General features: G+C 42.6%; 46 protein-coding genes (1 of these 46 running past the window's edge). 17 read left to right on the top strand and 29 right to left on the bottom strand.

What is annotated here, in order from left to right; genetic code table 11:
- Positions 1 to 329 carry the end of a CDP-alcohol phosphatidyltransferase family protein gene (locus tag BUB08_RS15800; protein WP_073002881.1) on the top strand. It extends 418 nt beyond the left edge of the window, so 329 of the gene's 747 nt are visible here — the last part of the coding sequence; the start codon falls outside the window, past its left edge; its stop codon occupies positions 327 to 329.
- Here BUB08_RS15800 and BUB08_RS15795 read toward each other — a convergent pair.
- From BUB08_RS15795 to BUB08_RS15775, 4 genes are all read right to left on the bottom strand, one after another.
- Positions 326 to 1441, bottom strand: coding sequence for a lipid II:glycine glycyltransferase FemX (locus tag BUB08_RS15795; protein WP_073002969.1), 1116 nt, complete (start codon positions 1439 to 1441; stop codon positions 326 to 328). The genes BUB08_RS15800 and BUB08_RS15795 overlap by 4 nt on opposite strands.
- Positions 1442 to 1748: 307 nt before the next feature.
- A complete protein-coding gene (locus BUB08_RS15785; protein ID WP_073002879.1) occupies positions 1749 to 3647 on the bottom strand; it encodes an amidophosphoribosyltransferase in 1899 nt (632 codons plus the stop codon).
- Complete coding sequence (locus BUB08_RS15780; RefSeq protein ID WP_073002878.1) at positions 3631 to 4128, bottom strand: SPOR domain-containing protein; 498 nt, start codon at positions 4126 to 4128, stop codon at positions 3631 to 3633. The genes BUB08_RS15785 and BUB08_RS15780 overlap by 17 nt, the downstream gene beginning before the upstream one ends.
- 117 nt (positions 4129 to 4245) lie before the next feature.
- Positions 4246 to 4998: a YebC/PmpR family DNA-binding transcriptional regulator gene (locus BUB08_RS15775; RefSeq protein WP_073002877.1), complete on the bottom strand. Its 753-nt coding sequence runs from the start codon at positions 4996 to 4998 to the stop codon at positions 4246 to 4248.
- A gap of 123 nt (positions 4999 to 5121) precedes the next feature.
- Here BUB08_RS15775 and miaB point away from each other — a divergent pair, with 123 nt between their 5' ends.
- From miaB to BUB08_RS15760, 3 genes are read left to right on the top strand one after another with little or no spacing between them, the layout of a single operon-like run.
- Positions 5122 to 6453, top strand: a complete 1332-nt coding sequence (gene miaB, locus BUB08_RS15770; RefSeq protein WP_073002876.1) for a tRNA (N6-isopentenyl adenosine(37)-C2)-methylthiotransferase MiaB — start codon at positions 5122 to 5124, stop codon at positions 6451 to 6453.
- A 3-nt stretch (positions 6454 to 6456) separates the two neighbouring features.
- The gene (locus tag BUB08_RS15765) at positions 6457 to 6807 is read left to right on the top strand and encodes a carboxymuconolactone decarboxylase family protein (RefSeq protein WP_073002875.1); all 351 of its coding nucleotides are present in this window, start codon (positions 6457 to 6459) and stop codon (positions 6805 to 6807) included.
- Between the two features lie 49 nt (positions 6808 to 6856).
- The gene (locus BUB08_RS15760; RefSeq protein ID WP_073002874.1) at positions 6857 to 7180 is read left to right on the top strand and encodes a NifB/NifX family molybdenum-iron cluster-binding protein; all 324 of its coding nucleotides are present in this window, start codon (positions 6857 to 6859) and stop codon (positions 7178 to 7180) included.
- A gap of 30 nt (positions 7181 to 7210) precedes the next feature.
- On the opposite strand, the gene yjjX is transcribed toward BUB08_RS15760, so the two are convergent.
- The 4 genes from yjjX to BUB08_RS15740 form a co-directional block, all read right to left on the bottom strand.
- Positions 7211 to 7729, bottom strand: a complete 519-nt coding sequence (yjjX, locus tag BUB08_RS15755) for an inosine/xanthosine triphosphatase (protein ID WP_073002873.1) — start codon at positions 7727 to 7729, stop codon at positions 7211 to 7213.
- Between the two features lie 271 nt (positions 7730 to 8000).
- On the bottom strand, positions 8001 to 9152 hold the full coding sequence (locus BUB08_RS15750) for an alkaline phosphatase (RefSeq protein WP_073002968.1): 1152 nt from the start codon (positions 9150 to 9152) through the stop codon (positions 8001 to 8003).
- 107 nt (positions 9153 to 9259) lie between these two features.
- A complete protein-coding gene (locus BUB08_RS15745; RefSeq protein WP_073002872.1) occupies positions 9260 to 9922 on the bottom strand; it encodes an AlbA family DNA-binding domain-containing protein in 663 nt (220 codons plus the stop codon).
- 6 nt (positions 9923 to 9928) lie between these two features.
- The gene (locus tag BUB08_RS15740) at positions 9929 to 10375 is read right to left on the bottom strand and encodes a GNAT family N-acetyltransferase (protein ID WP_073002871.1); all 447 of its coding nucleotides are present in this window, start codon (positions 10373 to 10375) and stop codon (positions 9929 to 9931) included.
- A gap of 431 nt (positions 10376 to 10806) precedes the next feature.
- On the opposite strand from BUB08_RS15740, the gene BUB08_RS15735 reads away from it, so the two are divergent.
- The 4 genes from BUB08_RS15735 (at position 10807) to BUB08_RS15720 (ending at position 14430) form a co-directional block, all read left to right on the top strand.
- Positions 10807 to 11589, top strand: coding sequence for a DeoR/GlpR family DNA-binding transcription regulator (locus BUB08_RS15735; protein ID WP_073002967.1), 783 nt, complete (start codon positions 10807 to 10809; stop codon positions 11587 to 11589).
- A gap of 253 nt (positions 11590 to 11842) precedes the next feature.
- Positions 11843 to 12724, top strand: a complete 882-nt coding sequence (locus BUB08_RS15730; protein WP_073002870.1) for an SDR family oxidoreductase — start codon at positions 11843 to 11845, stop codon at positions 12722 to 12724.
- Between the two features lie 16 nt (positions 12725 to 12740).
- The gene (locus BUB08_RS15725; RefSeq protein WP_217651634.1) at positions 12741 to 13499 is read left to right on the top strand and encodes an SDR family NAD(P)-dependent oxidoreductase; all 759 of its coding nucleotides are present in this window, start codon (positions 12741 to 12743) and stop codon (positions 13497 to 13499) included.
- A gap of 19 nt (positions 13500 to 13518) precedes the next feature.
- Complete coding sequence (locus BUB08_RS15720) at positions 13519 to 14430, top strand: helix-turn-helix domain-containing protein (RefSeq protein WP_073002869.1); 912 nt, start codon at positions 13519 to 13521, stop codon at positions 14428 to 14430.
- A gap of 403 nt (positions 14431 to 14833) precedes the next feature.
- Here the strand turns inward: BUB08_RS15720 and BUB08_RS15715 are convergent, their stop codons facing one another.
- The 8 genes from BUB08_RS15715 to BUB08_RS15680 form a co-directional block, all read right to left on the bottom strand.
- Positions 14834 to 16336: a BACON domain-containing protein gene (locus BUB08_RS15715; RefSeq protein WP_073002868.1), complete on the bottom strand. Its 1503-nt coding sequence runs from the start codon at positions 16334 to 16336 to the stop codon at positions 14834 to 14836.
- A 34-nt stretch (positions 16337 to 16370) separates the two neighbouring features.
- Positions 16371 to 18170 carry a RagB/SusD family nutrient uptake outer membrane protein gene (locus BUB08_RS15710; protein ID WP_073002867.1) on the bottom strand — a complete coding sequence of 600 codons (1800 nt, stop codon included), beginning with the start codon at positions 18168 to 18170 and terminating at the stop codon, positions 16371 to 16373.
- A gap of 21 nt (positions 18171 to 18191) precedes the next feature.
- The gene (locus BUB08_RS15705; RefSeq protein ID WP_073002866.1) at positions 18192 to 21455 is read right to left on the bottom strand and encodes a SusC/RagA family TonB-linked outer membrane protein; all 3264 of its coding nucleotides are present in this window, start codon (positions 21453 to 21455) and stop codon (positions 18192 to 18194) included.
- 27 nt (positions 21456 to 21482) lie between these two features.
- On the bottom strand, positions 21483 to 23462 hold the full coding sequence (locus BUB08_RS15700; protein ID WP_073002965.1) for a calcineurin-like phosphoesterase C-terminal domain-containing protein: 1980 nt from the start codon (positions 23460 to 23462) through the stop codon (positions 21483 to 21485).
- Positions 23463 to 23492: 30 nt separating this feature from the next.
- A complete protein-coding gene (locus BUB08_RS15695) occupies positions 23493 to 24251 on the bottom strand; it encodes a glycerophosphodiester phosphodiesterase family protein (RefSeq protein WP_217651633.1) in 759 nt (252 codons plus the stop codon).
- A 48-nt stretch (positions 24252 to 24299) separates the two neighbouring features.
- Positions 24300 to 25229: an HAD family hydrolase gene (locus tag BUB08_RS15690; RefSeq protein ID WP_073002964.1), complete on the bottom strand. Its 930-nt coding sequence runs from the start codon at positions 25227 to 25229 to the stop codon at positions 24300 to 24302.
- A 32-nt stretch (positions 25230 to 25261) separates the two neighbouring features.
- Positions 25262 to 26596 (bottom strand): glycerol-3-phosphate transporter, encoded by a 1335-nt coding sequence (gene glpT / locus BUB08_RS15685; RefSeq protein WP_073002864.1) that lies wholly within the window; start codon positions 26594 to 26596, stop codon positions 25262 to 25264.
- Between the two features lie 77 nt (positions 26597 to 26673).
- On the bottom strand, positions 26674 to 28245 hold the full coding sequence (locus BUB08_RS15680) for a glycerol-3-phosphate dehydrogenase/oxidase (RefSeq protein WP_073002863.1): 1572 nt from the start codon (positions 28243 to 28245) through the stop codon (positions 26674 to 26676).
- Positions 28246 to 28798: 553 nt separating this feature from the next.
- On the opposite strand from BUB08_RS15680, the gene BUB08_RS15675 reads away from it, so the two are divergent.
- Together BUB08_RS15675 and BUB08_RS15670 are read left to right on the top strand one after the other, a co-directional pair.
- A complete protein-coding gene (locus BUB08_RS15675; RefSeq protein WP_073002862.1) occupies positions 28799 to 29758 on the top strand; it encodes a bile acid:sodium symporter family protein in 960 nt (319 codons plus the stop codon).
- Entirely contained in the window at positions 29755 to 31101 is a 1347-nt protein-coding gene (locus BUB08_RS15670; RefSeq protein ID WP_073002861.1) for a 1-acyl-sn-glycerol-3-phosphate acyltransferase, read from the top strand. Before BUB08_RS15675 ends, BUB08_RS15670 begins: the two co-directional genes overlap by 4 nt.
- Before the next feature lie 138 nt (positions 31102 to 31239).
- Here BUB08_RS15670 and BUB08_RS15665 read toward each other — a convergent pair whose 3' ends face one another.
- Positions 31240 to 32562, bottom strand: a complete 1323-nt coding sequence (locus BUB08_RS15665; protein ID WP_073002860.1) for a DEAD/DEAH box helicase — start codon at positions 32560 to 32562, stop codon at positions 31240 to 31242.
- Positions 32563 to 32646: 84 nt separating this feature from the next.
- Here BUB08_RS15665 and BUB08_RS15660 point away from each other — a divergent pair, with 84 nt between their 5' ends.
- Positions 32647 to 33234, top strand: coding sequence for an ATPase (locus BUB08_RS15660; protein ID WP_073002859.1), 588 nt, complete (start codon positions 32647 to 32649; stop codon positions 33232 to 33234).
- Complete coding sequence (locus tag BUB08_RS20385) at positions 33218 to 33376, top strand: hypothetical protein (protein ID WP_175550025.1); 159 nt, start codon at positions 33218 to 33220, stop codon at positions 33374 to 33376. Before BUB08_RS15660 ends, BUB08_RS20385 begins: the two co-directional genes overlap by 17 nt.
- Positions 33377 to 33421: 45 nt before the next feature.
- Here BUB08_RS20385 and dprA read toward each other — a convergent pair whose 3' ends face one another.
- Complete coding sequence (dprA, locus tag BUB08_RS15655; RefSeq protein ID WP_073002858.1) at positions 33422 to 34528, bottom strand: DNA-processing protein DprA; 1107 nt, start codon at positions 34526 to 34528, stop codon at positions 33422 to 33424.
- A gap of 18 nt (positions 34529 to 34546) precedes the next feature.
- Entirely contained in the window at positions 34547 to 34999 is a 453-nt protein-coding gene (locus BUB08_RS15650) for a hypothetical protein (protein WP_073002857.1), read from the bottom strand.
- 94 nt (positions 35000 to 35093) lie between these two features.
- On the opposite strand from BUB08_RS15650, the gene aroB reads away from it, so the two are divergent.
- Together aroB and BUB08_RS15640 are read left to right on the top strand one after the other, a co-directional pair.
- Entirely contained in the window at positions 35094 to 36158 is a 1065-nt protein-coding gene (gene aroB, locus BUB08_RS15645; RefSeq protein ID WP_073002856.1) for a 3-dehydroquinate synthase, read from the top strand.
- A 4-nt stretch (positions 36159 to 36162) separates the two neighbouring features.
- A complete protein-coding gene (locus BUB08_RS15640) occupies positions 36163 to 37398 on the top strand; it encodes a 3-phosphoshikimate 1-carboxyvinyltransferase (protein WP_073002855.1) in 1236 nt (411 codons plus the stop codon).
- On the opposite strand, the gene BUB08_RS15635 is transcribed toward BUB08_RS15640, so the two are convergent.
- A complete protein-coding gene (locus BUB08_RS15635; protein WP_073002854.1) occupies positions 37385 to 38479 on the bottom strand; it encodes an acyltransferase family protein in 1095 nt (364 codons plus the stop codon). The genes BUB08_RS15640 and BUB08_RS15635 overlap by 14 nt on opposite strands.
- An 87-nt stretch (positions 38480 to 38566) precedes the next feature.
- On the opposite strand from BUB08_RS15635, the gene BUB08_RS15630 reads away from it, so the two are divergent.
- Positions 38567 to 41140, top strand: a complete 2574-nt coding sequence (locus tag BUB08_RS15630) for a family 20 glycosylhydrolase (protein ID WP_073002853.1) — start codon at positions 38567 to 38569, stop codon at positions 41138 to 41140.
- 4 nt (positions 41141 to 41144) lie between these two features.
- Here BUB08_RS15630 and BUB08_RS15625 read toward each other — a convergent pair whose 3' ends face one another.
- Entirely contained in the window at positions 41145 to 41588 is a 444-nt protein-coding gene (locus BUB08_RS15625; RefSeq protein ID WP_073002852.1) for a nucleoside deaminase, read from the bottom strand.
- 71 nt (positions 41589 to 41659) lie between these two features.
- Between BUB08_RS15625 and aspS the strand changes: the two genes are divergently transcribed.
- Together aspS and BUB08_RS15615 are read left to right on the top strand one after the other, a co-directional pair.
- Positions 41660 to 43411 (top strand): aspartate--tRNA ligase, encoded by a 1752-nt coding sequence (gene aspS, locus BUB08_RS15620; protein WP_073002851.1) that lies wholly within the window; start codon positions 41660 to 41662, stop codon positions 43409 to 43411.
- 484 nt (positions 43412 to 43895) lie between these two features.
- Positions 43896 to 45023 (top strand): PAS domain-containing sensor histidine kinase, encoded by a 1128-nt coding sequence (locus tag BUB08_RS15615; protein WP_073002850.1) that lies wholly within the window; start codon positions 43896 to 43898, stop codon positions 45021 to 45023.
- A gap of 72 nt (positions 45024 to 45095) precedes the next feature.
- Here BUB08_RS15615 and BUB08_RS15610 read toward each other — a convergent pair whose 3' ends face one another.
- The 8 genes from BUB08_RS15610 to BUB08_RS15575 all read right to left on the bottom strand — a co-directional run bounded on the left by BUB08_RS15610 (position 45096) and on the right by BUB08_RS15575 (position 57456).
- Positions 45096 to 46007, bottom strand: coding sequence for an endonuclease/exonuclease/phosphatase family protein (locus BUB08_RS15610; RefSeq protein ID WP_073002849.1), 912 nt, complete (start codon positions 46005 to 46007; stop codon positions 45096 to 45098).
- Between the two features lie 53 nt (positions 46008 to 46060).
- Positions 46061 to 46933, bottom strand: a complete 873-nt coding sequence (locus tag BUB08_RS15605; RefSeq protein ID WP_073002848.1) for an endonuclease/exonuclease/phosphatase family protein — start codon at positions 46931 to 46933, stop codon at positions 46061 to 46063.
- A gap of 96 nt (positions 46934 to 47029) precedes the next feature.
- Positions 47030 to 48409 carry an FAD-dependent oxidoreductase gene (locus BUB08_RS15600; protein ID WP_073002847.1) on the bottom strand — a complete coding sequence of 460 codons (1380 nt, stop codon included), beginning with the start codon at positions 48407 to 48409 and terminating at the stop codon, positions 47030 to 47032.
- 128 nt (positions 48410 to 48537) lie between these two features.
- Positions 48538 to 49473, bottom strand: a complete 936-nt coding sequence (locus BUB08_RS15595; protein WP_175550024.1) for a metallophosphoesterase family protein — start codon at positions 49471 to 49473, stop codon at positions 48538 to 48540.
- A gap of 28 nt (positions 49474 to 49501) precedes the next feature.
- Entirely contained in the window at positions 49502 to 50755 is a 1254-nt protein-coding gene (locus tag BUB08_RS15590) for an MFS transporter (RefSeq protein ID WP_073002845.1), read from the bottom strand.
- A gap of 243 nt (positions 50756 to 50998) precedes the next feature.
- Positions 50999 to 52504 carry a calcineurin-like phosphoesterase C-terminal domain-containing protein gene (locus BUB08_RS15585; protein WP_073002844.1) on the bottom strand — a complete coding sequence of 502 codons (1506 nt, stop codon included), beginning with the start codon at positions 52502 to 52504 and terminating at the stop codon, positions 50999 to 51001.
- Positions 52505 to 52597: 93 nt separating this feature from the next.
- Positions 52598 to 54295 carry a RagB/SusD family nutrient uptake outer membrane protein gene (locus BUB08_RS15580; protein ID WP_073002843.1) on the bottom strand — a complete coding sequence of 566 codons (1698 nt, stop codon included), beginning with the start codon at positions 54293 to 54295 and terminating at the stop codon, positions 52598 to 52600.
- Between the two features lie 11 nt (positions 54296 to 54306).
- On the bottom strand, positions 54307 to 57456 hold the full coding sequence (locus BUB08_RS15575) for a SusC/RagA family TonB-linked outer membrane protein (protein ID WP_139249746.1): 3150 nt from the start codon (positions 57454 to 57456) through the stop codon (positions 54307 to 54309).
- Between the last annotated feature and the right edge of the window lie 215 nt (positions 57457 to 57671).

The following is a 57671-nucleotide window of genomic DNA, read 5'->3' as shown; positions in this document are numbered from 1 at the left end:
GGCTGCCAATTCCGGCCAATGGCATTTTCTGGGCATCGGTTGGGTTAATGCTTGAAGTTCCTCGTTACCAGGAACTCTTCCAGGCAATTTTTTCTACCCGAACATTGTGCGTTTTGGGGCTCTTTTTTTCAGGAATGATGGTAATTACAATGCCGATGTTTTCGTTAAAAGCAAAAAACCTGAATATTAAAGAAAACTGGTACCGCTATGTTTTTCTTTTTATCACCCTTATTTTGCTTGTTACGCTAAATGTTTACGGACTGGCAATTTCGATCTTAACTTATATTCTTCTGAATATTGGTTTTTACCTGGCCGGAATCAAGTACTAATTTACGTGGTACCCCGGGCCGTTTAATTCCTGCATTCTAAAAATTCTGTACTGTTCTTTGTCCAGCGGATAATCCCAGCATCCCATCCGGTGAATCATTTCACCGCCAAAACCACTTTTGAACCTATACAGCCCGTGCATAGGATGAGATGAGTTAGGGTTGGGGGCTGCACCAAACATGTCGTATTCGTCACAACCGGCCTGTTTTGCCAGCTGAATGCCCTTCCACTGAACCGCGTAGGTAGCCATCAGATTTCGCTTATTTCCAGACGAAGCTCCATACATATATGTTCCCCTCTTTTGTGAAAGCACCAGAAACATGGCAGCAAGGTACTCCCCGTCGTAATCAGCAACCAGCAATCGGGTATCTACGTCTCCGCTGTTCTGCATTTCAAGAAAAGTGCGAAAATTTTCTTTTTTATGAAGCGTAAAACTATTCCGGGCAGAAGTCTCTTTGTAGAGATCATACCACGTATCAATCATACCTAACCCGTAACTTTCCACGCGCACTCCCTTTTTTAATGACAGCCTGATATTGTAGCGGGTTTTCGGTTTCATTTTCTTCAGCAATGCGTCCTCTCCTTGAGCGAGGTCTAAAAAGATGGTGTTGGAGGGCAGATTATCGCTGGGACTTTTCATGAGATTCCAGTTGTGAGTATTAAAATTCACGCGGAACTCCTGGTTCTGGTGAGAAGGGGGCCCCATCCAGTTCCCCTGATTATCGAAAAAATCTTCTTCGCGCGCCCATTGGTTCTCCCAGGGCAAATCGTACCGGATTAAAATACAATTTTTGGGAAGGCACGAACGCAGAACTTCAGAAAGCTCTTCCATAAAAACACCCTGGTTTTCGCCCACCGGCTCCTCTTCCGGTCCGTATGGTATATAGGCAATACAATGCTCTCTGTCGACATAACGAAGAAGCACAAGCAAATCATCCTGAATCGTTTTACGGCCTGTTGAAGCCGGAAATAGCAAATCGTCTGAAATATGATATTCAAAGGCAACAGGGTCAAATCCCTGCCTGTTTTTAATTTTTCCCCAAAACGAAGACTGTTGCACAATATTGGTTGTTACAATATCATGCAAGTCTTTTCCTTCTATTTTACAATGCATTTTTCGGTTTTTAACCGGCAAAGGTACAAAGTTTACTGAGGTTGTAAAATTTTAATAATCAACAAAAAAGCCTTTTCAGGATTGCATTGAAAAAGCAAATTTATAAGCATATGACAAAAAAGGGACAACAGCCTGAGATTGACACTGGTTAAAAGCTGTAAAAAGAAAAAACCCCTGAAAAGAGGAAGATAATTTTTTCCCGAGGGAAAGATTAATAATACGCCATGACAAATTGTTTCTTCCATTTTCAGAGGCAATAACTAAAACACGTTATGCCCGAAAATGTTTTAAATTTCATTAACAAAAATCAATAGGCGCGTTCATTCTTGCCTTCGACGTAATTAATAAAAGAAGAATTTACAACTCTGTTTCCTCCTGGTGTCGGGTAATTTCCGGTAAAATACCAGTCTCCGGTGTCGTTCGGACAGGCTTTGTGCAAATTCTCAACAGACTGGTAAACAATTTCCACTTCTGCCTCGCAATCGTCGGGTTTTAAAATTTCCGCAATCTTTTCAGAAATCTGCTCCAGCGTAAATAATCTGTAAATATCGCGAACATAGTTCACCATTTCCTCTTTGGGAAGATTCTCCTGCTCTTTACACTTCTTATAAATCTCATCAATGACTCCTTCTTTTCCGTGATCTTTCAGCAGTTCGATAACGGCATTGAAAGCAATAAATTTATCGAGGCGGGCCATGTCTATCCCGTAGCAATCGGGATACCGAATTTGCGGAGCTGATGAAACAACCACTATCTTTTTGGGATGCAACCTGTCCAGAATTTTCAGAATACTATTTTTTAATGTGGTTCCGCGCACAATCGAGTCGTCAATAATGACCAAAGTATCCGTTCCGTTTTTTATTACGCCGTAAGTAACGTCATAAACGTGTGCAACCAGATCATCGCGACTGGCATCGTCGGCAATAAACGTTCGCAGTTTGACATCTTTTATGGCAATTTTTTCCACCCGCGGCTCCAACGAAATTATCTGTTTAATGTCATCGTCAGTCATGCTGCCGTTACCTTCTTTCAGACGTTCAATCTTCCAATCGGTAAGGTACTCGCGGATTCCTTCAATCATTCCGTAAAATGCGGTTTCCGACGTATTAGGGATATACGAAAAAACAGAATTTTTGAAATCGTAATCAATCGATTTTAAAATTGCCGGACTCAGCAAGCGTCCCAGCTCTTTTCGTTCCTTGTAAATACTCCGGTCGCTGCCACGCGAAAAATAAATACGTTCGAAGGAACAGGAGCTCCTTTTATGTGGCACCCGAATCATTTGCCGGCTTACATTTCCTTTCTTTTTGACAATAAGCGCTTCTCCCGGTTCAATTTCGTGAACCTGGTCCCAGCCAACGTTCATCACAGTCTGAATTACCGGTCGCTCGGAAGCCACCACCACAATCTCGTCGTCGTAATAATAATGCGCGGGCCGGATTCCCCAGGGGTCGCGCACCACAAAAGCATCGCCGTGCCCCAGCAAACCTGCCATAGCATAACCGCCGTCCCAATCTTTGGTGGCTCTTTCCAGAATATTCTGAATATCCAGATTTTCCTCAATCAGTGGAGAAATTTCACTGTTTTTGTAGCCTTCATTTTTATACTTACGGAAAAGCAATTGGTTTTCTTCATCGAGAAAATGACCTACTTTTTCGAGAGCAGTTACCGTGTCGGTATATGCTTTCGGATGTTGCCCCAATTCTATCAACACCTCAAAAAGTTCGTCGGTATTGGTAAGATTAAAGTTTCCGGCAAGCACCAGGTTTCTCGATTTCCAATTGTTTTGCCTCATTACGGGGTGCACAAAATCGATGCTGTTTTTACCGAAAGTACCGTAGCGGAGATGTCCCAGGTAGAGCTCGCCTGCAAATGGGTAGTGTTGATACGCCCAGTCGCAGTTTTCAACATCAATACCTTTGCGCATTCCCTTTTTCAGCGGCTTGTTTACTTTATCAAACACATCGAGAATAGGATTCTGTGCAATTGACCTGTACCTGTTAATATATGTACTGCCCGGAGAAAGATGATCTTTTACACAAACCATTCCGGCGCCATCCTGGCCACGGTTGTGCTGCTTCTCCATAAGCAGATATAACTTGTTCAGGCCGTATCTCCACGTGCCGTATTTTTCTTTATAATACGATAAGGGCTTAAGTAAGCGAATTAATGCAATGCCACATTCGTGCTTAATCTGGTCGCTCATAATTTTCTGATTTCAACAAAGGAAAATCAATAATATCCGGGACAATAAAAGCACCGGGATAATCTATCTGAATTTGTTTAAGTAGCTTTAACGCTTCGTTCTTTGTCCGGAAATCACCAACCCTCACCCTAAAATTGGGCGCGGTGTACTTTACATGTACGTTGTAATCCGGATATTTCGATAAAAATTCTTTTTTTGTTTTTAACGACTGCTCTTTGGCGCTTAATGCCGAGCTGAAGAATATTTCAACCCGATAACCTTTTATTCCGTCGCGTTTTCGGTTGTTCTCCACATGCAACTTCACAATTCTTTCGAGCCTCGAGTCCTGATTTATATTTAAATCATCGATAAACTGAAGGGAAACGGAATCTGCGGGTAAAGAATCTACCGCATTAATTTCGGGCGCGGCGGGAAAAGTGACCTGCGCGGCCAACAACTGACTAAAAAGTAATCCCAGTATAATTAAAAACGGTAGCCTCATCTATCTCACAAATTGAAGATGCAAATATAATTCAAAAAACCTTTTAAATGTAACGGTACCGACTTCACTCTATTGTAAAGCAAAAAAAACAGGCACCATTTAAGTTTCAGGCAACAATCAGTTGTCTTCTTCCAGGGCAGTTTCCAGTTCCGGAGTAATTTCAAGCGCATGGTACACATTCTGCACATCATCATCTTCTTCGAGACGCTCTACCAACCGGAGTACTTTTTTTGCCTCTTCAACATCCAAGGCGTTTGTTGTATTCGGAATTCGTTGCAGTTCCTGGCTCTCGGCTTCAATACCAAGCTCTTCCAGCTTTTTCGAAATGCTTCCGAAATCTTCCATGGCCGAGGTAACTTCAATAAAGCCATCGCTTTCCTCCATCTCTTCGGCACCCGCCTCAATCATTTCAAGCTCAAACTCTTCGGCGTGCGTCTTTGCACTTACCGGAATCACAAAAACTCCTTTGGAATCGAAAAGGAAAGCCACTGAACCGTTGGTTCCAAGGTGTCCGTTGTGTTTTGTGAAATACGAACGCACATTTCCCACCGTGCGGTTGTTGTTGTCAGACAGGCATTCTACAAATATGGCAATCCCTCCCGGACCATAACCTTCGAAAGTCATCTCCTCAAAATTGGAAGTGTCTTTCTCTGCTTTATTAATAGCACGTTCAATCACATCTTTGGACATGTTTTGTCCTTTGGCATTCTGCACCGCCAGCCGCAGCCGCGAATTGGCATCAATATCGCTGCCTCCCATTTTCGCTGCAACGGTAATCTCTTTTGATAATTTTGAAAATATTTTGGAACGCTTTGCGTCGAGCGCTCCCTTTTTTCTCTTAATAGTTGACCACTTACTATGACCTGACATTATTTTGAAATTTTTAAGTTTCCGTTAAAAATAGAAAAAGTAAAAGAAACAGAAAAAAAGGAAATAATTTTTCAAATCCGGCATGTTTGGGAAAATGAGCTAAATTTGCAACGAATTTTTAATATGGAAACAAAAAAACTTTACATTGAGACCTACGGTTGCCAGATGAATGTTGCCGACAGCGAAGTGGTGGCAGCCATTTTACAGGAAAGGCAATATGAGCTGGCACAAACTGCAGATGAAGCAGATGCCGTTTTTCTGAACACCTGCTCGGTTCGAGACAATGCGGAACAACGTATTTGGGGACGATTGAATTATTACAACTCCCTGAAAAAAAAGAATAAAAACCTGGTAATCGGCGTACTGGGATGCATGGCCGAACGGGTTGGCGAAGCCTTTCTGGAGAAAGGAGTGGTTGATTTGGTTGCCGGGCCCGATGCTTATCGCGATCTCCCCTACCTCATCGACAAAGTGGAGAACGGAGAAAAGGCACTGAATACAGAGTTATCGACCATTGAAACCTACGACAAAATTACACCGGTTCGAATGGGCGACAAAGCTATTTCAGGCTTTGTAAGTATCACCCGGGGATGCAATAATTTCTGCACATACTGCATTGTACCGTATACCCGCGGGCGCGAACGCAGCAGAGATCCACAGGACATTCTGAACGAAGTGCGGGATTTGGCGCAGAATAATTACAAAGAGGTAACACTGCTTGGGCAAAATGTAAACTCGTACAACTGGTTACCGCCGGAGGAACGAAAACCTGTTCGGTTTTGGGACTTGCTGGAAATGGTTGCACGAACCGCTCCCAACCTGAGAATTCGGTTTACCACATCCCACCCCAAAGACATGTCGGACAAAGTGCTGCATAAAATTGCGCAATACCCGAATATTTGCCGGCACATTCATCTCCCGGTACAATCAGGCAGCTCTAAAATTCTAAAACTGATGAACCGAAAATATGACCGTGAATGGTACATGGATCGGATTGCAGCTATCCGAAGCATCATTCCAGACTGCGGCCTCTCTACCGATGTGTTTACAGGGTTCTGTTCTGAAACGGAAGAGGATCATGCCCAGACCCTCGCGCTGATGGAAGAGGTGAAATTTGACATGGCTTTTATGTTTAAATACTCGGAAAGGCCCGGAACATACGCGGCAAAGCATTTGAAAGACGACGTGCCGGAGGAAGTAAAAATAAAGCGGTTGAACGAAATTATCCACCTTCAGAATAAGCTTTCGCTTGAAAGCAATAGTAACGACATTGGAAAAACAGTTGAGGTGCTTGTTGAGGGGACGTCAAAAAAATCGGACGAAATGCTTTTTGGGAGGACTTCACAAAATAAAGTGGCAGTTTTTCCGAGGTACAGTTTCAAAAAAGGCGACAAAGTTGAAGTAATCATTGAAAAGTGTACGCAAACCACTCTTATCGGAGATGTAAAAAAATAAATCATGGGAAAACTGGTTGAAGATTTCGATGCTTACCGCGCCAAAATGAACGAAAAAATACTTGGCGGCGGCAACAAAGTAATGAAACGAATTTACAGTTTGGATACGCTTACCTACCAGGATGGTGCGCTGAGCGGAAAAACAAAAGAGATGCTCGGATTAGTTTCGTCAATGGTGCTTCGATGCGACGACTGCATTAAATACCATTTGGGAAAATGCTTTGAATACGGAATTACAACCGATGAAATTTTTGAGATTTTCTCGGTAGCAAATGTAGTGGGCGGAACCATTGTTATTCCGCACACCCGACGGGCACTTGAATATTGGGAAGAATTAAACAAAGGATTAAAATAAAACTTTCGGGCTCAGAATTGTTATATACAACACATCAAGTTTCAATATTATGAATAAAATCTATGCTATTTCTTCAACCGGAAAAACTGAAAAATCTTTTCTCGACCTGCGTTTTGGGAAATGCGAAAATATAATAATCTACACTACTGCTACCGAAGAAGTTAATATTCTCGAAAATCCGTTTAAAAACGAAGACCACAGCGGCATTCATCTGGTGAAATTTTTACAGGACAAAGGTGTTTCAACAATTATTACCGGAGAAGTAGGCCCCAAAGTAAGCAACCTGTTGGAGCAGGAAAAAATGCAACTGGTGCTTCTGCACGAAGAAAAAATAAAAATTGAGGAAATTATTGAGCGGATTAAAAAGAAATAATTTTCCGCAGCCTTTCTCAAGCCACAGTTTCTAGTACAAGCCCGAATTAACAAAAGGAATCAGCGCCAGAATAACGCCCTGCCGGTAAAGTTCGGTGCGGTCAATCTGATTGTGGGTTAGCAGCCCAACTGCACCGCTTTTCTGCTTTGAATTGGATTCGTGGAAAACCATGTCGTTGGCAACGCCCAGCTCCACTCCTCCGGCAACAAGGTGAGCTACTTTTTGAGGCAACATAAAAGCAGCGGTACGTGCTTCTCCGTTTTTTCCTGCGCCATTTATTACAATCCAGGCAAAGGCAGCCAATCCATTTTCTTCGGCCTGAACACCGCCTTCTATTCCCACCCAAAAATCGGCGTCGCGTATTGTCTTTCTTGCTTCAGCCACCCGGTTTCGTGCGCCAACCAGCGTCTCCTTGTCGGTAAGAGGCTGGTCAGAAACTCCTGATTCAACCTGCACACTTTCAAACTCGGCATCGCCAAAAAATGTTTTAAACCCGCTCTCAACGGCTTTCAATTTAACCGGATTTTCAGAAGCAACCACAATTTTCATTTTTCCCCTTTTACCTGTTACTCCGGCAATTCAACATACAATTCAATATGTGAAACAGAATTTTTTCTAACCGGAAAATTTAATTTTGATCGTATAAAATTGAAAAATGCTAATCAGAAAAGCAAAAACAATGCGTCCAAATTGGTTAACGTAACCATATATTAAATTACGTAATAACGCATTTTGCACTGCTGTTTCATTTTAATCGGGAAACGATTCAGTTAATCCGGCAAAGAAACAACAATGCAAAATGGAGAAAATCCACAAAATTTTATTCTCCCAACAACAGCTTTTTCATTCTGTCGTGTATGTCCGTATTTTTCATGAACCCGGTAAACTCTTCGGCTCCGGGGCCCCAGGAGAGAATAGGAACCATAATTCCGGTATGGCTACCGGTTGAGAACTCACCCTTTACCATTCCTGTTTCAAAGTTGCCGTCAAGAATAGCCATTCCGCCCGTTTCGTGGTCGGCAGTAACAATAACCAAAGTTTCCCTGTTTTTAGAAGCAAATTCAAGCGCTTTTCCAACAGCGCGGTCAAAGTCGAGCATCTCCTGAACAACCTCTACGGTGCTCCCTGCGTGCCCGCCCCAGTCAACCTGAGAACCTTCTACCATCAGGAAAAAACCTTTTTTGTTGTTGTCTAAAATATTAACGGCAGTTTTAGTAGCTTTTGGCAACATATCGCCACGTTCCGGCATCGCTGGATTGTGGACAGGAGCAGTAAGTCCGGCTAACTTTCCTTTTTTTACCTTTTCAATTTTATTGATGTCCTGTTCAACTTTGTATTCTTTCTTTTTCAGCTCTTTAACCAAATTACGTCCGTCTTTTCTTTCAGTAAAATGATCGCATCCTCCGCCAATAAACACATCTATATCTGTACTTAAAAAATCGGCAGCAATCTCTTCGTACATATTTCGTTTTGGCTGGTGTGCAATAAACGACGCCGGCGTTGCATGTGTTATTGCAGAAGTTGACACCAAGCCGGTAGCAAGGCCTTTCCCTTCAGCATCTTCCAAAATAGATTTCACGGGATTGTTATCCGGATCGACACCCAGTGCACCATTGTTTGTTCTAACTCCTGTGGCAATTGCAGTGCCGGCAGCAGAAGAGTCGGTTGTGTACTTGTTTGCCGATTGAGTTTCAGCAAAACCAATGTGGTGAAAATTTCTCAAAAAAAGCTGGCCTTTGTTAGCCACAAGCGCAGCATTAAGGTGTGTCAGCCCCATTCCGTCCGAAATCATCAGAATAATATTTTTCGGGGTTTTTCCTCTGAATTTCTGAGGGAATATGGTAACGTCGTATGCTTCGCCTCCTGGATAAATTTTATCACTTTTTTCAGCTTCCGCATTCAGATATTCGTCCTGAGCAATAGATGACAAGCCCAATAAAAGGGCAAACATCAGAGAAATAAGCTTTTGCATTTGTTTTGTTTTTTTTATGATGAATTTCAAAAATAAACAGAAAAACAGGAAAGATGTTTTTTAAAAAGTGAAAAATAATCAGGTTTTACAATGATGTAACAGCAACATTATTTAAACCCGGAAAACTGTTCTGTATCGAACTCGTTATCTAAAGAAAAAAGTGTCCGTTCTTTTGTGGTGTGCATTCGTAAAACACCCATCAATACAAAATTGCTGAGGATTTCTTCGGCTTCTTTTCGGGATGTGTGAGCTACGCGAATAAACTTTGAAAACGAAATACTCTTGTTATGCTGCAGGTAATTCACCAGGAATCTTTCATTTTCAGAAAAAGAAAAATGAATTCCTGTCGGGCTGCTTTCTTTCCTCCAAACCAACAACTGAATTTTATGAGCAAGTACATTTTCATCTTTTATGCGAACGTAAGCAAGCCATTTTCCGCTCTCGTCCTTGGCCAAATGCGGTTTCTGTTCGCTCGGATGGACATCGATTTCCAACACCGTTTTGCCATCCACGTGCCACTGCTTTGTAGAAAAATCAACCGGCGGATTACTGTAAATTTTGGCAGCAGCCTCAATCATGTAAAACTCCTCGTCGGTACTAATACCGGCAACTTTGCCATTATCTTTTACGCCAATGAGCAACCGTCCGCCATCGGTATTGGCGAATGCTACCAGCGATTTTGCAATTTTTTTTGAATCGTTAATACAGAATTTAAAATCCTGCTGCTGGTGCTCTCCTTCGTCAATCAGTTTATAAAGTGCTGTGCTCAAAACCCGCTATTTTAACCACTCAAATGTAGTATAATGATCGGGATTCATTCCCAATCTCCGATACACATTCTGCGCCTTTTCATTTGATTTATCGGCATACAACCTTATTCCTTTAAGCGCTGAATTATCAAGCACCTTTTTCTGCACGTATTCGTAAAGCTTACTGTAAACTCCCTTTCTCCGGTGGCCGGGGAGCACGTATACAGATTGAATCCACAGTACTGTGCCGTTGCGCCAGTCGCTCCACTCGAAGGTAGTTAGCAAAGAACCAACAACCTGTCCGCCAATTTCTGCCACATAATACTGTCCTTTTCTCTGATCTTCCAATACAGCTTGAACCCCAGATTTTACAGTGGCGCGATCCAACTCAATATTTTCGGTTTCGCTGGCCATTTTCAACTGAAAATCCAGTATGTATTCCAAATCCTCCGGCTTTGCTTCTCGTATTAACATCTTCCTAATTTTTTATTTTGAAAAAAACAACAGGAAATCCATACTTCCTGAATGTTTTCAATCTTAACCCAAAAGAACAAACTACTTTTTTATTCAGCTTGAAATTCACCCCTAAAAACTAAAAAATTCGTCTTTACTAATAATGTCTGTTTGTTCCGACAGACGAAAATAACAATTCTTGTTAAATGCCGGAACAAACTTTACCCGCGAAACAAACAGGAGCACTTTGTGAAAATCCCCTCCAACGCTGCATTTCTGTGTGGCAGAATCGGCCTTCTGCTTTGTGTAACTGATTCTTATTCGTAAATTTGCTCGTGTTCGGTTTTAATGCCGAACATTGTTCAACCACACCATCAATTAAACTGAAACCAAAATTCCTTATAAAATCAACAGATAACCTATATTTAAAACACAATTTGAAACAACAGATAATGAAAGAGAGTTCAGGCAAAAGAAACAGCGCACAAAGGCATCGGTTTATTTTAAATGAAATGGAAAAGCAAGGGTATGTCCGCGTGCAGGATATCAGTGAACAGATAGGAGTATCGGAAGTGACCATCCGCAAAGACTTAAAAGAGTTGGAAAGCAGAAAACTGCTCGTGCGCAGCCACGGTGGAGCAAGCCCGCTGAGTTCGCTGATAAATGACCGCCATATTGACGAAAAAGAAAAAATTATGGTGGAAGAAAAATTGCGAATTGCCGATGCAGCAAACTTACTGGTAAAAAAAGACGACAGAATAATTATTGCATCGGGCACCACACTTTTGTATTTTGCCCGGAAAATTTCCATGACAGAACCTCTTACTGTTATAACCCCCTCTGTTAAAGTATCATTAACGCTATGTTACAACCCAAACATCGAAATTATTCAGCTGGGCGGAGCAATGCGAAAAAGCTCTGCCACAGTTATCGGGCCTTATGCCGAGCAGTTTTTAAGCGGACTAATGTGCAATAAACTTTTCATAGGAGTAGATGGAATCGACATCGATTTCGGATTAACAACCAGCAATATTGGCGAAGCTCACCTGAACCAATACATGCTGGATGCCGCCAAAGAAGTTATTGTTCTGGCCGACTCTTCTAAGTTTGGGAAACAGGGATTTGGCAAAATTTGCAATATCGACAGGATACATCATATTATTACAGACAAAAATGCTCCGGCCAGTGCGTTGCAAATGATCAGAGAAAAAGGCATTAAAGTTACCTTGGTTTGATAAACTGCCATTCAGAGTAATTTTATTCCAAGCCCCGGAGTTTGACTCGGCATACCTTGAATGTTTCGATATAAATTAGTTAAGCACAAGCGTTAGAACAACGTAACCGTTAATGAAAAATCTGACTATTACGAAGAAATAACCAAAACTCTCTACAATTGACATTTCCTTTTCAACTACAACAATCTGACTTTTGACTACATCTGTTTCTTGCCTTGTACAGACCTTTGTACTAACAATAAACAGTAATAAAATGAAAGTATTTGTAACAGGAGCTTCGGGATTTGTAGGCTCTGCTATTGCAAAAGAGTTACTTGGTGCAGGACATCAGGTAATTGGTTTGGCTCGTTCGGAAAAATCGGCGAACGCAATTAGCCAAATAGGTGCAGAAGTATTAAAAGGAGACCTTGAAGACTTGGAAATATTAAGACAAGGTGCTAAAAATGCCGATGGTGTTATTCACGCAGGATTTTTCCACGACTTTACTCAATTTGCAAAAGCAGTAGAAATAGACAAAAACGCAATAAATGCAATGGGTGAAGTTTTGATTGGAACCAACAAACCAATTGTGGTAACAGCAGGAATTTTGGGCTTGCCACTCATCAATGGAAACGTTACGGAAGGAAGTAAATCGACGGGCATTCCACGTTCTTCCGAAACAATGGCGCTGGTTCTGTCAGAAAAAGGTGTAAATGCTTCTGTAGTTCGTTTGTCCCCATCTGTTCACGATAAAGGCGACAAAGGTTTTATCCCGTTTATTATTGAGCAGGCAAGTAAAAATGGAGTTTCCGCTTATCCCGAAAATGGCAATAATCATTGGCCAGCGGTACATCGTTTAGATGCAGCAAAGATTTTTCGTTTAGCCATTGAAAAATCTGCAAAAGGAGCATTGTACAACGCGGTAAGCGATACAGGAGTTGAAATAAAAAATATTGCAGAAGTGATTGGCGAGAAACTAAAGTTACCAGTCGTTTCATTATCCGCAGATGAAATTGAAAAACATTTTAAATGGATGAGCCGCTTTATTTCAATTGACAGCCCTGCATCAAACTTAATAACACAAGCACAACTGAGTTGGAAACCGACACATATTGATTTATTGGAAGATATGCGTGAAAATTATTTTAAACAATAAAAAACAGAAAATGAGTATGAAAAATAAAATCGCATTAGTAACAGGCGGAAGTCGTGGATTAGGCAGAAATATGGCACTCTCAATTGCTAAAAAAGGTCTTGATATTGTTCTGACCTACAACAACAATAAAGGAAAAGCCAATGAAGTAATTAAAGAAATTGAAAACTTAGGACAAAAAGCCATTGCAATTCAATTGAATGTTACAGATTTCGGAAAATTCGAAGAGTTTTTCGATAACGTTCAGCAATCAATTCAATCTCAATTTGGTGTTGATAAAATTGATTATCTCGTAAACAACGCAGGAATCGGGATTCATACACCTTTTTCTGAAACAACCGAAGAACAATTGGATACACTCTATAATATTCAATTTAAAGGAACATATCTATTAACTCAAAATGCACTGAAAATTTTAAATAACGGAGGCGGAATAATCAATGTTTCTACCGGTCTTACAAGGTTTTGTTTAAATGGATTTTCGGCATATGCTTCAATGAAAGGAGCCATTGAAATTATGACAAAATACCAGGCGAAAGAGTTGGGCGAAAGACAAATCAGAGCGAATGTAATTGCACCCGGAGCCATTGAAACAGATTTTGGTGGTGGAGTTGTAAGAGACAATCAAGATATGAACAAATTTATAGCATCCAATACGGCATTGGGACGAGTTGGACTTCCCGACGATATCGGGAGCGTCGTTGCTTTTCTTTGCACCAAAGATGCATATTGGGTAAACGGGCAACGCATTGAAGTATCTGGCGGGCAATCTTTATAATTAAAATTATCTTTGCAATATGGCAAATCAAAAACTTATTCGTATAAAAACAATCAGTGAATTTCATCAGTTGAATGGTTTGCCTAAACCCGAACATCCGCTTATCAGTATTGTGGACTATGCAAAATTGCATCGCACGACAAACCAAGAGTCAACAACCTTACTTTTTGGTTACTACACCATTTCATTAAAGCGTGGTGTGAGTAAGATGTTTTACGGACAACAGCAATACGATTTTGATGAAGGGGTATTGTATTTTATGGCACCAAATCAGATTTTAAGAACCAATAACAGCCTAAATGAAAATCGTTCGGGTTGGTTATTACTGATACATCCCGATTTTTTGTGGAACACGTCATTGGCAACAAAAATTAAGAAATACGAATACTTTGATTATTCGGTCAATGAAGCCCTCTTTCTTTCTGAAAAAGAAGAAGATATTTTAAATAACATTGTTCAAAACATCCAACAGGAATACCATAGTAACATTGATAAATTCAGTCAGGACATTATCATTTCACAAATTGAAACCTTGCTGAATTATTCCGAGCGGTTTTATCAACGCCAATTCATTACACGCAAAATTTCAAATCACGAAATTCTTGCCCGACTGGAGAAACTACTTGCCAACTATTTCAATCAGGAAGAATTAATAATCAAAGGATTACCCAAAGTTCAAGATATAGCGGACGCATTACATATATCACCAAAGTATTTAAGTGGATTGTTAAAAACGTTGACAGGACAAAGTACACAGCAACACATTCATAACAAACTGATTGAAGTGGCCAAAGAAAAACTATCTACAACAAATCTTTCTGTGAGCGAAATTGCTTACGAATTGGGTTTTGAGCATTCACAATCATTCAGCAAACTTTTCAAAACAAAGACAAACATTTCACCTTTGGAGTTCAGACAATCGTTTAATTAACTATTTTATCATTCCTTCTTGTTATTTTGTCAACGCGGGCAATAACTCAGCAACAACTGATAACAATGAAAGACAAAATGCCAGCGCTTAACAATGTGCATATTGCATACCGGGGTTAGCGGTTTGCCAGCCGCAACATGCACCCGGCCGATGGCATTGTATTTGAATAGAAGCATGTTTTCCAATAACACATTCTTTAACAATCGGTTAATTAAATCAACACAGTCATTCGTCTGAAATATACTGTTTGTAAACGATTTTCCGATTCGTCAAGCTTTCTTCTCGTAAATTATTCTTTTCAAGTTGGCTTTCTGCAATATAAAGAATAAGCAGAACCAACTAGAAACAACAAAGAGGCCACCCAAAAGATATCGGGCGGTCTCTCTGGTAATCCGGCAATTTGTTAATTAGCCTTTACAAGTTTAATATTATCGAGGAACCAGCGATTGGCTGTAGATACCTGCCATTGAGTCGCATGGATCGTAATCTTAGTATCGTTACTAATCGTAACACCGGTGAGCTCTACTTCGGCTCTGACCCACTCTAGCACATGACCACTCTCGAAACCCGATTCGGGTATCTCGAATGTTACTTCATCGCTTCCGTTAGTAACAATGACGACCAGGTTCACGGGATCTATTTTGCCCGATCCCTGCCTCATCGGGCACCAGTCGAACGACAGAACGGTTGTTACACCAGAAGGAATATCTTCAATTTTTGGTAAAACGGCACCGGCCTGGTAACCCGTTTTTCCGAACTTAAGGTAATTGTTCTGAAGATAAATACACTCTCCCGCATCGGTACTTGTAGGAGTAACACGGAGGAATTGATAACCTTTTTGGAGAAGCGCATCATTGGCGGTAATGCCGTCAACAACTGTAGACGAAGACGATATCTGAGGTGCAGTCGCGCTAAGATTGTCCGTCTCAACTGTTTGCCCGGCTGAGCTTGCTTCAGCCCAAGGGTTCAACCACTCAAAATCCTCAGCAAAATAGATAATTTCCACTACGCCGAGATCTTCAACAGCAGTAGCGTTTAGCTTAACAACGGGAGCGGCCACACCTGCAAAATAACCAGTAGCTTTTACTTTATGCCCATTCAACGGAGCAAGGTCAAAATTTTCCGGAGCATCTGTTATTGCAACAGAATAATCAGCGCCTTCCACTGTTACGTTATTACCATTTAGTATACCGTTGACCGTAATAAAAGTTCTCGAGGTGGAGGTGTAAGTATCCAGCTTATCAGTAATATCTACTGCGGCAGGATAGTTTACCTCGCCACCCGTAGCATTAACAGTCGCTTCGTCGCATTCTACGTATGAAAGCGAATGAGTGTCGTAGAGCTTTGTTCCTTTTACCGAAACGTTGTCGCCAACGCCTACAACAGAGGAACTTTGCATAAAAATATTTACAGTTCCATCGCTTACAATGAAGCCTTTTGTTGTGGCTGCCGTTACAGTAACCTGCGGAACAATAACAACCGTTTCGTTTTCCAATTCGGCCAATTCGGCAAGCGTGTACTCTTCACAGTCGCGATACTTGTCTCCTTCCTGAAAAATTACCACTTCGGCGCGGCTAGCCAGCGTGCCGCCCTTGAATACAAGCGCAGCCTTGCGGGGATTGTCAACAGAGCCTTCGCGAATATTTTCCGTTACATTAATTGTAACATCCATGGTTCCTGTACCGGAAGTGGGCGTGACTGTTACCCATTCGGGAACTTCCGTAATCCAGTCGGCATCAGCATAAACAGTGATGATTTTCTCCGATGTTCCGGTCGCTTCAAAATTTAGCGTAGCGGCGCTCGCCAAAACAGCCTTCGACAGTCCGCTCTCTTCATCGTTGCAGCCCTGCAAGAGGCTTGCAAACACCAGTAGAATAGAGAAGATGATATAATTTGTACGTTTCATGATTTTGCAATTTTTTATCAATTACCATTTTCAGTTAAAAAGAGAGTCCATCGTTCCAACCCGGGTTTTGCGTAAGATTGTGGTTGAGCGAACGCTCGTTAATCGGAATCGGGTACAGATAATCGCGCCCCTCGTTGAAAGGAGTGCGTTCAATACTTTTGTGGTAGTAAATATAACCTTTATCGCCTCCTGAAAGAATAATTTCACTTCCTATCTCATACGCTACTCCGGAAGTAACGTCAGGTTTAGGTGTTCCATTGGCATAAAGTGTTACATCAGCCTGTCCGTTGCCACTCAAATCGTATGCTCCCGGACCGGGGAAATACATGCCGTAAGTAGACTGGTCGATACAATAACCGGCTTTCCAGCGTGTCAGGTCGTCGAAGCGAAATCCTTCCTGATTCAGTTCAATGGCCCGTTCGCGACGAATTTCGAGGATGACACCTTTGTTTGCACCCGTAACATTCGGATATCCTGTTTCTGCGTCAGAAAGATATCTGTCGGGATTAGCGTTGGCAACGTTCATATCAAGGTTAGGCATTCCTGCACGCTGACGGATCAGATTGACAGATTCGTCGAGGTCGGACTGCATCAAGGTACCAAGTTCTGCCTTTGCTTCAGCATAATTGAGAAGCACTTCGGCATACCGGTAAACCGGCAAGTCGCAAGTAGAACGGTCGTTACGATCTACGTTGCCACCCGATGCTTTTGGATCCTGAACAAACTTAATGGGCTGATAACCGGTAACACTTATCGAAAGGTCGGGTGCCAGCACTGTTGTTTGCCCAATGCGTGTATAGCCCGGTGTACGGATACTTTGAGCCAGACGAGGATCGCGGTCTGTCATTTCTTCGAGGAATGACATCTCCTGCCAGCCCGACTGATTGGTGAATGCCGTACCGTCTTTTTTCAGATAAGTATTCACCATCTTGCGGGTTAGTCCAGGTCGTCCCTGTGTTGGTACCAGCGTATGGGCTGTAGCATTATGGTATATATTAAGCCCGTAGTCGAATTTAATAGCGAGAATATACTCGTTCGGATCAGCATTTTCTTGTGCAAAAAGCGTCAGGTAATCGCTTTCCGGATGATTAGTACTGTACAGGCTGTATGCGCCATCATTCATTAAGTTCTGCGCCGCTGTTACCGCTTGTTCCAGATAATAATTATAGTCGTGTCCTTCCAGATTGAGGGCGTGATATTTCCGGTATGTACCTTCGTACAGGCAAAACTGAGCTTTCAGCGCCATAGCGGCATATTTGTTAACACGGTACGGACTACTTGTTTCATTTGCCTTGCTAGGAAGATTAGCAATGGCGTAATCAATGTCCTCAATCATTTTGGTCATAACCAATTCGCGCGAATCGCGGGCATTGTAGAGTGCTTCATCTGCCGAACCCAGTTCAACTTCGTACCACGGCACATCGCCGAAGCGTTTTATCTTTTCGAAATAGAAAAAAGCACGGAAGAATCGGGTTAATGCAGTGTATTTAATAACAGCATTCTCGTCCTTGCACTGATCGGCATAGGCTATCAATGTATTCATCCTGCGCAAGTCTGTCCACGACCATCCGCCACCCGAAGCGGGAACGGTGCGCTTGGTGCCTCCCAACATTATGTCCGACAGATTTTGGCAAACATAAAGGTCGCTCTGCAAATCGTAGGGTGATTTGTCCAGCAAGTTATTGTAGAAAGGGTTGCTGAAAAGCTGAAGATCTGTTTCCGTCTGGAAATAATCCGCCTGTGAAATCTGGCTCAAAGGCTTCAGATCAAGAAGATCATTACAAGCCGAAAGCCCCATAAGCAATGTTATGGCTATTATAGTAAAACGTTTCATCTTAATCATAGCTTTATCGTGTTAAAAAGTAATATCTACACCAAACATAAAGGTCTTTTGCCAGGGATAAAAACTGTTGTTGTAAGCACCGCTTCTATCAAGTGCTCCTTCGGGATCAATGTATTTCGTACGTTTCTTAAGGGGCGACCAATAGCAAAGATTTTCACCCGAAAAATAGAAACGAACCACATCAATGCCCGCTTTATTCGTCAAACCAGACGGAATAGTGTAACCGATGGTCAGGTTTTTGAAACGCAGATAGCGCAGATTCTGGAGATAACGGTCGTTGACTTTACTCAAAGGGCCGGAAGTAGCTGAATAAGCCATTGGTCGCGTGAAGTACGCATCCCGGTTATCTTCTGCCCATACATCTTTCAGAAAATCTTTCTGCAAATAAGTGAGATAAGGATACGAATAAGGTCCCCAGAATGGCATTGACTGTCCGGTAGGATACCAGTAATGGTTTCCGGTTCCCTGGAAGAATGCAGATACATCGAAACCATACCAGCGAATGCTTGTATTAATACCATAAGAAAAACTCGGAAGCGAGTTCCCCAGAATTTTCCGGTCGCCCGGATCGTTAACACTATTGCTGCCGATACCCAGTATTTTATCCCCGTCAAGGTCTAAAAACTTAAGGTCACCTGCCTGCCATCCTCCGGTGATCCGGCTGTTGATAAAACTTAAATCAACCTCTTGGGCATATGCCTGCGCTTCTTCGGTGCTCTGATACAGTCCGTCGGTAACAAACCCCCAAATCTCTCCAAGGCGCATACCTTCGTAATAGCTTTTGGCAAAAGTTTTATCGGCATTATCGTACTTAGTAATGGTACTTATGTAGTTGCTGACGTTTACCCCAATACTGTACTCCAGTGGTTTGCTGATCACGGTTAGCTGGTCTCTCCAAGAGGCAGACAACTCGTAACCTTTTGTGCGCAAATCGGCCGTATTCATTTTCGGAACAGAAGCTCCGTATACTGAAGGCAATTCAATACCGTCGGTCAACATGTTTTTGGTATCGCGAATATAGACGTCGGCCGTAAAGTTCAGCCGGTTATTAACCATGGTAAGGTCGAAACCGACATCCCACTGCGCTGCCGTTTCCCAGGTCAGGTCGGAAGCCACAGGGGCGCCCAGCGACGAATATTTGCCCATAGTGCTGCCTTCGTTGAATGAATATCCTGCGAAGTCATTGATAGACACCAACCGCAAATAGGTATAATAAGAAGAAACATTTTGATTACCCAGGCTTCCAAAAGAGGCCCTCAGCTTCAGGTTGTCGATCATGTTCCGAGCCGATTCAAAGAAAGACTCTTCAGAAATACGCCAGCCTGCCGAAGCAGAAGGGAACCATCCCCACCGGCTGTCGGCGTCAAAACGCGAAGTTCCGTCGTAACGGCCGCTGACCTCAAACAGATAGCGGTTCTTATAATCGTAGTTGATACGACCGAAAACACCGGCCAAAGCGTATGCATTTTGCCCGCCTCCTACACCTGTAATTGTTTGCCCCTCAGAATTTTGCCCAACGAGATTCAAATCATCCAGTGTTGAAGAAGACAGATATTCGCCGTATGCTGACAGATTTTTCAGTTTCAGGGTTTCGTAATTGACCCCGACAACACCCGACAAATTGTGCTCGCCAAACGTTTGGCTATAATTGGCAAACATATTTGTTGAGTAGTAATTACGCGTATTAACCGATTCGTCGAGCCGGTTGGCGCCGGCGCCGGTTGCATACGAGTCAAGCGGCGCATCCGGATACTCCCGGAAAAAAAGGTTATTGGAACGACTTGTATTACGTGTCTGGTACTGACGATAAGTAAAGTCTGCCGTAATGCTCAACTGTTTTATCGGAGTGAGTACAAGACGGGTAGTGTTAGAAAAATCAGATGCCCTGTTTACGTTACGGTGCGACCCTTCGCCAAGCATAATGTGACGACCGTTACCTACTTTATAGTTCAGATATGGGGTACTGTAAAGCCATGAACCATCAGGGTTTTTCATCGGGAAATTTGCAAGTGCATGCCTTGCGCCATAGGCAATCGTATTCTCAACGCTGCCATCTCCCTGAAAGTTATATTCAGAAGCGAAGAACGAGGTATTATTTGTCATCGTCATCCACTTGTTAATCCGGAAATCAATCTTCGAACGCAAATTGTATCTATTAAAAATATCAGGATGAACTTTCAGAATACCCTCCCGACGATCATAAGCACCCGATACAAGATACTTAACGTCCTCCGTTCCTCCACTGATGGAAATATTCTGTTGTTGCACAGGATGGCTATCCCGATATTGCATGTGCCACCAGTCGTAGTTACCGTAATAAACCCACTGGTTCCGTCCGTTTCTCACTTCTTCGACTACCCAGGGACGGTCGGGATTCTCGGTCTTATCATTTACACGGGCTAATAACTGCTGCATATCGCGGTCAGTATAATTGACGTAAAGTGTTCCAGAGTCAGCTTTCCAGAACTTGTTGACGGTATATACCGACCAATATCCGGTAGTTTCATACTCGGTAGAAGTTGTTGGGCTTTCCCATCCATAGCGGCCGCTGTAACGAACTGTCGCTTTATTCTCTTGCGCCGCCCCCGATTTTGTTGTAACCAGGATAACCCCAAAAGCCGCGCGCGCACCGTAAACAGCAGCAGCCGACGCATCTTTAATGACCGAAATTGATTCTACGTCGTTTGCGTTAACACGGTTCAGGTCGCCAACAGCACCGTCGATCAGCACCAACGGCGAAGCGCCGTTAATGGAAGTTACACCACGAATATTGATGTTGGGCGAACTGCCGGGTACGCCCGAAGAAGTAGTGATGTTAAGACCCGGAACTGAGCCTTGCAGCATATTGGTCACCGAATGGGACACACGGTTTTCAAGCCCTTTGCTATCTACCGTTGTAACTGCGCCGGTCAGGTTAACCTTTTTCTGTGTTCCATAACCGACAACTACCATTTCATTCATTAAAATGACATCTTCTTCCATGTAAATCTCGATGTCATTTTGATCCGGAGCCACACTGACTTTCTGAGCCATGTAACCCACATAAGAGATATTCAAAACAACAGCCTCTGATGGAACCGTAATGCTAAAAGATCCATCAGTGGCAGTAACAGTGCCTTGAGTGGTACCTTCGAGCTGAATGGTTACTCCGATAAGAGGTTCTTGCTGGGTATCAAAAACTTTTCCCGATACCGTTCTGTTCTGAGCGGAAAGAACCGAAAAGCCCTCCAACGCAAATAACAGTAGCAACAAAATAGAGAATTTGATTGCTTTCATTGATTCATAAGTGTTTAAATTAATTTTTTATTTTGTTTTATAAGAATCTGTAGAGAAGACTTTGGGACGTTGCATGTTTTCCGTCCAGATGTGCCCAAACTCATCTTTAACGGTAATGATCATATCTGTATCGGGATTATCGGCTTTCACCTTAAAAAAGTGAGTAAACTTTTCGGTAATAAAACTGGGAGTAGACTTCAGACTAGCCGAGTTGAAGCGCTTCACAGAAAGGGCTGCAATATGCAGCGGGTCGTATGCCCAAACTTTTTCAGGAGTCAGTCTCTTTCCGTATTCGTCAGTTACGGTCAGCGTCCAGTTCGGATTCCAGTTCCAGATGTTTATCAGCAACTCGTTGTTATTGTTTGCCGGGTAGGCATCAACATACTGCATATACTTATTCTTAACCGAAGCGGGAACAGAGGATGGCATCAGCGGAACATCTGCCAGCGAAAAATGTACATTGTTCAGGTCGTAACTGCGGAATTGGTAGTCTTCCGACCATCCGGTGGCCTTGTAAACATATTGCAAATCTTTCCCCGAAACATCCCAAATCGCATATCCGCCCGGCGTACCGTCGGGGCTGATGTGAATACCCGGCGTTAAATTTCCGGACCACCACCACGAGGCGCAGACAGCTCCTGTGTTATGTTCGTAGAAATCATTTCCGCCTGTAACCGCTGATTCCGGCGTAACGTTGAAAGTCATGTGTGTATGCCCCGTCACAAAATGCACTTTATAACCGCTCAAAATGTTGAATAGTTGCTCGGTACTGGCTATGTCGTGGTCTATCCTAAATTCGCCAGTTTGCAAAGGATAATATACTTGTGCGTGCATTACAACAACCAAAGGCGTTGACTTGTCGATATAAGAGAGATCTTTTTCAAGCCAGCTCAACTGTTCTGCAGAAGTCAGTTTTTTGTATTTGCGGGAAGTTGTTCCGTCGTACTCACTGCAATCGATATCATCCATCACAACATAATGAATTTCACCTATATTAAAAGAGTAATAGGTAGGGGCAATGTAGTTCATATATTGGAGCTCCGCAGTAAAATCGGAAGTCGCTTGGTAATCGTAATCGTGGTTGCCGATGGTGTGGAATATCTGCAAATTTTTCACCTGACTGTTTATGGTGTTCAGGTATTCGGATAAGCCAAAATTATTTGAATACCAGTACAAATCCCAGGTCATGTCTCCCAGGGTAATTGCGTACATTTTTTTTGAAGCGTTGGCGTTCCTGTAGTTGTTCAGGTCAGTAGTAAAAGCCGAAAACTGGCTAAGGTCGTTTGTTCGGGCAGCCAGGTGCATGTCGCCAAGCATAAATACTTTGTAGGCATCCTGTCCGGCAACCTTGTTAAGCGTAAAGTCTACCCGTTCTACCGTGTTGGCATTGGCTTTTAATGTTTGAAAAAACTGAGGAAGCACACCCGAAGAGGGCGCTTCGTAATTGCTCGGAACAGAAATAAAGACATAATTTCTTTTCTTCGCAGACTTGAGTTGATAAATGCCTTTTTCATCGGTGGTGGTCACTTCCACACCGTCTGAAACCACGACGCCTTTCACGCCGCCTTCTTCCGATTTAACAATGCCATATATTGTAGTGCCTTCGTCAGGCGTAAACAAAAAGTCAACAATATTGATGTATATTTTCCCAACTGGCTTCTTCCGTAAATCCCGTTTAACGGAAACATTGTATTCGCCGGTTTTACATTCATTGGAAATCTGCACCGTGAATCCTGTGGAAGAAACAGCGGTGACAGGGCAAACGTAAGAAATGCCTCCCGACTCCAGAAGGAATGAATCGGACATTTTTAGTCCGCCTCCACCTTGCGCCGTAAAAACATATTCGCCCCCCTGGGTTACGTCAATTGCAGAAGGAAGACTAATCTGTATATTGAAATCATCTACAGGTTCTTCGTGGTCATTCCCTCCATTGCAACCGTAAAGCGATAAAATTACAGCCAAGACCAAATACAATAGAATTTTATTGTATTCCAGTATATTTTTCATTTTTCTCATTCGTTTAAAATCTATCTATTCTTATTCCGCAAGCAATTTCTGTAAATGTTCCGGATAATTCGTTGTAATATAATCCACACCCATTTCGATAAAATACTTCATGTCCTCTTCTTTGTCCACTGTCCAAACATTCACTTCCAATCCCAGTTTGTGCGACTCCTCTATCCATTCGGGATGCTTTCTCAATGTTTTGACCGAGTAATCAATCCCTGCCAGCCCTAATTTTTTTATTTTCTTCGGAGACAAATCGCCATCCAAATAATAAATTTTGGTGTCGGGAATCAATTTTTTGAAAGCCAAACAAGCATTTATAGAAAAGGCTATAATATCAGTTCTGTCCAGCAGTTTATGCTTTTTCAGAGCTTTTACAATTTTTGCTGCGGACTCGTCTTCTCTGGAGAGATCGGTCAGCGATTTCATTTCCAAAACAATACGCGTTTCCGGTTTACCTGCTGCCATTTTCAGATATTCATCCAGAGTAGGAATTTGCTCACCATTATCCAAACGCACTTTGCGGATTTCGGAAAACGGTGTAGTTTCCATGTTCACCCCTTTAAACTGTTTATCATGATTAACAACCAATTTTCCATCTATCGTCATCCAAACGTCAAACTCGGAGCCGAATGCTCCAACGGAATCCGCTTTAGCGAAGGAAGACAACGAATTTTGAGTAGATCCGGGCGCCTTCCAGTACCCGCGATGAGCTATTACCTTCACTTGCGCATGCATGGTAAAAACTGTTAGAAATAAAAACAACGCAAAAAACAATATTCTTCTCATAGTCAAACAAATAATCCGTTAAAATAAAATTAAAAAAATAATACCTCTTTACTTAGGATTCGGCCTGTTCTGCCTGATTTTCCATTTTGTTGTATGAAAATCCATTTTGGGATCGGCTACGTCGTTGCATTTTACAATTAGCGCCCCTTCTTTTTCCCAGTACGACTTTACCGTGTGTCCGTTCATGGGGCCGTCTTCCGGCCCTCTTACTGTTTTGTCATCAGGATTAACCACGATTTGCAGCCCGAAAGATTCATTTAACATATCCATGTCGCCCCGGCTATTTCCACCAACAATAAGAGGGCGCGCTTTTATGAATGTTTCGATGGTATGTGCTTTGCCATCGTCCTGCGGAATTGGCGGAATTATTTCGCCCGTTGTTTTTCCGCCTTCAATTACACATTTTGCACCTAAAATATTAATGGTGGACAAGCCAAGTTCTTCGGCTACAAATTTCTGGTAAAGCAACTCAGGAGATGCCGTTAATATCCAAACCTCAAAGTCATATTCCTTCAGGTTTGCAATCAGCTCTTTCATTTCAGGATAAAATTTCCCTTTATATGATTTTCTGTAGCAATCGTACCCAATTGTTTCAATCTGCTCCGGGGTGAGACCGGCTAAAAAATGAATCCGATCTTCCACATAAACCTTTCCAACATTGTTTCCATTCTTTACCATGCGATCCAAAATATCAAGCTTTTCTTTGGACGCTTTGTCGCTTCTTGTTTTCAAAACATCGTCGGCATACTGGTACAATGCCTCATCTGCCAAATAATGCGGTACCTGACCAAAAGTTGTTCCGTCGCAATCGAACACCGCAACTTTTCGTTCTTTCATAACAATGGTTGAGTTCAGAAAACTCTCTAACCGATTGTTAACGTCATCAGACCAACCTTTAATTGTTCTGAACGTTTGTGCATGTGTTGTTTGTGCCAGGCAAAACACAAAAAGAGAAAAGGCAATTAATATTCGTTTCATCTGTTCAAGCATTTTAATTTTGATTTTTTGGTTTAAGCCAATAAACGTTTTTTCTCGGTGTTCCAGGTGAGAGCAGTAAACAAAATTGCAATAACACAGGCTACCAACATTAATATAAATGCGGCATCCCATCCCATGTGGTCAACAATAAAACCGATGGCGATATTTGCGCCGAGCGCGCCTCCCAGGTAACCAAATAGCCCGGTAAGACCGGCAGCGGTACCTGCTGCTTTTTTGGGCACCAAATCGAGTGCCTGAACTCCAATTAACATTACCGGTCCGTATATCAGAAAACCGATTGCAATAAGTGCAATATTATCGAGCATCACGTGTCCGGGAGGGTTCTTCCAGTACACGTAAATTGCCGCCATTACCAATACCATGTAAATTACAATGGCAGGGGCCCTCCTTCCTTTAAACACTTTATCCGATATCCATCCGCAAAGCAGAGTTCCCGGAATTCCTGCATATTCGTATGCAAAATATGCCCAGCCAGACTCTTGCACCGAAAAATCTTTAGCTTCTTTCAGGTAGGTTGGAGCCCAGTCGAGTATGCCGTAGCGAACCAGATACACCATGATATTTGCAATGGCAATCAGCCACAAAAATTTATTTCTGAAAACGTAAGTGAAAAATATCTCTCTGGGAGAAAACTCTTTTTCGTACTTCTCATTATAGTCTTTGGGATAATCATTTTTATACTTTTCGATATTGGGCAGCCCGCAAGATTGCGGTGTATCCCGAATAAGCAAATAGGCAATAAATGAGATTAAGATGGCAATCATTGCCGGGAAGTACAGTTTACTGTGCCAGTCGCCAAAAATTGCAACCCCCAACACTGCCAAAGGACCGATAAGTCCGCCGCCAACATTGTGAGCGACATTCCAAATCGACATTTTTGTTCCTCTTTCTTTTGTGGAAAACCAATGCACCATTACGCGACCAGAGGGCGGCCACCCCATTCCCTGAAACCAACCATTTACCAGCATAACCATAAACATAATGGTAACTGATGAGGTAAGCACCGGAATAGTACCTAGACTAAATATTGTGATTCCGGACAACAACAGTCCCAGGCTTAAAAAAATACGGGCGTTGCTTCTGTCCGAAACACCACCCATTAAAAATTTGCTGAGGCCATATGAAATTGAAACTGCCGATGAAATAATACCCAGAGCACCTCTGGAGTATCCTTGTTCTATTAAATCGGGCATTACCAGGGAGAAGTTTTTCCGTACCAGGTAATATCCTGCGTACCCGACAAAAATGCCCATAAAAACCTGAAAACGAAGTTTTTTATATTCAGGGTCTATTTTTTCTTTGGGCAATAGTTCTTTGTGAGGTGCAGGTTTTAGAAATTTTATCATTTTAATTCATCTTTTATTTAATCGGCGGCAAATGTATGCAGCCAATATTATTTTCGAGTAAAGTATTTGTTACATTTCTATGACAAAAAGTAGCCTTTTGCCAATTCAGTAAACTGCTGAACCTGGTCTTCTTCCCAGGCTTTATCTTTATTAAGTTCCTTGGCCAAAATAGCGGCAACAGCGGGCGCCATTTCAATTGAAGCCCTGGCATCCAAATACAAAGCCCTGACTCTGCGTGCAAGCACATCGTCAACAGTAAGAGCCATTTCTTCGCGCACAGCCCAAACTACTTCTGCTGCAGTAAATTCCAGTTTATCGCTCAGCCTTTTCGCATATTCAGGATTGCTTTTTTGTAGTTGAACAACTTTTTCCTGATCGCTACCATATATATATAGATGATTATTTCTATCGGGACTTTGTAGATATCCGTGTATTTTCAGATGCTTTGTTTTGCAAGGCTTAAACGCGATAGCTTTGGTTTTTATGGCAAGGTCAACCGTCTCTTCTGCCATTATTCGGTAAGTCGTCCATTTTCCGCCGGTTATAGTAACCAACCCGGAATCTGAAGTCACCAATTTATGACTGCGTGAAATCTCTTTTGTTTTTGCTTCTTCTGAATGTTTTTTTGGAGCGGCTAACGGGCGCAGACCGGCAAAAACGCAAAGGACATCTTTCCGCTGAGGTTTTTTAGCCAGGTACCTGCCGGCGGTTTCCAATATAAAATCGACTTCCTGCTCTAATGCTTTCGGCTCAAGCACAAACTCATCAACAGGTGTATCGGTAGTTCCCAATATTACCCGATTGTGCCAGGGAACGCCAAACATCACCCTGCCATCACTGGTTTTTGGTACCATAATAGCATCGTCTCCACCCAAAAATGATTTATCAACCACAAGATGAACGCCCTGGCTTGGACGCACCATCGGTCTTTCTTCCGGGCTATCCATTTTTATGATGTCATCTACAAAAATTCCAGTCGCATTTACAATACAACTACCTTTCAATTCGAAACTTTCTCCGCCAATTTTATCTTCAACAACAACTCCCGAAACTTTTCCATCGGTATCCTTTAAAAGCTGTGTCACCTTGGTATAATTCAAAATTGTGGCACCGTTCTCAACAGCTGTCTGCATTAAATTAACCGCCAGGCGGGAGTCATCAAACTGTCCATCCTGATAAGATACGCCACCTTTTAAGCTATTTTGCTCAATCTGCGGAATGTGTTTAATTACATCTTTCTTCCCCATCGGGAGCGAATGCCCCAGTCCCATCCGGCCTGCCAAAACATCGTACACCGTCAGACCAATTGTATAAAAAGGCTTCTCCCACCATTGATAGTTCCCAATGATAAAACGCTGGTTTTTTACCAGATGCGGAGCATTTCTACTCAGGTAACCACGTTCACGCAGAGCCTCGCGAACCAATGCAACATCGCCTTTTTGCAAATACCTTACGCCGCCGTGAACAAGCTTTGTACTTCGGCTCGATGTTGCTTTTGCAAAGTCAGCCTGCTCCAGCAAAATTGTTTTGTACCCGCGGCTCGCAGCGTCAACTGCTGTCCCCAGCCCGGTGGCACCTCCACCTATTACAATGAAATCCCAACTATCCTTTGAGTCTCTCAATTGTTGAATATCATCTTCCCGTTTCATATCTGATATTAAGTTATTTGTTCAAAATTAAAAAGTCCCGACAACAAATCAAAACAAAATCGAAATTTTCTGAAATATATCGAAACAAATTTTATAACAACCATAACAAACGACACTCTCTCCATCCAACGCAAAACATAACTCTCTCCACAACACAACGCAAATACAAACCTCAAAACCAAATCTTTTAGAACAAAATTATGCCGACAGCAAAAGCTCCTGATATTTAAACTTCGACACGAAACCAATAAATATTGAAAAAGGATAGACGATTCATTTTATTCAGCCACTTATTTCACAAAAAGGCAAACGAAAAATTAATACCTGTTTTGGAGGCAATACAAGTAAAAAGTCCGGCGCCATCAGGAAAGAACTAAAAGAATGCAGGAAAACAACTTACAGAAAATAAAGTAAATTTTTCAAATCTGTATACACCAACTTTTGTTGTTTTCAAAGAAGGCAAAAAAGGAAGTATGTCTAATTTCAAAAAATCGTTTCATTGTCATTCCCATTTGTTTTTCTATTTTCGGGGTTAGTTTTTAATGAAAATGTTATGAAAGAAGCGCTGGAAGTCCTCGATCACGTCCGGTTAAATTTTTCCCCTTCGGGTCTGTTTGCATTAAATGTCACCATCGCCTTTATCATGTTTGGTGTGGCTTTAGATATTAAGATGGAGCATTTTAAAGATGTTATCATGAAGCCCAAATCGGCTATTATTGGAATGATATCACAGTTTTTTCTACTACCGTTTATAACCTTTCTTTTGGTTTTGGTACTCAACCCAACGCCAACAGTTGCACTTGGTATGATTCTGATTGCATCGTGTCCGGGCGGAAACATTTCAAATTTTATGAGCGCCATGGCGAAAGGGAATATTGCCCTATCGGTGAGTCTGACCGCAGTGGCCACGCTGGGGGCAACATTTATGACGCCGCTAAACTTTGCCCTTTGGGGAAAACTATTCCTTAAATATTACAACAAAGCCGGAGCCGGAAGTTTTCTCGTTCCTATTGAAATAGATTTTTTTCAGATGGTGCAAACCGTCGTTATTCTGTTGGGAATCCCGGTGATTCTGGGACTTTTCTTCTCGCAGTATTTCCCGAAACTTACAAAAAAGATAAAGAAACCGATCCGACAAGCATCCATCATCATTTTTATCGGGTTTGTCATTATTTTATTGTCGGCTAATTTCAGCAACTTTATTAAATACATCCACATCATTTTCCTGATTGTATTAGTCCACAACGGGTTGGCATTGGGAGCAGGTTTTTCGGTCAGTTCTCTGGCACGGCTGCCCCGGGTTGACAGGCGAACAGTTACGCTGGAAACCGGTATTCAAAATTCGGGACTGGCATTGGTATTGATGTTCAATCCAAAGATTTTTCCGCCGGAACTGGAGTTGGGAGGAATGACTTTTATTGCGGCTTGGTGGGGAGTTTGGCACATTGTCAGTGGTCTCACCCTTTCAGCTTTATGGGCAAAAAAACCGTTATATCAACCCGCAGTAAGATGAGTTACGAAAAATGGTCATGGGGGTACTGGACACTAAAACAGTACATCAAATTTGCGGATTGGGCAACTCACAAAAAGACGATTATTACCGGTGAAGAAAAAATTCCGGATAATAAACCGATTGTGTTTGCGCCCAACCATCAAAATGCGCTGAGCGACCCGATGGCTATTTTATTGAACACACATTTTCAGCCGGTTTGGCTGGCACGCGCAGATATTTTCGGAAAGTCGAAAACGATAGATGCCATTTTAAAATTCCTGAAAATTATGCCGGTTTACCGACTGCGCGACGGCATGGAAAACCTCGAAAAAAACGAACAAACTTTTGCTAATTCCATAAAAGTACTTGAACACAACTCAGCTCTGGCACTTTTCCCGGAAGCTGCTCACTCGGCCAAACGCCAAATGCTGGTTCATAAAAAAGCAGTGCCGCGGATTGTTTTCATGGCAGAAGAAAAAACCAACAACCAGCTTGACATTCAAATTATTCCAACCGGCATTTATTACAGTCATTACTGGAAGTTCAACGGAACAGTGATTGTTAATTTTGGTGAACCTATTTCTGTAAAACAATTTCTTGCCACACACAAACAGAACCAAAATGCCGCGACAATTGCCCTGAAAAATGAAATTTACGACGCTATTTCGCCGCTGACCATTAATATCAAAAGCAAAAAATATTACGAAGAGTTTGAGCGTATCAGAGCAGTTTATGGCAGACATTTTCTAAAAAGAGACAATATTAAATTGTCTGCATTAAACCTTTTTAACTCCGACCAAAAACTAGTAAATGGATTAGACAAACTGGAGGCAGCTCATCCGGAAGAAGCAGAAAAAGCAGTTAACAAAGCAAAACAGTATGCAAAACTTCTGCGCAATTACCGACTGAAGAGCTGGCTGCTTGATGAAAATCAGAAGCATATCATAAAATTTCTCCTTAGCTCAATCATCTTATTGATTGGATTCCCTCTGTTCTTATATGGATTTATTTTCAATGCCATTCCTTTTTTTCTTATTGACAGGGTAACCCGAAAGAAAATAAAAGATCAATCGTTCTGGAGCACCTTCTTTCTGGTGGCAGGAATTGTCCTGTTCCCCATTTTTTACCTCCTCGAGCTACTGGCAGTATCGTGGCTCATCCCGGGGTTCTGGCTAAAAGCAGGATTTCTGGCAAGTTTACCTTTTACGGGGAAAATTGCATTCAACTGGTACATTCTGTTACGGAAAAACATTGGCCGGTGCCGGCTGCTTGTCTTAAAATGGTTCAAAAAGAAAACCTACAATCAAATAAAAACGAGTCAAAAAGAACTATTCGACCTTCTGGACAAACATATTTCGAATTAAAATTGAGCGAAAAACAGGAATATGCTATTTAGAAAATTCCAACTAACCACTCCTTCCCTTTTGAATTCAAAAATATAGTAAACACGAACACCCCTCATCAAAAGACACAACATTTATTAGTTGCATCCCGGGCAATGACTATCTTCTTCCTTTTTGCTTTTTCTGCTTGGGCTTGGTACGCTTAAATTTATCTTCGAACGACCTTTTCGACTGAATTTTCCTTTTCTTTTGATGAAAAGCGCCCTGATAGGAAGGATCATCAATCTTACGCTGGCGGTCAATCTCACGCAATTGCTGCTGGCGTTCATCAAACTCAGTGTCAACTATTTCCGCACCTTCCGGCATTTCCTGAAGCGGAATTTCCATGCGCACCAGTTCCTCAATTTTTTTCCAGTGCCACTCTTCCGAAGCATCAATTAAGGTAATTGCATCACCACGATTTCCGGCGCGTGCTGTTCGTCCAATCCGGTGAACATAGTCTTCGTAATTTGGAGGAACGTCAAAATTTATAACGTGGCTCACCATGCTGGCATCCAGTCCTCTTGCCGACACATCGGTTGTAATTAAAATACGGACTTCGCCATTTTTAAACGCCTGAATAGCATTTATTCGTGCATTTTGGCCTTTATTGGAGTGCAGAATTCTTTTCTCCCCTTCCACCTTCCGCTGAATAACCTTGAACACCCCGTCGGCATGCTCCTTGGTTTTCACGAAAATGATGATTCGCGAAAATGTCTCCTCATCGGCTAACAAATATTTAATCAGGTTAAGTTTTGTGCGGTAATTGGGCACTTTGTAAGCAACCTGATTCACTTCCTGCACCGGAGTAGCAGAAGGCGCAACTTCAAGCTTGTCATAAAAATCGAGGAACTCTTCGGCCAGTTTTTCAATTGCCTCAGAAAAAGTAGCGGAGAAAAGAAGATTCTGCCTTTTACTCGGAAGAATTTCAAAAAGCTTACGTAGCTGAGGCTGAAACCCCATGTCAAGCATTCGGTCGGCTTCATCAATAACCAGGTATTTTACCTTTTTTAGCGACAACGCACCCGCCTGATACAAATCCATTAATCGGCCAGGAGTTGCCACCAGAACGTCAATTCCGGGAGCTAGTAATTCGGCATGTTTGGTCCAGCCAATTCCGCCAAAAACTGCTGCATGGCGTAATTCAGACCACGAAGTGAGCTCGGCCACATCCTCCCCTACCTGAATAGAAAGTTCGCGGGTCGGAACCAACACAACCACCCGGGGATCTGTTCCTTCCGGCTTCTTCAGCTTGGTGAGCAGAGGCAGAAGGTACGCCGCTGTTTTTCCGGTTCCGGTTTGCGCAACTCCCACCACATTCACCCCCGAATTAATTTTCGGAATGGCCTCCTGCTGAATTGGGGTAGGCGTTTTAAAACCGATGTCGTTCAACGACTTTAATATTGACTTGGCAATTTTGAGATCCTCAAATGTTTTATTCATTGTGCAAAAATAGGAAAAGTTGGTTGATACTAACTTCTATTGGTTACAGGTTTAATTTTTATCTTTAGCCCAGAATACAAAAATATGCCAAATTTATATATCATTGCCGGGTGCAACGGCGCAGGAAAAACTACGGCATCGTTTACGGTGTTGCCGGAGATGCTTAAATGCGACATTTTTATCAATGCAGATGAAATTGCACGTGGACTTTCACCATTAAATCCGGAATTATCTTCCATCGAAGCAGGTAGAATAATGTTAAAAAAGATTAATGATTTCTTCCCTCTTCAGAAAGATTTTGCCTTTGAAACCACGTTATCTTCCCGAACATTTCGGAACACAATTTTCAAATCGAAGAAGTCGGGTTATGAAACTACGCTCATTTTCTTTTGGCTAAACTCAGTTGAGCTGGCTTACGAAAGGGTTGAAAACAGAGTGCTTGAAGGGGGCCACCATGTACCCAAGCATGTTATCGGCAGGAGATATTATGCAGGCATAAAAAACCTATTTGACATCTACATTCCTATAAGTGACTATTGGATGATTTTCGACAATTCACAAAAAATGTCATCGGAGCTGATCGCCGAGGGGACAAAAAGCAAGTCGTCGATTATCAAAAATATTACTAAATTTGGCCGCTTAAAATCTTTAGTTAATGGAGATGAAAAATAAAAATGAAATTCGCGAGAAAATTTTAAAAGGACTTGAGATCTATCAGGAAAAACTCATTCAGACAAAAAAAGCACGTAACCTGGAACTGGTAGTTTCAGACGATGAAGGAAGGGTAGTGCGTATTCCTGCATGCGAGCTCTAATCCGTTAATTTGATTCGAAATATTTATTTTTGAACTGATACCAAGTTATTTCAACTTATACATTTTCCCGGGCAAAACCACGAGCAAACTTTTAAACTCCATGTTCAGCAGCAATGCTGAAACTTTGCTCCCGGGCATTCTTAGTTCTGAGGAAATCTGATCGATAAACAATTCACCTTCCCTTTGCAGAAGTTCTACAACCTTTTTTTCGTCGGCAGTTAGTTCCACAAAAAGAGAAGGTTGCACTGTCTGTACTTTTTGCTGAGTTTCCCATCCCATAAAAAATTCGAGGTCATCAATATCCTGAATTAGGCTTGCGCCATTAAGCCGGATAATGCGATTGCAGCCTCGCGAATAAGTTTCATCTACCCTCCCCGGGAAAGCAAATACGTCACGGTTGTATGACGATGCAATTTCTGCAGTAATTAACGCACCACCTTTTTCTGCAGATTCAACAACAATAGTAGCATCGGCAAGGCCGGCAATTACACGATTGCGCCGAACAAAATTGGACGGGTCAATTTTAGTTCCGCTGGGAAAATCGGTAATCAATCCTCCGTTTCCCATCATTTTCCGGGCAGTTTCAGCATGTAATGACGGATAAATTACATCCAATCCGTGACCCACCACGCCGGCTGTCGGCACCCCGTATTTCAGCGCCATTTTGTGCGCCTGAATATCTATTCCGTAAGCCAGCCCGCTCACAATCAGTATCGGGTAATTGCGTTCGGCAAACTTAGAAATCAACTGTTCGCAAATCATTTTGCCGTAATCAGTTGCATTTCTGGTACCCACGATACTTACAACCCGTTCTTCGTCAGCATTTACATTTCCTTTGGAGTACAAAATAACAGGTGCATCCGGACAGGCTTTCAGTCGGCGCGGATAGCATTTATCAGTATAAAAACGAACATCAATATTGTATTTTCGGATAAACTCAAGCTCCTTCTCTGCTCTTTCAAACACAGCACTGTTTTTCAAGCGTTTGGCATTCACCTTTCCAATTCCCGGAATTTTTATCAGCGCTTTGTCCGGCTCTGAAAAAACGTTTTCGGCACTGCCGGTGTACGCCACCAGATTGCGTGCCAAAACTCCGCCAATGCCGGGAACCATTGAAAGCGCTATTTTATAAAATAATACATTTTGTTCCATGTGTCCGGAGAAAAAAAATTAAACACCTAATATTTGCAACAACCTTTCCTGCAAAAATCTTCGTTGTTCTTTCGTAAGCGCGGTTAAACTTACCGAAGGGTACTCGGCAATTCCTCTTCGGGTTTTAACCACCAGCGTTAAATCCGACATCCGCCCAAAAACGGAATTATCGAAATGCGCACTGTACAACATTGACTGGGGAAACTCTATCGAATTAAAACTTACTTTCCCAAACCTAACCGCTTTGTAATAGCGCAGTAACACCTTTCCGTTGGCATCGTCAAATTCAATAAACTGATAATCGGCCACCTGAAAGTAAAGAAACCACAGCGCAAAAACTCCTATTCCTGCCAGCCCGTAAAGTGTGTAGTCCAATAAAAAAAGCGCCAGTATTATTAATGCGATAATTAAACTAACCAGAAAAAAAATGCGGCGTAAAAAAGCAATCTTTTGTTTATTCGAAATGGTCATTATCCTAATTTTTTATGAAAACCCGTGGCCTTACAGCGCAAAAAAAAGTTGAGAACAAATTTATTGTAACTTTGCCGCAATTTAGCAGGTAACTATGGAAAATTCAAAAGTATACTCGAAAATAATCTACACTGATTCTCCGGAAATTGAACTCACCGATTGGGCAGCCGGTTACGACAAAGGGAAAGTTTTTCTGGTAACAGAAGAAAATGTGGATAAATTGTGGCTGCCAAAATTCAGTAAATTCATCGAATTTCAATCCATAAAAAAAATAGTCCTGCCGGCAGGAGAAAGCAACAAAAAGCTGGAGTCAGTAATCAAAATCTGGGAGTTTCTGTCAAAAAACGGAGCCGATCGTAAATCTCTGGTAATTAACATTGGCGGCGGAATGCTAACCGACCTTGCAGGGTTTGCAGCGTCAACATTCAAACGCGGAGTCGATTTCATTAACGTCCCCACTACCCTGCTTTCTCAGGTAGATGCATCGGTTGGTGGGAAAACAGGCATCAACTTTAACGGGCTGAAAAACGAAATCGGCACATTTAAAAATCCTGTTGCAGTCATCATTAACACCGATTTTCTGGAAACCATCGACCACCCCAACTTCTTGTCGGGTTTTGCCGAAATGATAAAACACGGGCTGATTAAAAGCACCGACCATTTGGATGAACTAAAAGGCTTTAACCTTAATGACATCGATTACAAAAGCCTGCTTCAGATTATCCAGCACTCGGTTGACATAAAAGAATATTTTGTTTTTAACGACCCTACCGAAAAAAACATTCGCAAAGCGCTGAATCTCGGACACACTGCCGGACATGCGTTTGAAAGCCTGGCAATGGAACAGAACCGTCCGGTATTGCACGGTTTTGCAGTTGCCTGGGGAATGATTGTAGAACTGTTTCTGTCAGTAAAAAACTGCGAACTGGACGAGACCTACAGCAACGAACTAACTCAATGGCTGTTAAAAATTTATGGGAAGTTTGAAATCAACGAAAGTGATTTTGACAGGTTGTTTGAATTAATGACCCACGACAAAAAGAATGAATCGGGTAGAATCAATTTCACACTGATTTCTGAACCGGGAAAAATGAAAATTAACCACAACTGCGAGAAGGAACTCATTTTCGACGCCTTAAAATATTACAGCGAACTTTAATTTCATGAAATACCAGGTAACCGCAACTCGAACTGAAATAAACGGATGCATTAACCTTCCTGCATCCAAAAGCATCAGCAACCGCGTACTAATTATAAATGCGCTTTGTTACAATCCGTACGTGGCAAAAAACCTGTCAGACTCCGATGACACCCGTGTTTTGGAACAGGCACTGTTCTCCAACAGCAATAAATTTGATATTGGGCACGCCGGAACAGCCATGCGTTTTCTCACAGCTTTTCTCTCTAAAATTGTAGGCGAATGGGAAATTACCGGTTCGGAACGAATGAAACAGCGCCCCATAGGAATTTTGGTGGATGCACTAAACGAGTTGGGTGCGCGAATTGAATACATCGAAAAAGATGGGTTTCCGCCACTGAAAATATTTGGGTCGCATCTAAAAGGCAAAACGCTGGAACTGGATGGCAGCATCTCCAGCCAATACATTTCGGCGTTGCTATTAATTGCACCAACCATTGAAAACGGACTGACTCTCGCTTTAAAAGGAGAAATAACCTCGCGCTCGTACATTGAACTGACCCTGAAATTAATGGCGCGTTTTGGTATTCAATACAAATGGGAAGGGAACACCATAACGGTTCCCGAACAAAACTACCTGCCCGGAGAATTCACCGTTGAAGCTGACTGGTCTGGTGCCTCGTACTGGTATCAGATGCTGGCGCTTGCCGAAAAAGGAGAAATACTGTTGGAGAATCTGCAAATCGACAGCCTGCAGGGCGATGCAAACATTGCCGGATGGTTTAAACAACTGGGCGTTCAATCAACACAAAAAAGCGATGGTATTTTGCTTTCAAAATCCACGTCTTCGCTCCCCGCGAAACTGGAGTTCGATTTTATTGAAAACCCAGATGTAGCGCAAACAATGGCATGTTTGTGTGTGGCAAAAAAAATTCCGTTTTATTTTTCAGGGCTAAAAACACTGAAAATTAAAGAAACAGACAGGATTGCCGCATTACAAAACGAACTGAAAAAATTCGGCGCCACCGTAACAGAACCGGCTCACGGAGAACTGGCTTGGGACGGCACAATCGATGCGTCAACAGCAGAAAAAATTCCGATCATAAAAACATACCACGATCATCGTATGGCGCTGGCTTTTGCTCCAATGGTACTGGCCGGTTACAATCTCGACATTGAAGACCCCATGGTTGTTACCAAATCCTACCCGTCGTTTTGGGAAGACCTGAAGCAAGTGGGATTTGCCGTTAAAGTTTTATAAAAATCTTTTTCTTGTAAAGTATCCACGCGGGAATAAAATTGAAACAGATAAACAGAAGGGCAAAAAGCAAACTTCCAAATTTCAGACTCCATCCGGCAGATTCAAACATATCAAGAAAATGTACATTTAAGCTGTTTCCGGCAATCTTTAATTGATAGAAAAAAAGTCTCCACACATCTGACAGCACGTAAACTGCAATGGCATTTGAGCCGAAAATAATCCCCGGTTTGGTGAAGCGGGTACGTCCCATCACATCCACAAAAAACAGGCTTATTGCCAGCACCATGGCTGCTAACCCCGAAGTCACCATAACAAATGAGCTGGTCCAGATATTCTTGTTAATGGGAAAAATAAAATCCCACCAGTAGCCAATTACAAAAGCAAAAAAGCCAAAGGAGAACATGTAAATCACTTTCCTTTCCTGTGGTATTTTGCTCAGAATCAAATGGCCGGCCAGCATTCCTGAAATAGCCGTGGCAATGGCCGGAAGTGTACTAAAAAGTCCTTCGGGATCCCAGGTTTTCTGCCACATATAACCGGGCAATAATTTTGTATCTATCCATGCAGCAAGGTTTGCCCCCGGCTCCAGCATTGCCTCTCCGTAACCGGGAGTCGGAATTAAAACCATCGCCAGCCAGTAGCCTACAACTAATACGGCGGCAACAATGGCCTGAGTTTTCCATTTTGAGTTGAGAAAAAGCAGGGCAGAGAACAAAAACACTACGGCAATACGCTGTAAAACGCCCGCATACCTGATACTTTCAAAATCGAATTTCGGGAACAGCCACAGCAACACGCCCACCACAAATATTTTTAACGACCGGAACACGATTTTTTTGTACATGGGCACTTTAGGAACACCTGCCTGCAACCGTTTAGTGTATGCCAGCGTAATAGAAACGCCCACTATAAAAATGAAAAAAGGAAATATCAAATCGGTTGGAGTCAGTCCGTTCCACTCAACGTGCAGCAGCGGTTTGTAAACATGACTCCAGCTTCCGGGGTTGTTTACCATAATCATTGCAGCAATTGTAAATCCGCGAAATGCGTCCAGGGAAATCAGTCGTTTTGTCTCAGCCATTTTATTTTAGGTTAATCAACATATTCAAAATGAAATTCCTATCTTCCTCAAAATTTGAGGATGTCAAACTTAAATAAAATGTCTAAAATGAAAAATAATGTAATTGCTTTTTCAATGGTTTTATCACTTTTATTTAGTTGCACACAAAAATTTCCCGCCCCCGGCGAAATAAAAATGAGTTGGGAGCTCGTTAGTAACGAGTATTCCGATACGCCAAAAGCAATGGCTAAATTTCATATAGAAAACAACAGCCGTTTTACATTAAATGACAAGAACTGGGCACTCTATTTTAGCCAGATGTCACGAACTCCGCTCTCTGCCGACAACAACGTAAAAATCCGTTTCCTCAGTGGCGACTGGTTTGTTATGGAACCCAAAGATAATTTCAGGCTCAAACCCGGAGAATCAGTTGAAATTACCACTGAACATTCAGAATGGATAATAAAAGAAACTGATGCTCCGCTGGGATCGTACTTTATTTTTTACGATAAAAAGGGAATGGAAACAGATACTCTTCCGGTTGCCGATTTTACCATTCTTCCGTTCACCCGCCCCGAACAGGCCAACCGCCATAAAAACGATTACGAACCCATTCCCACGGCTCAATGGAATTTCGAGAACAACCAGTCACTCTCGCTGCTGGGGAAAGAAGAACTTTTGCCTTTCATTCCTTCGCCGGTTAGTTACAAAGCTACCGGCAGCAAAGTAATTTTCGATGACATGGTGTCTGTTTTGCATAACGAAGGGCTGGAAAACGAAGCGCGTTATATTGCCGGCTTCCTGGAAAAATTAGCCGGCACTTCGCCGGTTGTAAAAGAAGCGCCAGAACCTGCGCCGTACAGCATTTTTCTCGAAATCAAAAAAATTCAGGTAAACGAAAAAACGGACGAAGCATACCGGCTGCAAATCAAACCCGACAGGTCGATTCAAATTACAGGAAGCGACCCCGCCGGAGTGTTTTACGGTATTCAAAGCCTTTTGGCCATGTTGCCGGCAGAAGTGTTCAAAGGGAACAATGCCCAAATTTCACTGGACGAGGTAGTGATAGAAGACGCGCCCCGCTTCCCGTACCGAGGGCTGCAAATTGATGTTGCCAGAAACTTTCAGACAAAAGAAACCATCAAAAAAATGATAGATATTTTGTCGTTTTACAAAGGCAATTACCTGGTAATTTATTTAACCGAAGACGAAGGCTGGCGTATAGAAATTGACGGTTTGCCCGAACTGACCGACATTGGGGCAAAACGCGGCCACACCACAAAAGAAGCAAATGCGCTCCACCCTTCCTACGGTTCGGGGCCATTCGCATGCGAAGCGGAACATTACGGATGCGGCTACTATACTAAAAATGATTTCATTGAAATACTCAAGTACGCCCAATCCCGGCATGTAAACATTATCCCGGCGGTCAACTTTCCGGGGCATTCGCGTGCAGCCATCAAATCGATGGAAGCCCGATACGAAAAATACATGGCGCTGGGCGATGAAGAAAACGCAAACGAGTTCAGACTAATCGATCCGGACGACACTTCCAAATACCTTTCGGCCCAGTGGTACAACGACAATGTGGTGAATGTAGCGCGCGAATCGGTTTACAAATTTTACGAAACAGTTGTTGACGCCATCCTGGCAATGTACAACGAAGCCGGAATAGAACCGGAGTTCTTTCACACAGGCGGCGACGAAGTTCCGGAAGGTGCCTGGACTGCTTCTCCAATGTGTGCAGAACTGATAAAATCGTTGCCGAAGATTACAGACCCCAAAAACCTGCAAGCCTACTTTTTTGAAAGAATTGTGGAAATACTCAAAACCAAAAATTTGAAAATCGGAGGTTGGGAAGAAGTAGCTTTGCTAAAAGAGGCGGATGGAGAATACGCTCCAAATAAAAAATTCATCGGAGAACAAGTGTATCCATATGTTTGGAACAACCAGGGGAGCAATGCAGATTTGGCTTACCGACTGGCTAACGCCGGTTATCCGGTTATTTTGTGCAATGTTTCTAACTTCTATTTCGACCTGGCCTACAACAAAGACCCCCGCGAACCGGGACACTACTGGCCGGGATTTGTCAACACCCGCAACGCGTGGCAGGTTGCTCCATTTAATGTATTTTACACCACTACTCACGATGCCATGGGAAAAGAAATAGACATTGAAACAGACTACGCAACCCTGGAAAGACTCGACGCCAACGCACGCAAAAATGTTGCAGGAGTTCAGGCACAAATCTGGAGCGAAACGGTAAAAGGAAAAGAGATGCTCGAATACTACCTGCTGCCCAAACTAATTGGTTTTGCCGAAAGCGCCTGGTCGCCCGAACGAACCTGGGAAACCACAAAAGACCGCAATCTCCGCGAAAAGGAAATGAACATCGGCTGGAACACCTTTGCCAATACACTTGCCCAAAAAGAACTGCCTCGCTTAGCCGGAATTTTCGGAGGATTTAACTACCGCGTGCCTGCCCCCGGAGCAAAAATAGAGAACGACAAGTTGGTGGCTAATTCAGCCTACCCGGGATTAATCATCCGATATACTACCGATGGTACTGAACCCACAAAAAATTCAACGGTTTACTTCGAACCGGTTTCAGTCACTGGAAAAATAAAGATAAAAGCTTTTGATGCAGCAGGAAAAGGAAGCCTGACAATGGAAGTAAACTAGCGCACTACCGCTTATTCTTAAAAAAGTCCTGCATCAATTCTGCGCATTCGGTTTCCAAAACTCCGCCCGTTATTTCAGTTTTAGGATGCAAAGCATCGGGTGCAAACTTCCGGAATCCGCGTTTTGAATCGGATGCCCCGTAAACAACTCTGCCAGTTTGTGCCCAGCCCAGCGCGCCGGCACACATTACACAGGGCTCAAGCGTCACATACAGCGTGCAATCGTTCAGATACTTTCCGCCCAGCAAATTTGTGGCTGCAGTAATCGCCTGCATTTCGGCGTGGGCAGTCACATCGTTAAGGGTTTCTGTTAAATTATGTGCACGGGCAATAATTTTGTTGTTGGCAACAACCACTGCACCCACCGGAATTTCGCCTTCGGAAAATGCCTGAACAGCTTCGGCAAAAGCCCTTTTCATAAAATATTCATCGCTAAACGGCTCAATCATATATCTCAGTTTGAGGCCGTGAAATTGCTAAAATCTTCTTATTTTCGCAACCAAATTTAAAAGAAGGTATCATGTACAGAACACATACATGCGGAGAACTACGGGCAGACCATGTTGGAGAAGAAGTAACTCTTGCCGGATGGGTACAAAAAATCAGGGATTTTGGTGCCATGTCATTTGTTGACTTACGCGACAGATACGGCATTACCCAGTTGGTAACCAACGAAAACACATCGGCAAAAGTGACCGAAACACTTCAGCAATTGGGCCGCGAATTTGTAATACAGGCAACAGGAACGGTAAGAGAACGTTCCAGCAAAAATAAGAACATTGCAACCGGCGAAATCGAAATTGAACTTTCAGGGTTGAAAATTCTGAGTCCTTCTGCTGTTCCGCCCTTTACCATTCAGGATGATACCGACGGCGGCGATGATTTACGAATGAAATACCGCTACCTCGATTTACGAAGAAATGCCGTGCGGAAAAACCTGGAGCTTCGCGCACAGGTAGCGCATTCGGTGCGTAATTTCCTTACCGAAAACGGTTTTATTGAAACAGAAACACCGGTACTTATAAAATCAACCCCGGAAGGCGCCCGCGACTTTGTAGTTCCGTCGCGCATGAATCCCGGCGAGTTTTACGCACTTCCACAGTCACCCCAGATTTTTAAACAACTGTTGATGGTGGCCGGATTCGACAAATATTTTCAGATTGTTAAGTGTTTCAGGGATGAAGATTTGAGGGCAGATCGTCAGCCTGAATTCACCCAAATCGACTGCGAAATGTCTTTTGTTGAACAGGAAGATGTGCTGAACACTTTTGAAAAGCTGGCCAAATACACGTTCAAAAATGTATTGGACGTTGACTTAGACGACTTTCCACGGATGCCGTACTCAACAGCCATGGAAAAATACGGTTCTGACAAGCCCGACATCAGGTTTGAAATGTTGTTGCACGACATTACAACGACAGTACAGAACAAAGGATTCAGCATTTTTGATTCGGCAGAATATGTTGGTGCAATAGCAGCAAAAGGCTGTGCCGAGTACTCAAGAAAACAAATTGACGAGCTTACCAATTGGGTAAAACGCCCGCAAATTGGAGCAAAAGGATTGGTTTACGTTAAATACAACGAAGACGGAAGCTTCAAATCTTCTGTAGATAAATTCTACTCAGCCGACGATTTAAAAGGTTGGGCAGAGCAATTAAATGCAAATCCGGGTGACTTAATTCTGGTACTTTCTGGAGACAAAGCACACACGGTAACTGCGCTGGGCGAATTGCGCCTGGAAATGGGAAACCGGCTGGAATTACGCAAAAAAGGTACTTTCAAACCACTTTGGGTTATCGATTTTCCACTTCTGGAATGGAACGAAGAGAGCAAACGCTTTTTTGCCATGCACCATCCATTTACCTCGCCAAACCCGGAAGACATTGTTCTACTTGATTCTGACCCGGGGAAAGTGCGTGCCAACGCTTACGACCTTGTAATAAACGGGGTGGAAATCGGCGGTGGTTCAGTGCGAATTTTCAATTCTGAATTGCAGGCAAAAATGTTCGACATACTCGGGTTCACTCCCGAACAAGCCATGGCTCAGTTTGGATTCCTGATGAACGCATTCAAATACGGAGCACCTCCGCATGCAGGAATTGCATTTGGGTTCGACCGACTGGTTTCTATGTTTGCCGGCCTGGATTCCATCCGCGACGTGATTGCATTCCCAAAAAACAATGCAGGCCGCGACGTAATGAATGATTCTCCTGCGCCAATTGCTAATGAACAACTGGATGAACTTTTCCTTCAATTAAAAAAGCTGGATTAAAAGCCGTTCATCAATTCCGAATGGATTCTACTAAACTGTAGATTCTTCAGAAAGCCCAAAGTCGTTACTGATTTTGGGCTTTTTGGTAAAAAGAAAAAAGCTGTATTTGTATCGTTCACTCCCTTCACCGTAAAAAAATGTGCCCCAACAAAAAACACTCAAGAAATATTCGTCAACTAGTTTTTGCTACTAAAAAATTCGAAATCAGAAAGCATTTCGGGATAACAAGCAGATTATCTGCGCCTAATTTAATTCGCCAATAATTTTGTTTACTTCCACAATTTGTTTTTGAACAAAATCATTTTTACATTTAGCCACGGAATATGCATTTAAACCATCAGTAGTTTTATGTTGAATTTTAAACAAAAAAGGATGAACGGTATGTACAGTTGGTGCTTTGATTGCATCGACGTTAAAAACCAGAGATACACCGTCCTACATTCAACACAAAACATTTTTTCAGCAATTGTAACTCTGTTTTCGAATGAATCCAAAAATTAGAAAAAATAAAAACCGCTATTTCCATTATCAGAAAGAAATTCTGAACACAATTTCAGAACCTGCCTCTTTTATTGATAGAAATTTCCGGTATTTATTTGTAAACAGTGCATTCAACAAAACCTATGAAAAAGAAACCGACGAGGTAATCGGAAAAACTGTTGGTGAACTTTGGGAATTGGCAGACTTTGAAAATAAAATTCAACCTTCGATTGAAAAATGCCTGAAGGGGAAACCGGTTTTTTTGCTGTATGAGGGAATAACGCCCAACGGTAAAGAGAAAATTCTGGAAATGAATTACTATCCACACCGCAATGCCAGCCGGAGAATTGACGGGGTAATTTCCACAGCGAAAGATGTGACCGAACATAAAAAGGCAGAACAGGCATTGAAAGAAAGCGAAGCCCGGCTGAAGGAGCTTAATGCAACAAAAGACAAGCTGTTCTCCATTATCGGACACGACCTAAAAGGGCCGCTAAACAATATACTTGGCTTTTCTGAATTGCTTGAACAGGGGTTTGACAGCTACTCATCAGACGAGATAAAACACTACAATAAATTAATTTACAAACTTTCGCAATCGGTTTCCGACCTGTTGGAAAACCTGCTTACCTGGTCGCGCGCGCAAAGAAATGTACTAAAAGTATCGCCCAACAATATTGCGGTTTGTTTTACCGTGGAAAAATGTTTCGGCCTGCTCATTCAAAACGCATTGCATAAAGAAATTCGCCTGAAGAATATTGTTCCGCCGGACACCGTAATTTTTGCAGACGAAGAAATGATAACTTCGGTTATCCGAAACCTCGTGTCCAACGCCATTAAATTTACGCATCGGGGAGGCACTATTTCCGTTGGTGCCCGCTCTTCTGAAAAAGAGGTGGTTCTTGAAATAAAAGATACCGGAATAGGAATTGCGCCCAATAAAATTCCGAACCTGTTTCTTCCCAATGAGAATCAATCGAGCGCAGGTACCGAAGGCGAAAAAGGAACCGGGTTGGGGTTGATTATCTGCAAAGATTTTGTGGAAAAAAACAACGGGAAAATCAGTATTGAAAGCGAGTTAAATACGGGAACAACCTTTTTTATTTCGTTGCCCAACGAAGTAAAAAAATAGCGCCGTTTTACCGCAAATCCAATCGGCAAAAAATTCATTTTGAACGCAAAAACCAGCGTTTGACTATTGCTCCTACTTCAAAATAATATCCGCAGATATAAAATAATGGTCGCTCGGAAAAAAGCCGTTTTCATTATCGCGAATTACCTGAGCACCCAGAGTCTTAGCTTTTCCCCGGGTGAGGATAAAATCAATGCGTCCTTTGTTTTTTCCGTCGTACTCTTCTCCCTTAAAAGCATGGTAAGTAAAACCAGGGTCGGAGTCTCCGTGCACAGATGAATAACTGTCATTCCACCCGGCACCAACGGCCTGTTGCAAAACCGGACTATTGAAACCGGTATTAAAATCGCCTGCCAGTATTTGAGGAAAATCGGTTTGATACTGGGCACTTTCTTCCACAATCATTTTCATCTGGGCCTCACGTGCAGCCTCCGAAATATGATCGAGATGAATATTCACCACCCGGAACTCCTTTTGTGTTCGGCGGTCTTTTAAACGTACCCAGTTCGCATGCCGGGCTCGTGCGGTTCCCCACGACATACTGCCGGCAATGTGAGGTGTTTCAGAAAGCCAGAAACACCCTTCTGAAACCAGCTCGTACCGTCGTTTTGAAAACAAAATTGTATTCTTAGCAATTCCGTGATACCCCTCAGAAAAACGATCCATGTCCGGCCCCTGAAAACCAAACGACACGTATCCGGGGAAAAACTCACGCATATCGGCATCCTGAATTTTAAGCACTTCCTGAAGACAAATAATATCAGGATTTTGCCGCTGAATAACCCGTCTGCAAAGCTTCTTCCGTGCATCCCAGCCCAAACCTTTTGCATCGTCAACAGGCAGAGCCACACGAATATTGCAACTTAAAATTTTATGCGCCAGCCTTTCCGGCATTTCTGGTTTCCCGGCAATCAAATCATTTCGAAAAAAGAACAGTCCTGCTGATGCCAAAGCTGTTCCCCTGAAAAATTCCCTGCGTTTCATTTTTGTTTAAACTATTTCGGTTCCTGCTTTTTGAAAATTCAGTAAAACTCCCGTTATTCTTTCAACTTAAAAGACGCCCTAATCGGAAAATGGTCGGAAGGATAGTATCCGCTGTAACTTGTTATAATTACGGTAGCATCCATCACGTCCAATTGGTTGGAATAAAAAATCCAATCGATTTTTTTACTTCCGGTGCCAGTCCATGCATGATACGTATTTCCCTTTTCTTGATGGGCGCACGCAAGTTTAATGCTTCCATTGTTTTTTAATGCCAGTATTTCGGGCGTATTTGGTTTTGCATTAAAATCACCCAGAACAACAACCGGCAACCCGGCAGAATTAGTTTTTACAACATTCGAAATGATGTTTGCCGTAGCAACCCTATCTTCGGACGAAGCAGTTGTCCAGTGACTGTTACAAAAGAAATAACGTTCCTTTGTTTCATTATCCATCAAAATCGCCCACGTTCCTGCCCTGTTGTCAGAAAACTGCATTTGAAAAGTACCTTGTGCCTTTCGGGAAAACCGGGATCGCCTGTAATAAATAATTTTTGGAGACCCATACTGTCCGGACGAGAGATACTTGTCGTAGCCGGCATTGTTCAACTGCTCGCTCAGCCAGTCCGACATCCAGTCAGCAGCCAGTTCCTGAACACCCAACACATCCGGTTTATTGTCCAAAATCACTTTGCGGATATTCTCTTTTCGCAGATCAAGAGATTGCGGATCACTATCCTTTTGATTTCTGAGGTTGAATGACATAACACTGAATTCCATGGAAACCGGTTCTTCCGTGTCCGGTTTATCCTCTTCTTTTTCGGGAATTTCCTGCTCTTTTTCACAAGCAAACAGGAAAAACACTCCGACAACAATTGTAAAAACTTTAACTAAAAATCTATCTGACGAATACAACATATTACTTTCCATTTTTTTTGAAATTCAAAATCAAGTCACTCCGGCACAAAAGGCTGCAATCCGCAATCCTAACGGGGCTCATTCCCCTACTCTACTCTCTGTTCGCAATCAGGGACGAAGGTACGCGCCCTGCTCCAGCAGTTCTTTTTGCAATTTTTCAACATTAACTTCCGATGGAAGAACATTGTCTTTAATGGCGATTCTGGCCGCCCTTCCGGCAGCTTCTCCCATTGCCATACACGGCGCCATAACCCGAATGGCAGACATGGCTTCATGAGTAGTGGAAATACTTCTTCCGGCTACCAACAGGTTTTCTACATTAAGCGGAACCAGCGAGCGATACGGAATATCGTAGCAGTCGCCACTCCATTCGAGCGTGCAATCGCCACCTTCCGGATGGTGAATATCCAAAGGATAACTGGCCACAGCAATGGCATCGTCAAAACGGCCACGGCCTAATATGTCATGTCGGTTCATTATATATTTCCCGACAATACGCCGGCTTTCGCGAATACCAAGGAATGGTGCAGTGCGCAACATTCGTGCATTTTCGAACCCGGGAACGTATTTCACCAGATATTTAAACACAGAATCAATTTGCTTTCTCGAAATCAGTTCGCCTTCGGTAAGACTCACCGGATCGGTTCCGTCCACTCCGTTAACGCGGGTCATGTTTATCCACGCCTCACCTTTCCGCAGTCCGGTAATTACAATGGTTCTGTCGGTTGGCAGCGACATGCCATCATTCTTTGCTTTCTGCATAATATTTCTCAATCCTACCAGAATAAACTGGTTGTTTTGTCCAAAATATTCAGCAGGAATAAAATCGGTAAGGTAGGTACGCGGTTCTTCCGCAATGCTCATGCGCAGTTTATCGGTATCCACGTCGCCAAGGCTGAACATTAGCGTTGGCGGTTGCATGCCACCGTTTTCGTTTCCTTTTTCACAGGGAACACCAGCCTGGTATGCCACATCGGCATCGCCGGTACAATCGATTATTACTTTTGCAAGAATGGCTTCGCGACCGGCCTTGCTTTCAATAATAATTCCTTTCAAATTGTTTTCTTCTTTGATTATCCCGGCAAACATGGTGTAAAGCATTACATCAACACCTTTTTCCTTGAGCATGTTAAATGCTACTGATTTCACTGCCTCAGGTTCTACCAACGTAATTCCCATATGCAGCGGACACGGACGGTGTTCGCTTGCGGCTTTCAACTCGGTTAAACGGTCGATGAATTTTTGTGGCAGCCCCTTAATAATCTGATTTCCTTTTTGCCCGAGGAAACCGAGAATAGGCAAACCGATTGTCATATTTCCGCCGAGGAAACTACGACCTTCAATCAAAGCTACTTTCATTCCGTCTTCGGCAGCAGCCTGGGCAGCAATAATTCCTGACGGGCCGCCACCAACTACCAACACGTCAACATCCATTCGTACCGGCAATTTCCTTTCCGGTTCCACAACGTATTTCATTTCTTCTCTCATCTTATTATTATTTGTTATTAAAGGCTTAAGATGAAACTCCCATGGTGCTTATATTTCGCGTTTGTGTGAATATTTTTCTCATGGTCGTTTCATTTGCATGTTTTTTTTTATTAGTCTATTTATCAATCCTATTTTACCGGGATTACCAGTTCCTCCCCGGAACGTCCGGGAGCAGAAACAAAAATTTTATCTTCGGTAAGACGAACAAGTCTCCAGTTATCGGGTCCTTGCACCAAAGAGCCGGTTTGCACCTGAACCATTTTCGAATTGTCCCCAACCGGGAAATAATCCACCAGGTTTTTGTGACGATGCCCTGCCAGAATGAGTTTTGCATTGGGGCTGCTTTTCAATACCGAATAAATCTGGTTTGAATAATTCTCGTCGGGAGTAACACTCTTCATGGGAATATGCATAAATACAATCTCGATATCGTCGTCCGATTCATTTAACTGAGCGCTTAGCCAATACCGCTGAGCATCATTAATACATGGCACTTTGTACTTTTCGTCTTTCTGAAATTTATAAAATGCATTGTCGAGAAAGATGAACCGGTAGGTGGTTGTTCCTACCTGAAACAGTTCGCTGTAATAAGTTCCGTTTTTAAAACAGTGAACATTGCGAATCCAGGCCGCGCGGGCACTTCCCGAATTATTCTGATGATGTTTCAGCTTATTGTTTGCCCAGTTAAAACTAAACAGGTCGTGATTACCCAGAGCCAGAAAAACCGGAGTACGGTAGTCATCCAGCAAGCGGGAAAACTGCACGATTTGGACATTTAGATTTTGTTCCGTTGCAGTATTTGCTTCGAAAAAATCGACTAAATCACCGGTTGCAATAACCATATCACTACCTGTCTTTTCGGGCATTGTTTGCAGAAAGTTCCTCAGACGATTTTCCCCCTGGTCGTACAGCTTTAGTTTGCGCGACTCAATCATTTCATCCAAATAACCCGGCTGGTTAAAAATTGTATGCAAGTCGGTTATGTGCAAAAAAGAGAGCGTGTCTGTCTGCGCATCAACAGTGCCATTAAACAGAAAAAAAATGATACAAATTGCATTGAACATTTTTGATAAATACATATTTCCTTTGGATTTATTGTTTTGCAATTGCGGTTTCTTTCGGAATTTCCGGACGAATCATTTTCCACAAAATGAATAAGGTTAACGGGTGAAGAACCGCCATTACCATAAAAATCCAGCCGGTCCCGACCGAGGTCATAAAATGCCCAATTAAGTAATTAAAGATTACGGCACCGGCAGCTCCAAAACCACCGGCAATTCCTAATACACTGGCAACATTATTTATGGGAAACGTTTCGGCAATAAGTACGCTTTCGGTGTAAATCCAGCTCAGGGCAACGGCTGCCAAAACACTAAATTTGATGATGGTTACTGCCACGCCCCAGCTATCGGGTAACAGAATAACCGGAGCCAGAAAAGCAACGTAGCTCAGCATAACCTTACGCGAACGAAGAGCGGGTTTTCCGCGACGCACCATCCAGTCAGACCAGGCAGAAGAAGCGATTCCTCCCAGGCTGGCAGCCAGAAAAGGAATCCAGCCAACCATTCCAAGTTGCGAAAGGCTCAATCCTGATTCTTCCATCAGAAAACCGGGCAACCAAAACAGGATGAAATACCACACCGGGTCGGTAATAAAACGAATCAGCACAATTCCCCACAAACTTTTCCGGGTCCATAGTTTTCCCCAGCTGAACGCCGGCGAATTTTCGCTAACGCTGTCGCCCGAAACCGTATCTTTAACATATCCTTTTGGCGGTTCTTTATAAAGGAAAAACCAGACTAAAGCGACAACAATGCCCACAATTCCGGGAATGATAAATGCTGAATGCCAGGTAAACGTAAGTACCAGCCAGGCTATAAAAGGCGGAGCAATTACAGAACCGATTGTACCACCGGCCACTGAAATAGAATTTGCCGTCGCACGCAATTTTCCTGAAAACCATTTAGTCACCACTTTTATTTGCGCCGGATATGTTGTTGGCTCTGCCAGTCCCAAAAGGCTTCTAAAAATTGCAAACGGAAACAACGTTCGGGCCAACCCGCTACCAATTGAGCTGAATGACCAGGTAAGCACACCCCAAAACATAATTTTACGCGCACCGAACTTATCTACCAGCCAGCCGGAAATGGGATACATTACTGCGTAACATATGGTAAACACATTTATGATTAACGCATACCCGGCATCGTCAAGCGAAAACTCTTCTTTCAATATCGGTTTTAAAATCGATACAACCTGACGATCCACATAACTAAAAACAGTAATTACAAATATTATTGCTACTATAAACCAACGCCTCTTCTCTGGGCTTATGAATGATGACATAATCTCTTTTTGATTAGTTCTATTTAATTTTTGACTACTTCTTTTTCTCTACAAATCTGTTAATCGGTTTGCAACAATTCCTTCTGGTCACACCCGCCGCCACTGAGTTCTATAACCGATAGCGACTCTGCAAATCAATTCTTCGCCAACCTTCAAACGCATTGCTTTTTCAGGTAGAACCCGACAAAATTAATTTCATTGCTCAAAATATATTTTATAAAATTCTAAATATTGCATTTTAATTTATTCACCTTTTAAACGAAGCAATTCGGAATACACAGTTCCAAAACGGTCGGTTACCTCTACTCTTATTTCTTTAGCATTTTCCGATGGTTTTGCAGAGAAAACATGCTCTGTGCGGGTGGGTTCCAGCGAACCTTTTTCTTCGGGCATTTCGCTGCCAAACATATTTTTGTAAGCCTGCGGATCGTAACCCAGATAGCGTTCCATCTCTCCTTTCCTCACACCGTCTTCAAACCAAATAACCCGCCAGTCGTCGTCCCAGTTCCATACATTTGCAACAATATTCTCAGGGCGTTCAGGGCTCTCCCCTTTCGGATACAATCTGAGCTGAAAAGAGCGCTCAATTCCAGTAGGTTTATAGTACCACGAAATGTCATCTCCCGAAACCTGATAAACTGCGTATCCACCCGGTGTCCCGTCGGTGCAAATATTTCCGATCCACCAGGCATTACAGGCCGAAGCATGGTTATGTTCCATCCAGTTGTCATTCTCTGCTGTTTCGTTGTAATGCGTGTGCCCCGACATAATATGCACCCGATAAGGTTTTATTATATCGTAAAGCTCATTCCGGTTACCAACCGTTGCTGTTTTTAATTCGTTCCGAACCGCGCTTTTCAGAAAGGTAATTTCAAAAACCGGAATATGGAGAGAAACAACAACCGTGCTTCCCTGCGGAACATACTGAAGGTCTTTTTTCAGCCACCGGAGCTGTTCGCCGGCAATATGTCCCATGTATTTTCTCCTTTTGTTTTTATATGCTTCGTCGTCGCCTTTAAAAAACACATCGTTCAGCACCACATAATGTATTTTACCGCGATTAAACGAATAATACGTGGGACCAAAATTTTCTTTAAACTGATGTGTTGATGCTTTTGCTGTGAGAGCCGAATAATCGATATCGTGATTACCTACCACCTGAAAAAAAGGAACATTCATTTGCCTGACTGCCTTTTTGTAATCGGCATACAGGTTGAACTTTTCGAAAACAATGTCGCCACATGTAATTCCATGCACAGGAATATTTCCCAGCTCGCCAATGTGAGCAGCGATATCTGGTACAGATTCGGTCATCATCCGTTGCACATCTCCCGTGGTTTTCACCTGCGGATCGGCCCAGACTATAAAGGCATGGCGGGTATCATCCAGCGCATTCCGTTGCAGTTCAAAATTAATCTTCCGGCTACTCATACCGGCAGGTAAGATTTCGTAAAACTTAGCAACCCCGTTTTCGTTGGGAAATTTATAGCCAGAAGGCACCGAAATAAAAATGAATTCGGCTTCCGAATTTACTTCCAGCCTGTAATTTCCTGAACCATCGGTAAGCGTTGTTTCAAAACCGTCACTCACCACTACTCCCTCAATGCCGGCACCATTCTCTGCAACCTGCCCGGAAACAATTCCGGACACCTGTTTTTCCGCACTGTTTTCTGCAGCAAAAATGCCGAATGCAAAAAACACGGAAAGAAGGAACAACCAGCCTCTGAGAGAAAAATACTTGTTTGCCATTTTATTGGATTAAAATAAAGCAGCATGTTGAGTTACCCCGGATTTACCGGAATAACTCAACAGCTTACATTTCCAGAAACAATCCTTCGGATTTTAATATCCGGGGTTTTGTTTCAAATTATCGTTTATCATAATTTCTTTTGAAGGAATCGGCCACAAATATTGCCTGGACTCATCAAAGTTTCGTTCGACCAAAAGCTTTATGAGGCCGTTTTCGTACATGGGTTCAAAATCAGGAATGCCATTTTCGTCAATTTCAGGTACTCCCGGAAAAAACCACAAACCTTCATCTACAACTTTATCTTTTAACTCTGCAACATCAAGCAAACCATAAATAGGCGTACCTAATGCTTTCCCTGCAATTTTCCAACGAATTAAATCGAAATACCTGCGGTTTTCCCAGGCGAGTTCAACACGTCTTTCCATTCGCAAAACAGTACGCATTTTGGCCTGTGATTCTTTTGCTACCGCTGGATAACTTTGTACATCAGATACATTAACACCATAAGCGCGGGCACGAACCTGATTAATGGCATTAATTGCCAAATCGTCGATTTCATTCAGCTCAATTTTTGCTTCGGCATACATCAGCAACACATCGGCATACCTCATAATAATAATGTCGAAGTCTGATTCAGTGTCCCCGGCCCAGTCTTCATCCACTCCTTTTTTCAAGCTCAATCCGTTATAAGAAGCGTACCTGTCAACACCGCGCGAATCTTTGTTTTTAACCATTCCGCCTGTTGCTACGTTCAGTACCTTTTTACTGTCCGGATGAGGATCGTAAACATATCCCAGGAACTCTGTTCCGAACTCAACAATGGTCATTGCACAACGCGGGTCTCTGTTTTTGAACGGCTCTCTTGGATCGTAGAGGGGCGACTCGTCAATTGGCAGCCCGTCGGTACATAGAAATGAGCTGAACAAATCCCATGAAGGTTGTGCAACAGCCGAACCTCCGGCAGTTCGTGGAATAAAGTTTTTCGTTTTCCAGGTAGATCCCAATTCTGCCAGGCGAGGCAGCGCAAAAATGGTTTCTTCTGAATTTTTCGTTTTCGATAAAAAGTAATCTGCAAAATCGGGATGCAGAGAATAAACTCCAAGATCGATGCAGGCTTTGGCAGCATCTCTGACAATTTCCCAGTCGGAAAAGCACAAGGCCGTTCTTGCTTTAAAGGCCAAAGCAGCGCCCCTGGTTGCCCGGCTCAATTCCGTTCCTTTATAAGAAACCGGTAACTTTTTGATGGCTTCATCAAAATCCTGATACACTGTTTCCAGAATGACGTCTTTATCGGTACGCCCCATTGCAAACGCTTCCTCAATTGTTATATCATTTGTAAAAAAGGGCACGTTTCCGAAATAAAACACCAATCTTGAATAAAGGGCAGCTCTTACAAACATTGCTTCACCGGTAAATTGGTCAAACATTTCCTGAGGAATTTCGCCTTCAACCTTATACAAATTATTCAGAATTTTATTGGCACGCGCAATTCCTTTGTAGGTACTTAACCAAAGATTTTCAATGGTGTTCCATTCGCTGGTAACAGTCCCGTTTCGAACTGGATTTGTCGCCTGACGCTGACTCCAGTCATCGGTAAAGCGATCCATCTCGAAATTAGTTTCCATATCCCATAAATAGGTGCGATACAAATCGTTCAGCGCCATGTTTATTTCAACTTCATCGGAATACCAGTTTTCGCTGGACCCTTCAGATAGCGGGTTTAAATCCAGCTCTGCGCACGACATGAGTAAAAATATACCCAGAAAGCCTATTATAATTTTATTAGTCATTGTTTTCAGCTTTAAAATTTAACAGAAAGTCCAACATTAAATGATTTTGAGATGTAAGAGTTGTAGGAAACCTCAGGGTCCCAACCTTTTGGATAATGGTTAAACGAGAACAAATCTGAAGCCGATGCAAAAAGGCGAACACCGTTTAAACGAACTCTTTGAACCACCTGTTTTGGCAATGTATAACCCAGAGTTATGTTTTTTAGCCTGAAATAAGCGCCGTTTATTAACCAGAAGTCTGACATTTCGTAGTTATTATTTTCGGCGCCTACGTATGATAAACGCGGGTATTTTGCGTTGAGATTTTGCTCTTCGGTATTGTAAAGACTCCAGTAATTTCCGTCAATTATTTTCGGGGCATTTGTCCACCCGCTGTAGAACGGTTTAACCATTTGAGGCACAACCCTGCTGTTCTGTTTTCCAACTCCCTGAACAACAACAGAAAGGTCAAACCCTTTATAATCAGCACTAATATTTCCTCCGTAAACAAAACGGGGCAACGAACCGCCAAGCAACACCCTGTCATAATCTGGGGTAATTTGTCCGTCAGGAACGCCGTCGGGGCCACTTATGTCAATATATTTTACATCGCCCGGTTTTACAGAAGAGTACAAAAGCGGCGAATCGTCAATTTCTTTCTGGGTCTGAAATAACCCGTCAGACAGGTATCCGTACCATTCGTTGTACTCACTTCCTTCTCTTTTAATTATGCTTCCGTCAAAAACAATTCCGCCAAGGTCGCCCATTTTTGAAATATAGTCGGACACATTAAAAGAAGCAGCATAGTTAAGTTCGCCAACCTTATCTCTCCACGACAGCTGAATTTCCCATCCTTTGGTGTCCATTGTCCCGGTGTTCTGGTCAGGATTTTCATATCCCATGAAATCCGGAACTTCCAGCTCCAACAACATATCTTTGGTTTTCTTCACGTAATAATCTCCGGAGAACAATAATCTGTTATCGAAAAAATTGGCATCAATCCCCACATCCCAGGTTTCTGTAGTTTCCCAGGTAATATCGGGAATAGCGTATTGATATTGAGCAGCAGTTGTTGACGAAACAATTGAGCCGTTCTGATAAAACAACGCATTAGAAAATCCGATTGAAGCCTGGTACGGATAATTTCCAATTCTTTCGTTCCCCAGTGTTCCCCATGATGCGCGAAGCTTCAGAAACGACAAAGCAGAAACATCTTTCATGAAATCTTCTTCGGAAATTGCCCATCCGGCAGAAAAAGAAGGGAAGGCGGCCCAGCGGTAATCGGGATGAAACCGGGAAGAGCCATCGTAGCGAATATTTGCCTGGGCAAAATACTTGCTTTTGTAGTCGTAAATTACCCGTCCAAAATAAGATCTGTATGCAGATTCCAATGCAGAACCCGAGTTTTCCTGATAATCTAACGGCCCCAAATCGAGATAGGGGAAATTTGACAATAAATACTTATCCCGAAAAGCAGAAAGCGATTCGTTGAAAAGCTCAAAATCTTCGTAACCGGCCATTAAGTTTACATTGTGTGCATCGTTAAACGAATTCAAGTATTTTACCAACAACTGTTTGGTCATGGTTTTCTTGTCGTTTCGTTCCTCTTTCAATGAAGTATTTTCGTGACCGGCAATATATCCCAAAAACGTTGTCGGGTCGTCGGCATCGTAATAAGGGATTTGTTTTACAAACTTTTTGTTTTTTGCAAAATGTAACGTAGGCGCCACTACTCCGGTAATGGTAAGGTTTTTTACGGGTTTAAAATCGAGGGCAATTTTACCGAACAATTTATTGTTTCTCAAATTATTATACCCGCCATAATTTAATGCAGCGTATTCATTTGAGCTACTTTTCCCTTCTGCAACTCTACCATCAGACCAAACTGCAGCATAAATCGGAGCATAACGCAAAGCGTCGTAAACCGGGTTACCTACCGGATTTTCAGACAAGGAGGAGTTAAAAGAAAAATCAATTGTTCCGGATAAATAGTCGTTAATATTAATGGTGTTATTCACCCGGGTAGATATTCTTTCGTAACTATTATAATCGTACAATGCTTCGCTGTACTCGTAGTTAATAGAAGCGTTTGTTTTCACTTTTTCGCCGCCGTGAGACAACGAAAGATTATGCGTTTGCCTCGGTGCGTAATCGTTTAACAAAAGGCCAACCCAGTCGGTAACCGGGTATTCATTAGGATTGGTTTTATTCCATTCCATCCAGTTTTCTATTTCGTCTTTTGAATAAACTCCGTACTCGCCGCCTTCTTTATTACCGGCATCATTCCAGGTTTGTTCGTTCGACATTTCCATGTAACGAACTGCATCTACCACCTCAGGAAATTCCGTGGGCTTTTCTATTCCGAAGCTGGCGCTGTACTCCATATTTATCTGGCCTTTTTTCGCTCTCCGGGTAGTGATAAGCACAACTCCCGACGCTGCCCTTGCACCGTAAATTGAAGCGGAAGCCGCATCTTTTAAAACCGAAATATCCTGAATATCGTTGGGGTTTATATCGTTGATATTACTAACCGGGACTCCGTCAACAATAATCAGCGGATTGCTATCGCTAATAGTTGTAATCCCGCGTACACGAATAGTTGCACTTGCTCCTGGTTCGGAATTGCTCCTTGTGATGGTAACACCGGGCATCGAGCCCTGTAATGCCTGCGAAAGTTGAGTTGCCTGCCTTTTTGCAACCAAATCGCCATTAACCGTAGCAACCGCTCCTGTTAAATCCTTTTTTCGCATTGTTCCATAACCAATGGCAACAACTTCTTCGATGGCAACATTTTGAGCCTCCATTTTTAGATTAAGCTCTTTTCTGCCATTAACACTGATTTCCTCAGTCTGCATCCCCACAAAAGAGAATACCAAAACAGCGTCACTATAAATACCTGAGAAAGAATAATTTCCGTCAAAATCAGTAACTATCCCATTTGTTGTACCTTTCTGAACAATAGTAACTCCGGGTAAAGGTAACCCGGCAGAATCAGTCACTTTTCCTGAAACAGACCAATTTTTTTGTTGTGCTGTTGCAGCTTCGCCTGTGGTTTGGGCTACAGCGCCGGATGTGATACAGGTAAAAAGCAGTGTTGCTAACATACTTACCGCCAATCCTGACTTTATTGAGTTTAGAATTACCCATAAAAGGTATCTATGGACTACGCCATCTCTTTTCATAGATATTAAATTATTAGTTATTAATTGTTTGAATTTCACTCGATTTTAGCCGAGAGGTATTAGTTTCTATCCTATTTTTCAGAGGCAACAAGCGGCCACACTTCCACCGGCCGGTCAGATTCCACAATGTCAGGCTTTGCGGTTAACGCTTCTGCATATGCCTTCCGGCGCTCTTCTTTTGTTTTCAGCTTATCAATGGTGGGGGCATAAGAAAC

The organism is Mariniphaga anaerophila (assembly GCF_900129025.1).
Classification (GTDB): domain Bacteria; phylum Bacteroidota; class Bacteroidia; order Bacteroidales; family Prolixibacteraceae; genus Mariniphaga; species Mariniphaga anaerophila.
Note: the sequence above shows the minus strand (reverse complement) of the source record. Positions and strands in the feature narration are given on the sequence as shown.

Excerpts from the sequence above, each read along its gene's own strand:
- BUB08_RS15795 (WP_073002969.1), bottom strand. The coding sequence starts at position 1,441 with ATGCATTGTAAAATAGAAGGAAAAGACTTGCATGATATTGTAACAACC.
- BUB08_RS15785 (WP_073002879.1), bottom strand. The coding sequence starts at position 3,647 with ATGAGCGACCAGATTAAGCACGAATGTGGCATTGCATTAATTCGCTTA.
- BUB08_RS15780 (WP_073002878.1), bottom strand. The coding sequence starts at position 4,128 with ATGAGGCTACCGTTTTTAATTATACTGGGATTACTTTTTAGTCAGTTG.
- BUB08_RS15775 (WP_073002877.1), bottom strand. The coding sequence starts at position 4,998 with ATGTCAGGTCATAGTAAGTGGTCAACTATTAAGAGAAAAAAGGGAGCG.
- miaB (WP_073002876.1), top strand. The coding sequence starts at position 5,122 with ATGGAAACAAAAAAACTTTACATTGAGACCTACGGTTGCCAGATGAAT.
- BUB08_RS15765 (WP_073002875.1), top strand. The coding sequence starts at position 6,457 with ATGGGAAAACTGGTTGAAGATTTCGATGCTTACCGCGCCAAAATGAAC.
- BUB08_RS15760 (WP_073002874.1), top strand. The coding sequence starts at position 6,857 with ATGAATAAAATCTATGCTATTTCTTCAACCGGAAAAACTGAAAAATCT.
- yjjX (WP_073002873.1), bottom strand. The coding sequence starts at position 7,729 with ATGAAAATTGTGGTTGCTTCTGAAAATCCGGTTAAATTGAAAGCCGTT.
- BUB08_RS15750 (WP_073002968.1), bottom strand. The coding sequence starts at position 9,152 with ATGCAAAAGCTTATTTCTCTGATGTTTGCCCTTTTATTGGGCTTGTCA.
- BUB08_RS15740 (WP_073002871.1), bottom strand. The coding sequence starts at position 10,375 with ATGTTAATACGAGAAGCAAAGCCGGAGGATTTGGAATACATACTGGAT.
- BUB08_RS15735 (WP_073002967.1), top strand. The coding sequence starts at position 10,807 with ATGAAAGAGAGTTCAGGCAAAAGAAACAGCGCACAAAGGCATCGGTTT.
- BUB08_RS15730 (WP_073002870.1), top strand. The coding sequence starts at position 11,843 with ATGAAAGTATTTGTAACAGGAGCTTCGGGATTTGTAGGCTCTGCTATT.
- BUB08_RS15725 (WP_217651634.1), top strand. The coding sequence starts at position 12,741 with ATGAAAAATAAAATCGCATTAGTAACAGGCGGAAGTCGTGGATTAGGC.
- BUB08_RS15720 (WP_073002869.1), top strand. The coding sequence starts at position 13,519 with ATGGCAAATCAAAAACTTATTCGTATAAAAACAATCAGTGAATTTCAT.
- BUB08_RS15715 (WP_073002868.1), bottom strand. The coding sequence starts at position 16,336 with ATGAAACGTACAAATTATATCATCTTCTCTATTCTACTGGTGTTTGCA.
- BUB08_RS15710 (WP_073002867.1), bottom strand. The coding sequence starts at position 18,170 with ATGAAACGTTTTACTATAATAGCCATAACATTGCTTATGGGGCTTTCG.
- BUB08_RS15705 (WP_073002866.1), bottom strand. The coding sequence starts at position 21,455 with ATGAAAGCAATCAAATTCTCTATTTTGTTGCTACTGTTATTTGCGTTG.
- BUB08_RS15700 (WP_073002965.1), bottom strand. The coding sequence starts at position 23,462 with ATGAAAAATATACTGGAATACAATAAAATTCTATTGTATTTGGTCTTG.
- BUB08_RS15695 (WP_217651633.1), bottom strand. The coding sequence starts at position 24,251 with ATGAGAAGAATATTGTTTTTTGCGTTGTTTTTATTTCTAACAGTTTTT.
- BUB08_RS15690 (WP_073002964.1), bottom strand. The coding sequence starts at position 25,229 with ATGAAACGAATATTAATTGCCTTTTCTCTTTTTGTGTTTTGCCTGGCA.
- glpT (WP_073002864.1), bottom strand. The coding sequence starts at position 26,596 with ATGATAAAATTTCTAAAACCTGCACCTCACAAAGAACTATTGCCCAAA.
- BUB08_RS15680 (WP_073002863.1), bottom strand. The coding sequence starts at position 28,245 with ATGAAACGGGAAGATGATATTCAACAATTGAGAGACTCAAAGGATAGT.
- BUB08_RS15675 (WP_073002862.1), top strand. The coding sequence starts at position 28,799 with ATGAAAGAAGCGCTGGAAGTCCTCGATCACGTCCGGTTAAATTTTTCC.
- BUB08_RS15670 (WP_073002861.1), top strand. The coding sequence starts at position 29,755 with ATGAGTTACGAAAAATGGTCATGGGGGTACTGGACACTAAAACAGTAC.
- BUB08_RS15665 (WP_073002860.1), bottom strand. The coding sequence starts at position 32,562 with ATGAATAAAACATTTGAGGATCTCAAAATTGCCAAGTCAATATTAAAG.
- BUB08_RS15660 (WP_073002859.1), top strand. The coding sequence starts at position 32,647 with ATGCCAAATTTATATATCATTGCCGGGTGCAACGGCGCAGGAAAAACT.
- BUB08_RS20385 (WP_175550025.1), top strand. The coding sequence starts at position 33,218 with ATGGAGATGAAAAATAAAAATGAAATTCGCGAGAAAATTTTAAAAGGA.
- dprA (WP_073002858.1), bottom strand. The coding sequence starts at position 34,528 with ATGGAACAAAATGTATTATTTTATAAAATAGCGCTTTCAATGGTTCCC.
- BUB08_RS15650 (WP_073002857.1), bottom strand. The coding sequence starts at position 34,999 with ATGACCATTTCGAATAAACAAAAGATTGCTTTTTTACGCCGCATTTTT.
- aroB (WP_073002856.1), top strand. The coding sequence starts at position 35,094 with ATGGAAAATTCAAAAGTATACTCGAAAATAATCTACACTGATTCTCCG.
- BUB08_RS15640 (WP_073002855.1), top strand. The coding sequence starts at position 36,163 with ATGAAATACCAGGTAACCGCAACTCGAACTGAAATAAACGGATGCATT.
- BUB08_RS15635 (WP_073002854.1), bottom strand. The coding sequence starts at position 38,479 with ATGGCTGAGACAAAACGACTGATTTCCCTGGACGCATTTCGCGGATTT.
- BUB08_RS15630 (WP_073002853.1), top strand. The coding sequence starts at position 38,567 with ATGAAAAATAATGTAATTGCTTTTTCAATGGTTTTATCACTTTTATTT.
- BUB08_RS15625 (WP_073002852.1), bottom strand. The coding sequence starts at position 41,588 with ATGATTGAGCCGTTTAGCGATGAATATTTTATGAAAAGGGCTTTTGCC.
- aspS (WP_073002851.1), top strand. The coding sequence starts at position 41,660 with ATGTACAGAACACATACATGCGGAGAACTACGGGCAGACCATGTTGGA.
- BUB08_RS15615 (WP_073002850.1), top strand. The coding sequence starts at position 43,896 with ATGAATCCAAAAATTAGAAAAAATAAAAACCGCTATTTCCATTATCAG.
- BUB08_RS15610 (WP_073002849.1), bottom strand. The coding sequence starts at position 46,007 with ATGAAACGCAGGGAATTTTTCAGGGGAACAGCTTTGGCATCAGCAGGA.
- BUB08_RS15605 (WP_073002848.1), bottom strand. The coding sequence starts at position 46,933 with ATGGAAAGTAATATGTTGTATTCGTCAGATAGATTTTTAGTTAAAGTT.
- BUB08_RS15600 (WP_073002847.1), bottom strand. The coding sequence starts at position 48,409 with ATGAGAGAAGAAATGAAATACGTTGTGGAACCGGAAAGGAAATTGCCG.
- BUB08_RS15595 (WP_175550024.1), bottom strand. The coding sequence starts at position 49,473 with ATGTTCAATGCAATTTGTATCATTTTTTTTCTGTTTAATGGCACTGTT.
- BUB08_RS15590 (WP_073002845.1), bottom strand. The coding sequence starts at position 50,755 with ATGTCATCATTCATAAGCCCAGAGAAGAGGCGTTGGTTTATAGTAGCA.
- BUB08_RS15585 (WP_073002844.1), bottom strand. The coding sequence starts at position 52,504 with ATGGCAAACAAGTATTTTTCTCTCAGAGGCTGGTTGTTCCTTCTTTCC.
- BUB08_RS15580 (WP_073002843.1), bottom strand. The coding sequence starts at position 54,295 with ATGACTAATAAAATTATAATAGGCTTTCTGGGTATATTTTTACTCATG.
- BUB08_RS15575 (WP_139249746.1), bottom strand. The coding sequence starts at position 57,456 with ATGAAAAGAGATGGCGTAGTCCATAGATACCTTTTATGGGTAATTCTA.